Origin of the sequence: Halobacillus sp. Cin3, assembly GCF_947311855.1 — a bacterium.
GTDB lineage: Bacteria > Bacillota > Bacilli > Bacillales > Halobacillaceae > Halobacillus > Halobacillus kuroshimensis.
In genome coordinates this window covers 403699-446010 of the sequence record NZ_CAMZMV010000004.1, presented here as the reverse complement: position 1 = coordinate 446010, position 42312 = coordinate 403699, and the positions used below count along the sequence as shown (strand labels likewise).

Sequence of the window (42312 nt, the reverse complement as noted above, 5' to 3'; positions counted from 1 at the left end):
GATCTTCCTCCACGGAGGTGATTGACTTATGACCTCGAGGGACTGGGCACTGCAGCTGGACATCCCAGAAATGCGGAGTCACCCCGATAGACTCGACATGCATAAGACAAGCCCTGCAGTGAAGTGATCTTTCTTAACGTAAGGGATTGACTTATGTCACGAGAGTCTGGGTGGCAGAGCTGAACATCCCAGAAATGCGGAGCCATCCCATTCAAAACCCTATATCCCGAGAGCGGGAACCTGCCAAGCCTTCCGATCAGAACTCGGGAGGCTTGGTTTTTATCCGCGTAATTAAAGGACTCTTCCCCGTTCATGTCGAAATAAGGCCGTAAGGAATATCAGTTTCTTTTCACTTTCCATGAATTGAAAGGTTTTAAAATTTCCTATAAGGTTAAAAAAGTGGATAGAACATGTGAAAAGGAGACTAACGAATGAAACTATCAACAATATTAAAATGGGTGACCGGAGGATGTGAAGCGCTTCTTGCAATTCCATTCATCGGGGGGTTATTTGTCGTTGGAAGCGGATGGAACGCCCTCCTCTTTATGTTTGTGGCCCACTTGATTACTCTGATTTTTGCCGTACGGGATAATCGGACTTATGCGGGCAGTGTACTCGGAATGATCACAAGTGCCCTGGCGTGGATACCGGTTCTCGGCTGGATTCTGCACTCCGTTACCGCCATATTCCTATTAATAGACGCCGGACGCGCGACCAGTTTAGATAAAAAAGCATAAAAAAAGGGGACATCCAATGTTTACTATTATTTGTTTTTTCAGAGTAGAACAGCGAAATATAGACAAATTTTTGAAAATCACCAAAAAGTCTGGAGAAATCCTTGAAAATCACGGAACCCTTGAGCACAACATTTATTTTGCCCGCGAGTTAACCGGAAGACAAGGTTCCATGGGACTGCTGAACCTTGTCGAAATGGAAGAGAATGAAGAACTATTCCTCGGCCAATCGGTTTTTGAAAGTGAAGAGCACTACCATAACGTTATGAAAGAAGTCGGTTTTGATGATATGATCCACTATCTGGATGGGAACATCAAAGATATTGTAGAAATGAATCGTGTCGTTACATCAAGCTTTACAACAGAACGCGTTGCGGAAACCAATTAATCACGGAGGTGCAGGTTGATGAGAATCGTTGTATTTGGTGCAGGTGCTCTCGGCGCCTATTTTGGGGCGCGCTGGGAGGAAGCTGGTCATGAAGTGATTAACCTCGTACGGGAAGGCCGTGCAGAACAGCTGGAGAAGAATGGTTTGAAATTACATAGCGAAATGGGCAGCTATGAGTCGGACACTCCCATCATCGCCAGAAGTCCAGAGGAAATCCACGAGCCTGATTTGGTGTTTCTTGCGGTTAAAGGATATCATCTGCACGGGACGATGGACTGGCTGAAAGCCCTCGTCCAAAAAGGAGCCAAAGTATTTCCAGTCCTCAATGGTATGGAACACATCAGCATTCTCCAGAAAGAGCTGGGGGAGGAAGCAGTCCTCGGCGGGCTCTCCTATATCATAGCCACTCTGGATGATGCCGGACATGTCGTCCATACAAGTGAATTCCATGATTTAGTATTCGGTCCTCTTCATCCATCCCAGCAGGCCATCTGTGAAGAGCTGGCTCTTGCCTGCAATCAGGCAAATATGACCGGAACATTGAGTCCGAACATCCTTGAGGATATGTGGAAAAAGTACATGTTTATTACAGCTTTTTCAGGTATTACAACAGCTGTCAATCAACCCATCGGTGTTGTCCGAAGCTTTCCACAAACCCTGCGTATTGCCGAGCGCATGCTTTCAGAGATGAAAGAACTGGCAAATGCCCATAAGATTAACCTGACAGATGAACACGTTCAAAACGGCTTCGAAAAACTGCGCAGCCTCGGAGAAGATATGACGTCTTCCATGCACCAGGACCGCAGGAAAGGCCTGCCTTTGGAAGTAGAGCATTTGCACGGAGGCGCACTGCGTCTCGGTAGTGAAGTCGGTTTATCCCTTCCCTACATCGAAACGGTCTTCGGAATGATCAAACCCTATGAAACGTTCCAGCAATAACAAATACCGCAGCGGACACCTGCCAGGTGACTGCTGCGGTATTTTATTTCGCATAATCTTCGACATCCGGACGCTTGCCGTACTGAAGTTCCCGGATGGACAACCCAAAATCCATCTGCAGGTGAGGGTAATCCTTGAAGTTTTCCCAGTCTCCTCCCCACGTGAATCCAAGATCCTTAGCTGTCTCTACAACTTCCATCCAATCCGATTGCCCATTGTCATTGCCGTCATAATTCATATCCCAGACGACACGCCCATCTTTCGTTTCAATGGCAAAGTCTATAGCAAGACCATAATTATGATAAGATTCCCCGCCTTCTGCATAGGTCACAATTCTGCCATCCTCAGATCTCCCCTGCTCGTAGAGAGTATCCTGCTCCCCGACTGACCGATGACCATCTGTAATGACGACAGCAATCCCTTTCTCTTCGGCACGGTTGACAAGTTTCACTTTATTCTCCTGAACAACAGGATGAAGGGTATCAGGAATTGGTACATCCTCTTTCTGCAAAAAGGAAGGCCCTGCTTCATTTTCAATATATGGAATCACATAAAAGAACAAAAAACCGATTCCGATAATTCCAAGAAGGAACTTCAGAAAGTTTACTAGAATCCGCACACATGTCTCTCCTCTTCCTCTTTAACTTGAGAATACCACAAACCCTTTCCCACGGAAACGAATCACACTCTGCCAATGTTTTGCATAAACAAAGCAGACGAGAACAGGAAAAACTCTTTTCGAAAGGATGAGGAGCAATGATATAATAATAGGAGATTCGACACAGGCCGGGAGAAGGATGTACATGAAACGACTACTAAGAAAACCAAAGCGCACACTCTATGAATTGTTGATGGTCGGCCTTGCCGCGCTGTCCATTGCCACCATATGGCAGCAGACAGGCTACAACAGTGTTATAGTCTGGTCCACGTGGTCGATTTTTTTCCTCGACTTTCTTTATCGATTAATAACCAGTGAAAAGAAGTGGGAGTTCATCAAGAAAAACCCCTTCATCGTTATAGCTGCTGTTCCGCTGGATGCAGTCTTCCAAGTGGCACGGGTGGCCCGGATTCTCCACCTGCTCCGCCTGAAATCAATGACGAAGTACTATACCATGCCTTTTATCCGCTTCCTAAAGCGTCAGCACCTTTCAGGAGTACTTGGAATCACCTTCCTTCTCATCTTCCTGCTGATTATCCCTCTAAACTTGTACGAAAAGGAGCTGGAAACCTACGCGGATGCGATGCAGAGCGCTATCCTCTCGCTCACTTTTTTCGGAAGGTCGGGATTCGAACCGGAGACAGCTGCCGGTCATACCATCATCGTCATCTTCACTATCCTCGGTGTCATCATTCACGGATTAATCATCAGCACCGCTGTCGATTACATCATGCAGATCCCATTCATCCAAAACATCAAACAGAAGTTCACCAGCAAATAAACTGCGGGCGGTCAGCCGCTCGTTCCTGTCTGTTAAGCATTTGCCGGCTACGGTGCTTTCCGCATGAAGAGTTTGCGGTGCGCGGGAACATCTTAAAAGGGAAGGTCTTCTATTTCACAGGAGAGCTTCCCTTTGTGTCGTTCTAAGCAAAAAACTTACATGCTGAAGAGTCCAGTGTGCGATGGGCGTTTAAGAGATGGCAGAAAAAGGAATAGACAAGCAGAATACTATCATCGATGGAGGTGGACAGCTGTATGGCTGAAAAGAACAAAAAACAGAACAACCGTCTGGCAGAGGATGATCAGAGCTTCAAGGAAAAGCTGGAGAAAGAAAAATTGATAGATAATGTCCCTGACGAAGAAATGCGTCAAAAACTCGCTCACGACGAAAAGAAACATAAAAAATCCAAGAACGATTCACTTACGGAAGAAGAATTCGATGAGGACATGAAGCCTGATCAGAAGGACTAGGTTTATTTTTCAATAAGCTGGGGAATGCTTATTTATGTACCGACGCCGCTGTTCAATCCGTAAATCAAACACACATCATGGTAGACGATACTCAAAACGATATTTGACATACATCAACTTCTAATCTATACTAGGTATTGATGCTCGTTAAAAGAGCAATTCGGAAAAAGAAAGAGTGATTTGTATGAGACTGGCATTCTGCTACGTTTTGATACGACTTAATCACACTGGATCAGCTTCGGAGCTGTAAGGATGCAATAGAGGTAGGGATTGCGTCGTTTAAGTTGCTTAAAAACTACCATGTAGAATTAAACAACCGCGGCAATACCGTGGATGAATCGATCCACGAAGACTTGTTTATCTAACACAAGGTGAAAAACTTCAGATATTTTCCGAAAGTACAAAAGCGCATCGGGCTATTCCCCGGTGCGCTTTTTCCATAGGAGTACGTTTAACCTTTTTTCTCTCATGGTAATATAGCCATAGAGGGAAGGAGTTTTGATGATGACCGACTACTTAAGCCGTATAGAGCCTGAAGAAGTGCGCTTTTTTATGGATGTTTCAGAATTTAAATCGATCGTATCGGAAATGCTTGGTGAAGCACGGCACATTGTGCAGGTGGAAGTGAGCTATGAGATTGTAGAAAATCCCGGCACATCTCCCTTGATTCGTCCCATGATCCAATTGACGGAAATCAGCCGCTTTACAGAAGAAGACCGCCACAAGGTTCTGCAGTCCGGCTTCTCTATTGATCGTGAGCCTTTTGATAACGGGGATTATGCGATGGAACAGATTTTTGGAACAGAATACACGATTGCTCATGCTGAAGAGGATGATGACGGCGCTTTTTTCACCATAGAAATGCCTTATCGATATTATTCTGCATTGGCAAATCCATAAAAAAGGTGCCGTCTATAAACGGCACCTTTCTGCTTGTATAGAAACCCCAGTTTCTTTACAAACTTCTTTCTTTCTTACCGCCAGGAGCGAAAGCCCCTTCCCTTTCCGCGGACGAGCGCCCGAGCTTCCTCGCAAAACCCACGCTCGGCGATCTCGGACCGCTCGTTCTTCCGCAGGAGTGGAAGGGGCACCGCTCCTTGGGAGTTCTTTAACATCGAAAAAGACTCTCCTCCACCCTGCGCAGCCCATGCCGTTCTTTTTAATCGGCGTAGAGCACAATCTCTCTCCTCTATGTTCTAACATCGGCACGGGGAGCGTTCGGTGGTGATGCCTGCGGGAACAGCACGGACCGAAGATCCACTTGGGCAGATGATCTTCCTGACCAAGTCAGCTGAGGGCGTGCCCGCGGCATTCATCCACCAATAAGCGGAATGTGACGCTTTACACGACAAAGGGACAACTCTAACTGGTTAACACAGGCTTTTTCTACAGCCAAAAGGTGCCGTCTTTTAGACGGCACCTTTCTGTTTGTCGGCTTTTTATTCGTGTATATGCTTGACTCTTCCAACCTGCCCATCCTGCAGACGCACTTTAATGCCGTGCGGATGAGACGGAGATTTAGTAAGAATGTCCTTCACTTTCCCTCTTGTCAGCTTCCCTGTCCGCTGATCCTGCTTCAAAACGATATCCACCTCTGCTCCAGTCTGAATATCACTGCGTTTTTGTCCACTCATCGGAATCCTTCCTTCCATCTGACCATTATCCATTTATCTTACCACAGGCCTTGGAAAGAAAACATAGCAAAAGCACCCGGATCCGGGTGCTTTTCACTGATCAGCTGGAATAATTGTATTGATTCTGAATGGTCCCTTTTTCCGTATGAATGATGGCTGACGTCCCTTTGTTCTGTGCAATCTCCTTCGCACGATCAATCGCATCCTGCTTGTTCTCATAGATTTTCGTCGGTTGTTCGGCTCCTTCTGCCTTGACAGCCCAGCCGTCCTCATGAGGAACAACGTGTTCTGCCTGGTTCTTAGATTCAGCCACTATGAATTCCTCCTTTATATAATGTATAAAAACAATATCCTGTTTCCACCCATTTTAAACATAAAATTCCATCTCAAAAAGATTGTTTATTCTGAATGGACCCGTCTTTCTTATGAATAATCACCTGAGTCCCTTTATTTTCAGCGATTTCTTTTGCACGACTGACTGCTTCTTGTTTGGTTTCGTAAACATTGGACGGCTTTTCTGCATCCTCCGCTTTGACAGCCCATCCCTGCTCGTGAGAAAGGACATGTTCGCCTTTGTCCATCAATTCCGGACGCGATTCTGACCCCCCACCCTGATCTTCTCCCCTGCTCCTCAGTGCCTTGTCAGTCATCTGCTTCACTTTTTTCCGTTCTTCCTCGCCCGCATGGCTGCTCCATTCCTTCGCCTGTTCAATGGCAATCGGAATGGCTCTTCCTTCCTCATACCCTTCATCCAGCATAGCATTGGCGATGTCTATGGCCTTTTTCCGGACAGCTGTATTCAGATTCTTCAATGAACTTGGGTAATCGTCGTTATCCCATGGCATCCTTGCCCCCTCCATTTCCTTGTTTATTCCTTTATTCCATTCAAGCCCTATCCTTTAACCCTTTGCTGTAATGGATTCTTAAATTGAAAGCGGCCTTAAAATAGGCTACGATAAGAGGTAAGGATTTTTCAGCCTTACGACAAAACTCAAGGAATAAAGGAGGTTATTGTATGGATTGGTCCCTGCATCCCTTAGGTGATCAGGCGGTGTTGATTGAATTCGGAAACGAAATCAGTGAAGAAATCAATCAGACTGTGCAGGCGGCAGCGAGCAGCCTCGACGAATGGCAGCCGGAATGGATGATCGAGTACATCCCCGCTTTTACGACGGTGACGCTTTTTTATGATCCTCTTTACATAGCCAATCATAAAACCTCACGGAACCAGCTCCCCTACGATTGGGTTCACCATCAGGTATCTCAATTTTTGTCCACTTTAACAATCAAGGAATCCGGGTCGGCCCGGACGGTGGAAATCCCTGTCTGTTACGGTGGCGAGCTCGGCCCGGATCTGTCTTATGTGGCTGAGAAGAATGGGTTGACAGAAGAAGAAGTCATTGAAAAACATATGAACGGAGACTACTTGGTTTATATGATCGGTTTTGCACCCGGTTTCCCCTATATCGGCGGTATGGACCCAGCCATTGCAACACCCAGGAGAAAAGATCCTCGTTTGAAGATCCCATCCGGTACGGTCGGAATAGCCGGCGCCCAGACAGGCGTCTATCCTTTGGAAACACCAGGAGGATGGCAGTTGATCGGTCGAACACCATCAAAGATGTTTGATCCATCAAACGAAGAATCTCCCACTCTTCTACAGGCTGGAGACCGGATCCAATTTAAAAGGATTACCCAAGAAGAGTATGAAAACCTGAAGGAGGGCGGAGAATGATACATGTATTGAAACCCGGACTCCTTACGACCATTCAGGACTTTGGCAGGTACGGACATCAAAAGCACGGCGTCATTGCCAGCGGGGTGATGGATCAGGAAGCTTACCGGATTGCCAATCTTCTGGTTGGTAATGAACAGCACGCCCCTGTTCTTGAAGTTACGTTAATGGGCCCTGTACTGGAATTCCAGCAGGACGTCTGCCTATCCATCTGCGGCGGCGATTTGACTCCGATGGTAAACGGAGAACGTGTAGGGACATGGAAACCTCTTTACATAAAACAAGGCAGTGAACTTCGTTTCGGAAAACCGAAAACCGGCTTCCGTGCCTATTTGGCTGTGGCAGGCGGATTTGATATCCCTCTTACAATGAACAGCGCGTCGACTTACATCCGCGCGGGTATCGGCGGACATCAAGGACGACCGCTCGAGAAAGGGGATGTTCTTGAACCTTCTGATTTTTCTCACCTCTCCAATCGTGTAATGGAGCAGCTGAAAGCAGACACCGGCGACTCCAGCTTCCATGAGGCTTCCTGGTACGTCGGACATGACTTCAACCACAATGGATATACAAAGGATCCAATCCGGATTATGCCGGGGCGGGAATATGATTGGTTTGATGAAGAAAGCCGGGGCCGCTTGACGAGTGAGACATTCAACATTGATTCCAAGTCGGACCGTATGGGCTATCGGTTGACCGGGTGTCGGTTATCGGCTGTGGAAGAACGTGATCTTCTCTCAGAGGCTGTAACCTTCGGGACCATCCAGGTGCCTGCCGAGGGAAATCCGATTATTCTTCTCGCAGACCGTCAGACGACCGGCGGCTATCCAAAAATCGCACAAGTCGCTTCTGTCGATCTTCCAAGGCTTGCACAGATGCGTCCTGGAGAATCCTTTTCGTTTACGATGATCACCCATGAGGAAGCTCAGCGCTTGTATCTGCAGCAGGAGAAGGATATTAAGCTGTTAGCGCGGGGCATTGAAATGAAATTAAAATAAGGGGGAATACGCATGTACGTTGTTGATTTGAACTGTGATATGGGAGAAAGCTTCGGGTCCTACACAATCGGACGGGACGAAGAAATGATGAACTATGTGACTTCCGTGAATATCGCCTGCGGCTATCACGCTGGTGATCCATCCATTATGAAGAAAACCGTACGCATGGCCATCCAGTATGGTGTAGGAATCGGTGCACATCCGGGCCTTCCGGATTTGGCTGGTTTCGGCCGCCGACCGATGGAGATTTCACCAGAAGAAGCATATGATATGGTCGTTTACCAGGTCGGTGCGCTTCAAGGGTTTGTCCAGGCGGAAGGCGGTCAGCTCCAGCACGTCAAACCACATGGCGCCCTTTTCAATATGGCCGCTAAAAACCGCCCTCTGGCTGACGCTGTTGCCAAAGCAGTTTATGATGTGGACGCCTCACTCATCCTGTTTGGGCTGGCTGGCAGTGAATTAATCCACGCAGGTAAGGCTGCCGGATTGAAAACAGCAAGTGAAGTCTTTTCTGACCGTACCTATCAGCAGGATGGCTCTCTCACTTCACGCCGGGAACCGAATGCTCTGATTACCGATCATGAAGAAGCGGTTAATCAGGTGATTCGTATGGTCAAAGAAAGAAAAGTGTCAACGCTTCAAGATATCGATATCGATATCGATGCAGAAACGATTTGTATCCACGGAGACGGCGCAAGCGCTGTTGACTTCGCGAAATACATACGGGAGGCTTTCGAGGAATCAGGCATCCAGCTTGAAGCTATTGGATCGGTCTTATCACGGTAAGTAGAAAGGAGAACAACATGAAACAACAATCGACCAGAAGTCTCCTCTTAGGGGCCGCTTTCCTTATGGCGACCTCCGCCATCGGGCCGGGATTTCTAACACAAACCACACACTTTACCGAACAGCTTGCTGCGAGTTTCGGTTTTGTCATCCTCATATCCATCATCATTGATATTGGTGCGCAGTTGAACATCTGGCGGATCATCGCCGTTTCGGAAAAACCGGCGCAGGATATAGCGAACAGCCTTCTGCCGGGTCTCGGCGTTTTCTTATCCATCCTCATTGTAGCCGGAGGTCTCGCTTTTAATATCGGGAACATTGCCGGTGCCGGACTGGGGACCAATGTCCTTTTCGGCATCTCTCCTGAGATGGGTGCTCTGTTCAGCGGTATTGTAGCCGTCGCCGTCTTCCTCGTTCGGGAGGCTGGTAAAGTGATGGACCGGTTCGCACAGATTGCCGGTTTTATCATGATCGCTCTTACAATCTTTGTTATGTTTTCAGCCAACCCGCCTATCGGGGAGGCGGCTGCCAAAACATTCGCCCCGGATACGATTGATTTCCTGGCGATTGTCACACTAGTCGGTGGAACCGTCGGTGGATATATCACCTTCGCAGGGGGCCACCGTCTTCTGGACGCCGGTGTAAAGGGACAGGAATCCCTGGGGCAGGTAACGAAAAGCTCCGTATCGGCGATCGGAATCGCTTCCGTTATGAGGATTTTCCTTTTCCTCGCCTCTCTTGGGGTGGTCGCTTCCGGTGTGACCCTCGACCCATCCAACCCGCCGGCCTCTGTATTCCAGGCCGCAGCAGGAAATATCGGATATAAGATTTTCGGCATTATCATGTGGGCGGCCGCTGTTACTTCTGTTGTCGGTGCAGCCTACACATCTGTCTCTTTCATCCGTACATTCAGTAAAACCATCGAGAAGTACCACAAGTGGTTTATCGTCGGGTTTATTGTCATTTCCACCACGGTCTTTGTTTCCATCGGGAAACCTGTCAAAGTTCTGATTCTTGTCGGGTCTTTGAACGGATTAATCCTTCCGATTGCTCTCGGGGTCATGCTTGTGGCCGCTTATAAAACGAAGATCGTCGGAGATTACAAACATCCACTCTGGCTTACAATCTTCGGAGCCCTCATTGTCATTGCAATGGCTTATATGGGCGGTGTATCCTTGATTCAAGGTATTCCACAGCTTTTTGAATAAATAGAAAAACGGGCGGTCCGCTGGGTTCCGCCCGTTCTTTGTATCACTCATCTTTCCAGCTGCTGGGTGGTAAACGGCATCAAAAAAAGAAAAGGAGAGGATTTTATGAGCGAACGTGAAACGTGGGAGAAAGTAGATGAATACGTCATCGACCGGCTGATCCCGGAGGATGAGGCAATGGCTTCAATCACAGCCCTGAATAAAAAAGAAGGTCTGCCTTCCATCGGTGTCTCCGCTGCGCAGGGGAAAATGCTCTACCTTTATGTCAAGATGAAAGCAGCCCGGAGAGTTTTGGAAATCGGAACGCTTGGCGGATACAGCTCAATCTGGATGGCTAAAGCACTGCCGGAAAATGGAGCGCTGACCACTCTTGAGTTTAATCCAAAACATGCTGAAACAGCCGCCATCAACATGGAAAACGCTGGTGTGAAGGATAAAATATCCATTCACGTCGGGCCTGCTCTCGAAACGCTTCCTATGCTCGAGAATGACGAGCCCTTCGACTTTATTTTCATCGATGCCGATAAGGAGAACAATCCCCACTATATCGAACACGTATTGAAACTGTCCAAACCAGGAACAACCATCCTGGTCGACAACGTTATTCGGAACGGTAAAATCCTCGAGGAAGACAGCGGATCCGAAAGTATCCATGGAATCCGGCAGATGTTCGACCTTCTCCACAATCACCCTCGTCTGGAGAGCACCGTCTTCCAGACAGTTGGGAACAAAGGTTATGACGGTTTTCTACTTGCGGTTGTCGAATAATAACGGAATTTATCCTAACTATAAAACCTGCCGGATGATCGATTGACAGCGGTCGTCCTGCAGGTTTTTTTCTTTTCATCAACAAGCAGGTTATGAAAAACGCAGGTGAATAACGGTCCGGTCATCAATCGGAAGCCGGTGTTTCTCTAAATAGGAAGTAAGATCGCTGATATAGGAGCGTATCCCTTCCTGCTTCATTCGTCTGCATGTCTCTTCCAAAGAAAGTTCAGGGTGGAATAAACCGTCACTTACAAGCCATAGATCTTCAAGCTCTTCAACTGGGTAGGAGCCTGAATCAAGATGGGTCATCACCTCCGGCATACCGTTGGCTACCGTATAACCTCCTGGTATGTTGGCCAGGCTCCGGTTATACTGAAGCTGATGTAGAAGCACGTCGTAATACGGCTCTTCCTTAACCTGCAGCCCCTTTTCTCTGTCTTTCTCTCTTTTCATTTTTGCGCGGGCGCTGATTCCTGCGACTGTATCTGTCGTGAGCACATGAACTGCGCCCTTTTTATCACCGGCCATAATCATACAATCTCCCAGATGAGCATAGTGGAAATGCCTGTGTTCCAATTTAATCGCAGCCACACACGTCGACCACCGCTCCTCTCCTTTGGACGTATCCACTCCGGCTGAAACCATCTCTTCAAACAAATCGATGTTGGCCTCCTCCACTGTTCTGATCAAGGAATCTACTCCGTCCATGTTCTGCATGTGTTCTCTGAAACGATGGGCAGCAAGATAGGCGCCGTTATGACCATCCTGATCTTCAAACGAAACAAGCGGCGTAGCTCCATCAAACACGCCGTAAACACCGGCACCTTCATGAAGAACATACGCATCTTCGCTTTCTTTTTTGGCGGGACTTTTCAACTGGACAACTTCTACCTGATACTTCATATATCCACCGTCCGTTTGATCCAGTCTTTTTTAAGCATGCCGTAAACCACATGATCTGTATACTCATCATAGAGGAGGGCGGCGCTGCGGATGAGCCCTTCCTCTACAAAACCGAGACGCTCAGGGACAGCTCTGCTTTTTTCATTCTGCTCCGCCGCACGGATTTCGATCCGGTTCATGCCAAGCGTATGAAAGGCATAATCAAATAATTCCCGGCAGGCGCGTGTCAACAGACCTTTCCCTTTAAATTCCTCTCCCATCCAGTAACCGATGCTGGTCTTTTTGTTGTTGTAATCGAGTTCGTGAAAATCAACAATCCCGGCGATCCGCCCTTCCCAAAGGATACAGACCGTCCAGCCATTATTTTCAGCATATCTCTTTAGACTGCTTTGGATAAAACCCCGGGTGTCCTCCACCGTCTTCGTGAGATCAATCCACGGAAGCCACGTTCGAAGGTGATCCCTGGATTGGTCCGATAATTGAAAGAGTTCTTCTGCGTCTTCGTGGCCAATTAATTTCAATGACAACTGATCATCAACTGTATAGGTAAACAAGATAATAGCCTCCTTTATTTCTGCGTGTCCTGTGTATTCGACAAGTTTCCAATTGATTCCTCCCTGTCCTTGGATCCCCTTCAAGAAAGGGACAGATTCTCAGACGCACCGTTGAAGATCCATAAACATAGAAAAGCTGCCGGGAAATTCCCCGACAGCCCTAAAGCAGCATTATGGCTTAAGCACCAGCTTTCCTTTCGTTTTTCTCCCCTGCATCAGTTCATGAACTTTGGCCGCTTCCTCCAATGAATAAACGCCGCCTACCGTCAAGTTTACATCGCCGGTATTCACTAGTTCCAATAAGTGGTGAAGGCTTCGTTTAAACATTTCCGGCTTTTTCATAATCTGCGGGAGGAAAAAACCGATGACGGATAAGTTTCGGTTCATCAACCCGGAAGGATACATTTTTGCCGGATCTCCACTGGCTACCCCATACACGACAACACGACCGAAGGACCGCATACACTTCACCGTTTCGTGAAAAATGTCTCCTCCTGCCATTTCCAGAGCAACATCGACCCCGCGGCCGCCCGTCATTTCAAGAACATCGTCCCGCCAGTTCTCCTTCGTATAGTCCACCACTTCATCGGCTCCAAGTTCAAGAGCCAGCTGCCGCTTCTCTTCTGTACTTGCCGTTGCAATGACTTTCCCTGCACCAAACTGTTTCGCCAGCTGCACCGCAAGCGATCCTACTCCTCCTGCTGCAGCATGAACAAGGACCGTTTCTCCGTGCTCCATCCGGCCCATCGTCGTTAGAATGTGATAAGCGGTCAGTCCCTGTAGAGGAATGGCCACTGCTGTTTCATCATCCACCTCATCAGGAATCGGAATGAGCGAAGCGGCCTTCGCTTTCGCATACTCCGCATACCCACCGGATTCAATCAAAGTCACGACACGGTCCCCTTCGTTCACATCCTGGACGTCGGATCCGACAGCTTCCACAACACCAGCCACTTCAGCACCAGGTATAAAGGGTAGTGGTGTCGGAACCACATAGGCCCCTTCTCTCCGGGCCGTATCGGCATAGTTGACACCGACAGCCGATACTTTGACAAGCACTTCATCCTTAGCCAGAGACGGCTTTTCAACATCCACTTTTTCAAGGACGGATGGACTTCCATATTGTTTAAATTGAATAGCTTTCATCATTTGCCCCTCACTTCCCTGTAAACTGCGGTTTCCGCTTTTCCTTAAATGCAGCTACACCTTCTTTATGATCCATTGTTTCAGCCATCATTGTTTGAGAGATCCGCTCCTGCTCCAGGATAGCGGCAAGGTCGGATTGATCGGATTGATCAACAATTTTCTTCATCATACCGATGGCCCTCCCCGGCCCTTTGGCCAGACGAAGCGCATAATTCATCGCTTCCTCTTCCAGCTCGCCAGCTGGAATCACTCTGTTGACGAGGCCCCACTCTGATGCTGTCTCAACCGGAATCGGTTCGGCAGTAAACAGCAGCTCTTTCGTCCGGTACGGCCCGATGAGACGGGAAAGGAAATAGTGACCGCCGCCATCGGAAATCAAGCCGACCTGCGCAAAGCTCAAAACAAACCGGCTTTCTTCAGCTGCTAGAATCTGATCACAGGCAAGAGCAAGATTGAATCCTGCTCCGGCCGCATACCCATGGACGACCGCTACGACCGGCTTCGGTACATCTTTGATCTTCAGAATCAGTTTATTCAACTCACCGACATGATCATACAAATGCTGGGCCGAGGCTTCGCCCATGCTTTTCACATCGCCGCCTGCAGAAAAAGACCGACCTGCTCCGGACAGCGTAATCACTTTCACTTCCTCATTCCTGGAGGCCTCTTCCAAAGCTTCCATCAAACCACCGATCATTTGATCAGAAAATGCGTTCAGACTGTCCGGGCGGTTCAGTACACAGGACATGACGGGTCCATTGATATCCACAGCTACATGATCATTACCTAATTTCATCTTCATCTCTCCTTTTAAACTTTATAGTGACCGGATTCTACCATCTGTTCAGCAAGGCGGCGGTTCCGATCCAGGCTTCCTTCAAAGGAATACACACTTAACAGGGCTGCAGCACTCCTCAATGCCTTCATCCGTTCTTCTCCTCTAAGGAGAGAAGAAAACAAGCGGCCTACAGACCGGCGGACGTTTTCAACGGAGCGCTCGATGACGGTCTCTGCCAGCTGCAGGTGAAGACTTGAGCTCCCACTGCCTTTTTTGGCACGAAGAACGCTGGACTCGGAGCGGTAGATTTCAATGGCTATGTCTGCCAGCTCCATCAATGTTTCCTGCTCATCTTTAATGGCGGATCCATAAATTTTATAAGCAGCTCCAGCGGAAACAAGATATAAATCTTTACACAACGCGACCGCCTCTTCGAGCTTCGGCACAGGGCCCTGCTCCCGTTTGTAACCACCTGTTTTCAAGGAATCATCGGCCTGTTTCACTAAGGCATGTGTATCTATTTCCGCTTTTCCGGCTGTTTGGAAAAAGGCCCCCGGGATAAGCAGACGATTAATCTCGTTGGTTCCTTCAAAAATGCGGTTGATCCGCGCATCACGATAAGCTTGTTCAACCGGATATTCCTTGATGAACCCCGCCCCTCCGTGAAGCTGCACCGCTTCATCTACGACACGATCCAATGTTTCAGATCCGACAATCTTGCAGATGGCCGCTTCCATACGATGCTCGTTCATCGCTTTGGCCACAGCCTGTTTGTCTTCTGTATCATAGTGGCCCGCGAGTGCTGATTCAATATGCCCTGCTGTCCTGTACATGACCGATTCAGCCGCATATAAATCCGCGGCCATCCAGGCCAGTTTCTGCTTACTTGCCCTGAAATCCGTGATTGCTTTTCCAAACTGCCGCCGCTCGGAAGCATGAGCAAGAGCGAGCTGAAAGCTGTACTTCGCGGCACCAAGCGTCGCAAACCCTAAGTTAAACCGACCGAGATTCAACACATTCAAAGCAATCAAATGCCCCCGGCCGACGTCTCCCAGAAGATTCTCCGCCGGGACCTGACAGTCTTCCATAACGACCGAGCAGGTGGAGGATCCTTTGATTCCCATTTTGTCTTCCTCCGGCCCGATCGACAGCCCCGGCAAATCCTTTTCTACGATAAAAGCTGTAAAATGCTCTCCATCCACTTTCGCATATACGATGAACGTATCGGAAAACGCGGCATTTGTTATATAGATTTTCGTTCCATTAAGCACATAGTGCGATCCGCTCTCGTTCATGACAGCTGTCGTTTTTGCGGATAAAGCGTCCGACCCTGCTTCCGGTTCTGTCAGGCAGTAGGCACCTATAAAAGCTCCGGAGGCAAGTTTCGGCAGGTATTTCTTCTTCTGTTCCTCCGAACCGAAGTAAGTAATCGGCAGAGTGGCGATACACGTATGATTGGAATGGGCCACACTGTAGCCGCCGGCGCTCCCCAACGCCTCCCCCACGATGCCTTTGCTGATTTTATCAAGCCCGAGACCACCGTACTTTTCCGGAATGCTGTGAGCCAGGAGCCCCAGGTCCCCTGCTTTTTTCATCTTCCGGGCAACGAAGTCATAATCGCCTCGTTCGATGCGTTCCCTGTGTGGACGCACCTCCCCTTCAATAAACTGACGAGCGGTCCGTCCAATCATCCGGTGCTCTTCCGTCTGATCCTCCGGGGTGAAAACCGTCTCTGGATCCACATCAGAAGTGAGGAATCGACCACCTTTCCATTCATGTTTAACTGGATGCATAATGTCCCTCCTTGACTTGTCCTGTTATTTTGTCGTAAGCAAGAACCGCTTCAACCACTCCTTCCTGTGCAGCGAAGTCGATCTCCGCAGGATCGAGACCATGTTTCATTAGCCAGTTTCCAATCCGGCAGGAACGAAGCAATTCCCGGGCCTCACCACCGCCTTTATAAAAATGCAGGGATGTTAACGCCCCATCTGAAAGCTCCCAATTTCCATCCTGCTGCATATGATGGACAAGACTTCCTGCTCCATAAAAATCCTCCATTGTAAACAGACCGCTTGAACCAGAACATATGATCACAATGGTTTCCCCGCTGTGAGATTCGTTCAGATGCCTGGCCGTTGACGGGTTGTTGAGCAGCGATGAGGCATAAAGATCTGCCGCTTTTTGAGCCTTGTGAAGTGCGACCGTACCATTCGTAGTCGTCAAAATAAGATGTTTACCTGCAACAAATTTTTTCAGTTGATTTCGTAAAGGCGGATAAAACCCCTCAATCGTACGACCTTGATCCTCGCCGGCAAGAAGGAAGGGCTGGTCAAATGCCTCTGCCGTTTTCCGAGCTAGCTCAGGACTGTAAACAGGGAGCACAGACAGCGCCCCATCAGCTATCGCGGCCGTCATTGTCGAGGTTGCAAAAAGCACGTCAAAAACCACAGCTGTTTTCCCGGTCAGCTTTTCAGGTTGTATGTCTTCCTTTTTGAAAATGACTTCGATTTTCCCCATACCTACAGCCCCGCCGTTTCTTCCGCATGATGAATCAAGTTATTGACAAAATGATTCATTTGGGCAAATCTTAGATCCTCTGTCTGACCATTTTTATACCGGAAGTAAATCTGCTGGATAATTCCAGCCAGCTTAAAGTAAGCAAATGTCAAATAGACATGGATGTCGTCAACATTCCGGCCACTCTTCAAAGAGTAAGCGTTTACAAATTCATCCCTGGTAAAAAAACCTTCCTTTACAGTGACCGGCGGTCTACCCAGCCCTTCCTGCAGCATCGGTGGATCATCGGATTGGATCCAATAGCTGAGCGCTGCTCCCAGGTCTGCAAGCGGGTCTCCGACGGTTGTCATTTCCCAGTCAAACAGCCCGACCATTTCAGCATGATTCTGCTTACTGAACATGGCATTGTTCAACTTGTAATCATAATGAATAACAGAAGCTGCTCCGGATAAAGGGATATGATCCACCAGCCACTTCTTCAGCCGTTCTCCTGAAACAACATCGTCCGTCCGCGAACGGTCGTACCGTTTAATCCATCCGTGTACTTGACGCTCCATAAATCCATCAGGCTTCACCATATGGGCGAGTTCTGTTCTCGAATAATCCACAGCATGAAGTTCGGCAAGCTTGTCCACCATCGTCTGTGAAATCCGCCTTCCGAGCTCCGCATTCCCTTCTACCCCCTCTGGAAAATGTTTATCATAGACGATTCCTTCTCTACGTTCCATAATGAAAAAAGGGGATCCGATCAAATCACCAGATTCAAAGAGAAAAGGTCTCGGGGCCAGTGGATAAACTGGATGAAGCGCCTGGAGTACGGTATATTCCCGCTCCATATCATGGGCCTTTGGAGCAACCGGTCCAAGCGGCGGACGCCTCAGCACAACCTTCCAGTCTTCTCCCGCAGAAAGCTCATACGTTAAGTTGGAGTGTCCGGCACCGAACTGTCTGATGGTAAGCTCCTCGTCCGGCATATTCAAGCGTTCTTTCAAAAAAGGAATCAAGATCTCATAATCCAGCTCTTCACCTTTACGCACTGCCTGCGTATCTTTCGTATCGGCCATCCGACCCCTCCTATTTCACAACGGGCTTATGCTCCTCCAGACGCTTTCTCATTTCCTCTGTAAATGGCAGGCTTCTCTGTTTTTCAAAATCAAACTGCACGATGACTGAACTTCCCTCAGCCACGACTTCCTGTGAATCTTTCTCCACCATCTCCTGGATCAGATGAAAACTGGAGTTTCCGATTTTCGCTACGCTGCTCTTTATGATCAGGGTCTGATTGAAGTACACCTGCTTAAGAAAATCACATTTGGCAGAAGCCAGAATGAAATTCCACTCCTCCCCGACAAGCTTCAGTTCTTCGAAAAATCGAATGCGGGAATCTTCCATGTAAACAAAGAAATTGCTGTTGTTCACATGGCCGAGCATATCCGTCTCACAAAATCGTACTGTTACCTCTATCTCGTGCATGCCCTACTCCTCCTACTGATTCACCTTCGTTTCATACGTATAAAAGCCCTTCCCTGTCTTCCGGCCCAGTTCACCCGCTTCCACTTTCTCCGTCATCGTTCTTGGTGGAAGGTTGGCAGGATCGCCAGTTTCGTTGTACTGCTGCTGCATCACATAACAACCGACATCGATGCCTGACAAGTCCATGAGCTCGAAAGGACCGATCGGATGACTCAATGCCTTGCGGGTGATTTTATCGATATCCTTGAAGTCCGCGTACCCACCTTCATACAGGCTCACCGCCTCTTTCTGGATTGCAAAAAGAATGCGGTTGGCAATAAAACCTGAAATCTCTTTCTCCAGTAAAACAGCCGTACGGTTCAACGCCCGGCAGACGTCCATAGCGGATTCTGCTGTCTCCTGTGATGTATGCTCCCCTTTGACCACTTCCACACAGTCCATAACAAGGGGAGGATAAAAGAAGTGCATGTTACAGACCTTTTCTGGACGTGAAACCACATCAGCGATTAACGAACTGACAATTGTAGAAGAGTTGGTAGCAAGCACTGTATGAGAAGGGACAACCTCATTAAGCTGGGCAAATACTTCCCGCTTCACATCCAGCTTTTCCACAACGGCTTCGATGACAAGGTCAGCTTCCCCCGCCGCTTCCCGCAAGTCGGTCGTAAAGGAAAGACGCTCAAAGGCTTCAGCTTTTTCCTGTTCAGAAATTTTGTCCTTGTTCACCCATTTCGCCATGATCTGCTCCAGCTTGTCCTTCGCTTCCCCTAAAGCATTGGGACGGACATCCTGCACATACGTATCAAAACCGGCAAGCGCTGACAGCATGGCGATTTGATGCCCCATACTCCCCGCTCCAATTACTGCGATCTGTTTCATCTTCATGCGATTCCTCCTCTAAAAACTTGAAAATCAGCCTTTTTATCCCGTGTAAGTCTGCCCTTTACCAAGCCGTTCTTATCAGCACGAAGCATGCATACCGCCATCAACGACAAGCACATCCCCTGTCACATAATCAGACGCACGGGAAGCCAGGAAAAGAGCCGCTCCTTTCAAATCCTCATCCGACCCGAAGCGGTTGAGAGGGGTGCGGTCCAGAATGAATTCTCCTCCCTGTTCCAGTAGTCCTTTCGACATTTTGGTAGGGAAAAATCCAGGAGCAAGGGCATTCACTTGAATATTGTGGGCTCCCCACTTTACAGCAAGGTCCTTCGTGAAGGTGATGACCGCCCCTTTACTCGCGTTATAGCCGATCGTATCCATGAATCGAGGGTCTGCTCCGCCAAGCCCCGCTACAGAAGCGATGTTAATAATCTTGCCTGACTTTTGATTCACCATGATCTCTCCGACCTTCTGAGACATTAAGAACGTCCCTGTCACGTTGACATTCATCACTTTTTGGAAGGCTTCCAGCGGCATTTCCAACGTTGGCGCCCCCCAGCTTGCACCGCTGTTATTGACGAGAATATCAATGGTGCCGAACTTTTCCACCGTTTTTTGAACGACATGCTCAATGTCTTCTACGTTTGTTACATCACAACCATAAGCGGCTGTCCTGACTCCGTATTCTGCTTCAAGCTGCCGGGCGGTTTCCTCACATGCCTCTCGTTTCCGGGAGCAAAGGACGAGATTCGCGCCCGCCTCTGCAAATCCTTCAGCCATCTGTTTTCCAAGCCCTCGTCCCCCGCCGGTTACGAGCGCCGTCTTCCCCGATAGATCGAACAACTCCTTCACATGCATCAGCTCACTCCTTAAAAGTTCAGTTATGTAACATACCAAACGGTTAGTATGTTTCCATTCTACTCTCATTATTCTGAAAATTCAACCAGAAAATGAATGAACATTCACCTTTTACACATGCAAACAAGAAGGGTTCTGTCCCATTTTTTATAGAAAAAAAACACAAAAAGAATGCCAGTGTACGCTGGCATTCTTTAAACGGAAGGTCTTCCTTGTATATGCAGGCTACAGCTGCCGCTTTTCCTCCCGCTGTCCTATACCTTATGCATCCACCTCTCCCCCCGGATTGGCCTTTGTCCTATATCAGGCTCTAACAGGACGGAAGCACAGCCCTTTTTTCCTGTCCGGAATAGAATATAAGAGATCGAATAGAAAGGAGGATACTGCCTTTGAAACACAATTCTTACAGCTGCTGCTCCGTAACAAGGACGGTGGCAGCCATCATAAAAGATCAGAAAATAGTGGCCGGTCGTCACTCTGAAACGAGCTGCCGCACATCAATCGCAGCTCTGCGCGGTGATTATCAGCACCGACAAGGAAATACGACCATTCCATTTATGTTGTACTGCAAAGATGGACAACGCTTCTGCGGTAATGGGATCAAAGAAAAGGAGGGCAGATTTGTATGCTTTACATCTTGTATATTCAAAGCGGTCAGTCTCTCCCCCGACCACTCCTGTACTGTTCTGGAGCTGCTGATTCAGCACGAAAGTCCTTCCTGTCACAGCTCTTCCCACTCCTATACAGGATCCGGAACATGTATGACAGTCGACCTTTCCTGCTTCTGCTCCATCCGATGTTTAGGAACCACTACTCCAAGGAAAACATGGTAGACGTAGATGAATAGATCTGCACCAGTCCGGAGGTTGTTTTATTTCCTTACTCAGCCGCCTAAAGATGGAAAATACAAGGGATACCTTATATAATAAAATTATCTATGATGCTCTCCGGATTTTATGAGAGGCTCAAGTAGAGAGAGGAGCTTCCCCATTGAAAGCCAACTTAGCATTTCGCGAATTTCTATTGAAGAAAGCGTCGATTCTAACAGAAGAATGGTATAATTCCCTCGATCAAAGTTCGGTTTCCGGCGTCTACGCCTCCCGTGATCAGGCAACCATTGAAAACTTGAAATCCCAAAACTTTGCATTTCACAAACACCTGGCCGAAATCTTCACTCTGGATAAAGAGGCATTTCTCGCTCACATGAACGACTGGATCGTGGAAATTGGACGGGACCCCCACCATCTTGAGACCCCTACACACGAAATCATGCGGGAATTCATGCGTGTCCGTATCCAATACCTGGATTTCCTCAAGGAATTCATTGAAACCCAGAATGTCAACGTAGACAGGGATAGAGAAACACGCTGGACCCGTCTCCTTGTGGATGCCTTCGATCAGATCATGTACCAGGTGGTCGAGGAAAAATCCAATTACTTGAACCGTACGATTGAAAAACAGCAGTCGACCATCAATGAATTGAGTTCTCCATTGATTCAACTGTCGAATGACCAGGCACTCCTGCCTCTTGTCGGAAACATTGATACCGACCGGGCCGCTGCCATCCAGGAGAATATACTGAGAAAATGCACCGACCAGGATGTAGACTTGCTGTACATAGATTTGTCAGGAGTCTATCTCGTGGACACGATGGTTGCCCAGCAGATTTTCCAGCTGATTGACAGCCTCCGCTTGATCGGAGTATCCTCAACGGTCGTCGGCATCCGTCCGGAAATTGCACAGACCGCTGTTTCCCTCGGCCTCGACTTCAGTCACGTGACGACGACAGCGACGTTATCGCAGGCAATGGCCGGTCAAACCTTTTAAAAAACCAGCTTGTAGAGAAACTTATGTTTCTTTATAAGCTTTTTTTCTTTCTTACCGACAGAAGCGAAAGCCCCTTGGCAGTTCTTTAACATCGAAAAAGACTCTCCTTCACCCCACTCACCCTTGCTGGATGGAGGACAATCTTTTTCATATTCCGGCAGGCAGCCGTCATCAGTGGCTGTTCCTTTACTTTTTCTTTTCCACGCAAGCGGCCACAGCTCAGCCCATGCCGTTCTTTTGAATCTGCGAACCTGTGCACACGAGGAGCGTTCGGTGGTAATGCCTGCGGGAACAGCACCGGCCGAAGATCCACTTGGGCAGGCGACCTCCCTGACCAGGTCAGCTGAGGGCGTGCCCGCGGCATTCATCCACCGATAAGCGGAAAGTGCCCTTCACACGACAAATGGACAACTCTAACTAGGTAACACAGGTTTTTTCTACAGCCAAAAACCAGCTTCCTGATCAAACAGGATGCTGGTTTTTTAATTCGAAGATCATACGCTCCAAAAACGGAAGGGTATCGTTCTTCCCTTTCCACACCTTTTGAAGCCACACAGACTCCTCTTCTATTAAGTGAATAAGAACATTTACAGCTGTAGGATGCTCCCTCAGAGACAAGTGCTGGTACACCTTTTGCAGCTTCTTTTTAACCCCGGCAGGAAGGGATCGATCTGCCGTTTTCAATCCAAGCTGCGCACGATCGGGAGCATAATGCTGGAGAAGGACCTTCGCTGCATTCAAAGCCAGATCATTCAACATTTTACATGCCCACATATCATTCCCGCGATCGGAAGCTTTTTTATACTGCAGTAAAAAAAAGGTGACATCATCAACCGCATCCTGAAAATCATGTTCATCTAAATAAAGCTGCTGTTCCTGTTGATGCTTTTCCATTCGTCCTTCAGGATCGTACAGCACCCGAATGTAATCCTTATGGATAAGCGTTTCTTCTGTAACTGTAAATAGATCCACGTGCAGGAGGTTATCATAAACCGCAATCACCTGTGGAGCAATGATGAAAATTTCATCATAAAACAAAAGGGGTTGATAACATAAAAGATGTGTTTTTCTCTTCTTTAGAAATGCATGCTGTTCCTCTTCATCCACAAGGACGTAAAGATCCACATCTGAATGGACATGTTCTTCCCTTCTGCCCATGGATCCTTTTAAAAAGACAGCCTTAACGAGTGAATCCCCTTTTAAGCTTTCCAGCAATACCTCTACAGCCTCTCCCTGCCTCATCGCCACCCCTCCTGTAAAAATATGATTCCAACATCATACAATGATTGGGGATTAAAGTAAATGACCACAGGAAATGGGAGAAATAAAAAGTGAGTCCCCTTTCCTATGCGCCTCCTTGATCAAAAAGAATCTTCTTTATTCAGTCATCCGAGCCACAAAGTGTTTCGTCCTTAAGCGCAACGTTTCTTCGTTATCCCTGCTGTTCCAACCCATTTTTCAGTTACATAAAAAAAACAGGCTGTCGAGAGAATATTCTCGACAGCCTGAAAAATGCTGATCTCCGTTTATCGGATTTGACCGTTTCCTTTCATGAGGAACTTAATCGTTGTCAATGCCGGCAGTCCCATTGGTCCGCGGGCATGAAGTTTTTGCGTGGAAATACCGATTTCCGCTCCAAATCCAAGTGCCCCGCCATCTGTAAAGCGTGTGGACGCATTGTGATAGAGAGCCGCTGCATCAACAAGCGCAAAGAAGTGATCGGCAGCTTTTTGGTCTTCTGTGACAATGGCTTCAGAGTGCTTCGTTCCATACGTTTCAATATGCGCGATTGCATCTGTCAGATTGTCTACAGCTTTCACCGCTAGATCTGTGCTCAAATATTCATTAGCCCAGTCTTCTTCTCCAGCTGGAACAGCGCCTGGAATCGTATCAACGATGTGCTCATCGCCATGAACAGCAATGTTGTGCTCTTTCAATGCAGCGATTAAGGCATCTTGATGCTCTTTCAACCAGCTTTTGTGAACAACCAGCGTTTCTGCTGCGTTACAAACAGCCGGACGGTCGGTTTTTGCGTTGATCAAAATGTTCAGTGCTTTTTCCACATCCGCCTGTTCATCGATATAGATATGGCAGTTGCCGACACCTGTTTCAAGAACAGGAACCGTGGCGTTTTCCACGACAGCCTGAATCAAACGTCCGCCTCCACGTGGAATCAATACGTCGATATGCTCTTTCATTGTAAACAGTTCGTTCGTAGCTGCACGATCTGTAGAAGCGATGAACTGTACAGCTTCTTTAGGCATCCTCGTCTCTTCAAGTCCTTTGTGAATGACTTTTACAATAGCCTCGTTTGAGTGAATAGCAGACGAGCCGCCTTTCAGGACAATCGCATTGCCTGATTTCAAAGCGAGTCCTGTAGCATCGACGGTCACGTTCGGACGTGCTTCATAAATCATACCGATCACACCGAGGGGAACGGTCACTTTCTCTACCTGCAGTCCATTTTCCAGCGTCCAGTCTGTCAGGACCTGCCCCGTTGGATCTTCCAGTTCTGCGACGTCACGAAGCCCCTGGGCAAAATCCTGCACTCGTTCTTTGGACAAGGAAAGACGGTCCATGAACGCATCCGTAAAGCCTTGCTCGCGTCCATTGGCCAGATCTTTTTCGTTGGCCTGCAGAATGCTTTCGTATTCACGTTCAAGTACATCAGCCAGATGAAGCAGCGCTTCATTCTTTTCTTCTTTTGAAAGGATCATCAGCTGTTTGGATGCTTTTTTCGCTTCTATTGCCTGAGCTTCCACATTTACATTCATAGTTACAGTCATCAAAGACCTCCTTGAGTATTTTAAACGCCTACGGGCATGGATACTTCGAGATGGCACACAAAATCTTTCTGTTCAACGGCAGCCTTATCATAAGACTCGAGTTCAGGTTGTGTCAGATTGATCATGTTCTTCATTTGTTCAGAAGAATAGTTGACTACGCCTAAGCCGATTTCTTCACCGTCCAGATCATGGATTCGTACCACAGCACCTTTTTCAAAGCGCCCTGTGACATGGTGAACATTCGCCGGCATCAAGCTCTGTTTCATGTCGACAACCGTTTCTTTTGCACGGTGGTCAATGATTACTGTGCCTTCCGGTCCGGAGTTAAAAGCAATCCACTGTTTCTTCTGATCGAGGTTCTCAGCATCGGTCGTAATTTCAAAGTACGTGCCTACAGCATCCCCGTAAACCGCATCATAGACGATGTTCGGTGTATTGGCCTTTCCTAGGAAAGAAGCGATACCGGAAGCCATGGAAATTTTGAAGGCATCAATTTTCGATTTCATGCCGCCTGTTCCGACCGCGCTTCCCGGATCACCTGCTGCAGCTTCAATTTCAGGGGTAATCTCGTGGACTTTATCAAGCAGTTTTGCATCGGAGTTTTTTCTAGGATCAGCATCATAAAGTCCATCAATATCTGATAGGATAATCAGCTGATCAGCGTCGACAAGGCCGGCGACCTTTGCTGAAAGGGTGTCGTTATCTCCGAACTTCAGTCTGTCGATCGTAATGGTGTCATTTTCGTTTACAATAGGGATAATTCCGCGTTCTAGTAGGACATTGATGGTGTTACGTGCGTTGTTGTAGCGGTTTTCATCAGAGAAATCACTGCGCGTGATGAGGATTTGGGATCCCATATACCCGTGGGATAGGAATAGATCAGAGTACGATTCCATTAAAAGTCCCTGACCGATGGATGCGGCTGCCTGTTTTTCCGGCAGAGTGCTTGGACGCTCCAGGCATCCCAGCTTCCGGTAACCCGCGGCTACCGCGCCTGAGGAGACAAGGAGGACTTCATGGCCGTCGTCCTTCAAACGGACAACTTCATCGACAAGTTTTTCAAGTTTACGACGGCTGATTTCACCGTGCGCACTGGTTAATGAACTGCTTCCAATTTTAATAACGATTCGTTTCTTAGTTTGACTCAACATATCACTCCTGTTTAACAATTTTGCGTCAGTCAGCTGTATTTATCTACTGCCTACGAGAAGTCCTTCAAGTTCTGCACTTAGTTCTTTGGATCGGGAAGCTGCCCCGCGTACGGCCTCTGAAATCGCTTGACCGCCACCGCTGGCTGCAAGCGCATCGAGTCCTGCTGCCGTTGTACCATTCGGTGAAGTTACGTTCTCCCGAAGCTCTGCCGGGGACTCATCACGTTCCAACATCATCTTGGCGGCACCAAGCAGTGTCTGTGCTCCAATTTCACGAAGCGTTTCCGGATCCATCCCTTCTGAACGGCCCGTTTCTTCAATATGCTCCATCAAATAGTAGAAGTAAGCAGGTCCGCTTCCGGCGATTCCAGTGAAGACATCCATCTTCTCTTCTTCTATGACGAAAACTTCACCAATCGAACGAAGCAGCGCTTTCGTAACTTCGACGTTCTCCATGTCGGCAAACTGCCCGGGGCACACGGCCGTGGCTGATTCACGCAGCATGCTGGAAGTGTTCGGCATCACGCGGACCACCTCCTGGCGGTCATTCAGACGATCTTCCATATAAGAAGTAGAAATACCGGCAAGAACAGATACAAGAACTTGGTCCGGGTTCAATTTATTTTTCAAGTCTTCCAAAACAGCGTCAATATCTTTCGGCTTCATCGCCAGAATGAACTGATCCACTTCAGCGAAATTCAATTCATCTTTTAATACTGTACGGACGCCGTATTTATATTGAATGTGGTTTAAACGTTCCTGATTACTTCGGTTGGTTACAATGATCTGTTCAGCTGGAATATTACCCGATTCCACCATTCCTGAAATCATCGCTTCTGCCATAGATCCTGCACCTAGAAAAGCAATCGTTTGTTTAATCATTTGGGTTAATCTCTCCCGTTCGCATTTTTGTTCGCTTTTTCTTTAAGACGTTTTTCATCATAACACTGGCAAAAACAGATTCAAGGGCTTTTCTACAAGTCGGGTCTATATTCGTCAATTAGTCCGTGTAAACGGTTTCAAAGAGAGATATTTCGCAGTCATCGCTTCTCATCGGAAATAATCTCGTCTCATGGATGTATTTGCGCCTTGAATTTTTAAGAAATGCTCGACAAAACCGAATTGTTGGAATAATCATTTATTTTCTCTTTTTCTTTCCCCACTCATCTGAAAAACCGCCCATTCCTTTTTTATGCATAAAAAAAGCTGCTTCTGGTCAAAGGACCAGAAGCAGGCGTTCAGCTTTCGTTTATAAAATGATTTAATTTAGCGAGCTGCTGATTGAGTTCACCGATCGGCACGAAGCGGGCTTTCCGGAAGAGCTCTTTCCCTTCCGAATAGACAAGAACGGCCGGTACAGTCATCACAGAGTAATGACCGGCAACCTGGGGTACTTCATCTGCATTCACGTGGCGGGCCTTTATGCTCGGATAATCAGCCAGCAGATCCTCCACTTGAGGTAGAAGACCATGACAAACGGAGCAGCCCGGTCTGGATACATAAACAATCGAGAGCATTTCCTCATTTACAAAAGCATCTAAATCTTCAATGGAGTGTATATAATCCATTTGTCTCACCTCGAGTTCATTATATCAGCTTCTAAACCAAAATTCCTTTCACACGCTTCTTTCTACTGAAGACGTGGAGGGAAAGGCTGCTCATGATGTTTGTTTTCGACTTCCTTAAATAAATCCTCACCGGGCGGGCTTTCTGAGGAAGGCTGGACTGCTTGATCCGGATGCAGCTTGGAAGCCAGCAGATGAAGCTGCTGCTTTAAGTCTTCCACGTCCTGCTTGGTCGCAGGCTGCTTACTTTCTTTCAGCTCAAAACCGAGCTGGCCGTTCGGCTCAAGGGTGGCCGATTTCAAATCTTGAATACAGGAAACACTCGACTGACGGAGTTTCATTTCCAATTGGTCCACAGTGAAACGAAGCTTCTTCAAATTTTTTTCATTCAGCTGGCCATTTTCAATAATGGAGACCGATCTTCCTGTTAGAAAACGTTCCATAAAATCAAATTTCACCTGGGAATATTCCATCGCCATCAGGGTTAGGACAAGCACACCTCCGACACCAAACGTCACCCAGATGTTTTTTCCTGCTACCGGCTGAATCAATAACGACCCAATGGCAATCATAATGACCGTCTGGGACAAGGTCATCTGGGAAATCGACTTCCGGCCGGCGATGCGCAGAATAATCGTACCTGCAAGAATGATTAATACAGCTTTCCATATCCAATCCATAAAAGACACCTCGATTCCATACGAAGGCTGAAAACCTGATTTAAAACCCGAACCAGCTTCTCAAACCGTCCGCTTATGTACCCAATCGTTTCCTATCTCCTTCATACGTTGTCCTGAACAGATGAAAATATCCCCTTCCGCGCCACGGCATCCAAGATTCAGGAAATAAAAAAGCTTGTAGAAAAACAAGGTTTCTCTACAAGCAGAACATCGTTCCCCTATTCTTTGTTCCGGTAAAGCTTCCAATAGCTGTAGTCATGGACAGCGATCCCCGCATAGCCGGGGTGTCCGGAAAAGCTTTGGTTCAATCCGTTCAACTCCTGTTCCATCTGACCAGGTGCGCTGTCATAGAAAGTGGTATAACTGCCTTCATCCGTCTTGATGACATTCACAGCAATAACCACCGATTTATCTTGATTGGCTGCCTGTTCAATGAGAGGGGAAGCAATATGTTTAATTCCGTTTCTTCCTTCCGTATAATCCCTGTAAGCCATAATCGTCATGGAATCCAGTTGAGACAGCATCCATGAGCTGAGCGATTCACTTTCCCCCGGCACTTGTAAATCATTCACCCAAAACGGAAAATCTCCACTCAATTGAAGATCCTGGCCTGTTTTTTCAACTTCTTGTCTTAGGAACGTGACATTACCCATCCATTGAGCAATCACTTCATCCCTGGCCGCATCCCACTCAGGCAGAAGGTAAGGCTCAATATCCATATGGATCCCTTTGAATCCTGCTTCATTTGGAACGTCTTGATTATAATTCCTGACCAAAGAAATAAAGGTAGAGAGACTATCCTGATGTTTGTCCAGCGCCCAGTTAGGATCACCACCAAGGGCATACACTTGGATATTATGGGCGGAAGCTTCTTCTATAAACGCCTTTACACGCTCCCTGTCCAATCCTTTTATACTGATGTGCAGATAGATTAAATTCACTTCCTGCTCTTCAGCGAATTCTATATTATCCTCTATGCTTCCTTCCATCTCGTCCAAATCCCAGATCCAGGTAGCCTTCACTTTTGATGGCTGACTCATGTATATGCCCACCCCAACGATGAGAAGAAACAGCATGACCGATCCCATGATGCTTTTTCTTCTGGAGAATTTTTGTTTAAAGAAAGACCTTTCAGCATTGAAAGGTCTTTCTTTCTGTAATTTAGTTAACATAGGGCAGAGAACTGATATCATTGGTTCTTGAGAAATTTTTTACTTTTGTACGATCCGCCGCTTCATAATTCTCCAGATCCACGTCCGGACCGATGATGCAGTTCGTTCCTATTTTCGTTTTTCCTCTTAAATGCGTCCTCGGTTCAATCACCGTATCGATGCCGATAGTTACGTCAGCACCTATGTAAGTAGAGAAGGGATCAATAATCGTTACTCCATTTTCCATATGAAATTCAATGATGCGTTTCTGTAATATCTTCTCCGCCTTCGCAAGCTGGGTTCGATCATTAATGCCGAGTCCTTCTTCAACGTCCGGCATCCGGGCTGCTGAGATTCGCTCCCCTTTTCGCTGCAGGACCTCAATGACGTCCGGCAGATAATATTCCCCCTGCTCATTGTCCGTTGACACAAGATCCAAGGCTTCGAATAACAGCTGGTTATCGAAACAGAAAATACCTGAATTCACCTCGTTGACGGCACGCTCCTGCTCGGAAGCATCCTTTTCTTCAACAATCCTTTCCACCTGTCCCTGTTCATTACGAATAATCCTTCCATAGCCCGCGGGGTCGTCCGGCTGCATTGTCAGAATGGTAGCGGCTGCGTTTGTCTCCTGATGAAGTTCCAGACAATCAGCTAACGTTCCGCTGGATATGAGCGGCGTATCTCCCGTAATGATCAGCGTACTGCCTTCACGATGACCCAGCTGCTCATGAGACATTTTTACGGCATGAGCTGTGCCGAGCTGTTCCGCTTGATAAGCATAATCTACGGTCGAACCCAGCTGTTCCTGTATTCGTTCACTCTGATGACCCACGACGGTAACGATCTCATCGATGGAAAGGTGCTTCAGCTGATCAATCACATGTTCAACCATAGGTTTTCCACAAACCTTATGAAGAACTTTCGGAAGATCGGATTTCATCCTTGTTCCTTTACCTGCAGCTAATACAACAGCAAACGTTTCACTCATCTTTTTTCCCCCATTCTTATTTATTCCTCGATCGGCTGGATGATTGGCCTTAACTGCTCCATTACCTCATCAATAATCTGACGGTCGGTTTGGATGCTTTCGTTTTCCACCTTTTCATATACCCCCAGCATCAGCCCTTCTAAATTACTTTTATTCAGTTTTGTCTGCTGCCGTTCCATGACCTCCATCATTTGGATGCCTACTCGACCGTAACGCTCTTCGCAAGGTTTCTTGGTTTGTCGACATCGTTACCAAGAGCGAGCGACGTATAATAGGCGATTAATTGTAAAGGAATGACCGTCAGCAGCGGTGTCAGAATGGATGGAGTGTTCGGAATATAGCACGTTTCATCTACATACTCCCATATATCCAGATTCCCTTCTTCTGCGACCCCCAGCACCTGCGCTCCACGGGCTTTCACTTCCTTAACATTCCCGAGCATTTTCTCACTCACTTCATCCTGTGTAATTAGAGCAATAACTGGTGTGCCTTCTTCGATCAAGGCAAGCGTTCCGTGCTTCAATTCCCCTGCTGCATAAGCTTCCGAATGAATATAGGAGATTTCCTTCAGTTTCAAAGATCCTTCCAGCGCTACCGCATGATCCAGTCCCCGCCCGAGGAAAAAGACACTTTTGGCATCTTTAATGGAATCACTGTACCAGCGGATTCCCTGAGAATGCTCCAGCATGCCCTCGATTTTCTCCGGCAGTTCGATGATGGACTCAATCAGCTGCTTGTATTTTTGTTCCGTGACGGTTTGTTTGCTTTCGGCAAGATACAGACCTAATAAGTAAAATGACAGCACTTGTGTGGTGTACGCTTTTGTAGAAGCTACAGCAATCTCAGGGCCGGCCATTGTCAGAATCACTTCATCTGCTTCACGGGCGATGGAGCTTCCGACAACGTTCGTTATGGCCAGGACATTCGCTCCAAGACGTTGACTTTGACGCAGTGCGGCCAGAGTATCTGCTGTTTCTCCAGATTGGCTGACAACAATGACCAATGTCTTCTCGTCTATGATCGGGCGTCGATAGCGGAATTCCGAAGCCACTTCAACATCGACTGGAATACGTGTCAGCTCCTCGATCACATGTTTACCGATCAATCCTGCATGATAAGCTGTCCCACAGGCTACAATCGTGATTTTGTTCCATTGCTGAATGGTTTCAGGTGACCACTGCAGTTCCTCAAAGTCCACACGTTTCGCTTCCTGATCAAGACGGCCGGTCATCGTTTTCCGAAGTGCCGTTGGCTGTTCGAAAATCTCTTTCAGCATAAAGTGGTCATACCCATTTTTCTCAGCCTGTTCCATATCCCAGTCCACACGGAAAATATCGCGCGTCAATTCCTTTCCTGTCTCCGTTTCCATCAGCGTGACCCCTTCTTTTGAAAGGATTGCCATCTCGCCGTCTTCCAAAATATAAACATCACGTGTATGTTCAAGCAGAGCGGGGATGTCGGAGCTGATCAGGGATTCTCCATCGCCGGATCCGATGATGAGGGGACTGGCTTCACGCACAGCATACAACCGCTCTGGATCATGCTCAGAAACAATTCCAAGCGCATAGGCTCCTTCCAGTCTATCTACCACTTTCTGGATGGTCGATACCATTTCTCCATCATATAAATGAGAGAATAGGTGTGAAATCACTTCGGAATCCGTTTCAGAAGTAAAGGAATAGCCTGCCTCCTTCATTTCCCGCTTAATTTCCATATAGTTCTCAATAATACCGTTATGGACGACAGCAAATTTGGATTGCTCATCCAGATGCGGATGGGAATTCTCATCTGAAGGACGCCCGTGTGTAGCCCATCGTGTATGACCGATTCCGATCGACCCAGCAAGCGGAGCCTCCTCCAATTTTTCTTCCAACACTTCGAGTCTTCCTTTAGACTTCTCATGCTGAAGGGTTTCCCCGTCGTTCAATGCGATACCAACAGAGTCATAGCCGCGATATTCCAGCTTACGCAGTCCTTCTGTTAATACACGCTGTGTTTCTTTATCTCCAACATATCCCATGATTCCGCACATTGTCGTTCATCCCCTTTATAATAAGTAGTTTTTAAGCTTTCTGTGATTGATTACAGAGCAATGGATTCGTGCTGTTTTTTGTTCACTTTCGAAGCCGTCCCAAGTTTATGAATGTGTGGTTGATCGAAGGCTTGGAAAGCGTTTCTTGTATCTACAATCGGAACTCCTAATTCCGCCAGTTCATGATAATCAAAGTCGCTGTGGTTCGTGACCATAACGAGGCAGTCGTACTCTTTCAACTGTTCTTTATCATAAGGAACCGAGTGGACGACTTCTCCATCATCATCCAGGAAGCTGTGGGCATGAGGGTCATGATACTCCACGTTCGCTCCGTTTTCTTTGTATAGTTCATAGAGATACAACCCCGGTGATTCACGGAGATCACTGATATTCGGTTTATAGGCCATACCGAGAATAAGGATTTTAGAATCATTGATGGACTTCCCATGAATATTCAATACCTGTGACGTCTTTCCAACGACGACGTCCGGCATATTGCTGTTGATCGACTGGGCCAGATCGATGAACTTGCTATAGAAGCGGAATCCTTTGGCTTTCCAGGACAAGTACATCGGATCCAGAGGGATACAGTGACCGCCGATTCCCGGTCCCGGTTGGAACTTCATAAAGCCGAATGGTTTCGTTGCCGCTGCATCAATTACTTCCCACACATCGATATCCATACGTTCACACATCATTGCAATCTCGTTGACAAAAGCAATATTGACGCTTCGGAACGTATTTTCAAGAAGCTTGGACATCTCTGCAACTTTTGGTGATGTCACAGGAACAACGTTTGGAATGTAATTTCTATAGAGAAGCCCTCCGACTGTATTACATTTCTCTGTCATACCGCCCATAACTTTCGGCATGTTATGCGTGTTGAAGGACTGATTCCCAGGATCCACTCGTTCAGGTGAATAACAAAGGAAGATATCTTCGCCTTCCACGTACCCCATACGATTGAATTCCTTCAAAATCAGCTCTTCGGTCGTCCCCGGATATGTGGTACTTTCCAGCGTCACGAGCATCCCTTTTTTCATAAAGGGCTTCATGCTGTTGATCACGCCTGTAATATAGGAGGTATCCGGATCCTGGTTCTCACTTAATGGGGTAGGTACACAAATGCTGACAGCATCCAGGTCTTTAACGACTTCATAGTCACTTGTTGGAAAGAACCGATCCGTGGCAAGCGCCTGCTGCAAATCGTCATCCGCAATATCGTTGATGTAGGAATGCCCTTCACGCAGCGACTCAATCTTCTTCTGGTCCAAATCGATGCCACATACGTTGAATCCTGCTTTCACCATTTCGACAGCCAGTGGCAGTCCGACATACCCCATACCGACGACTCCGATGTTTGCTTTCTTCATTTCAATCTTCTGAGACAGCTGTTCAAAATATCCCATTCCTGATCCCTCTCTTTTTATAAGATTTATTTAGAAACGCTCACGAGTCTTTTCATCCGTGCTTCAAGCTCTACAAGTGAAAAGGGTTTGGTCATATAATCGGAGACACCATAATCAAACGTGCGCCTCACGTCTTCTTCTAATTGTTTATTTGTAAGAACTATGATTTCTGTCGACTTTTTGGAATCTTCGTCGATGTTCTTGATTTGATTGATGAACTGATAGCCTCCCAGAGCGGACAGATTGATTTCCGTAATGACAAGATCCGGCAGGACATTTTGATAAACATCCACACCCGTTTTCCCGTCTTCTGCTGTATGGACGATATACCCTTTCCCCTGCAAGTAGTTTGTCAGCAACTGGACTAAGCTTTGATCACTATCGACAAGCAGCACGGATTTCGTTGATTGATCCTTTTCCTTCTGTCCTTGATAAACATGGATATCATTCGTTTGGTGATTTCCATCAATGATTTTCCAAAGCATATCAAACATCATTTGTTCTGCGTGGTCGCTGTTTTCAGGAAAGCTCCCCACCCATAAATCTCCGGTAAGCTGGCGGTTCCGGCTTAACACATCTTTCACGTGCAGCGATAGAAAATGGGTATATGCCAAGGCACAGCCATCTAGCAGTATGCCAAGAATCTTTTCCTGTGGATCGTAACTGACTTGAAAGGCGGTACCCGGCTCTTCCTTTTCCAAATACGCTTCCATTTCCCTGACCCCTGCTTCATTCATATCTGCACGGGCCAGAATCATCCCGCATGATAATTGGCTGCTCTGATAATAGTGAAGAAAATGATTAAACGATTGAATGATCCGGGAACCAATATGAGTCGCTGCCATTTTCCACCCTCCTTTTTTTTTAGTTCGGCTATGCGGCCTTTTCCTTGTCTTCGTCCTCATTCCAACTGGTTCGTACCATCGTTCCCCAGGAGTTGTTTTTCCGCATAAAGTCGATATGACCGAGGAACCTCCATAAAATCCCCAGTTGACGGTATCCGAAGAACATCAAAACCGTGTACAAAATCATCTTGAAATAATCGCGTACTCTCGGGTAGCGCTGAAAGGCCATTTCCTCCAAAAGCAGTGAACCTAAGCCAAGCAGTGTCCCGTACAGAACATTAATCAGCATGAAGATTCCCATGAGCTTCCATCCGGTCATGTCCATGAAGCTGTAGCCGAGAATGGCGAGAAAACCTGTAATTCGGAAATAAGGGCTCAAAGTTTCAAAAATAATGTTATATGGGATCGTTAACATACCCATAACCTTGTATTTCGGACGCATGAACATGAAGCGCCCTTCTTCAATCATATTTTTCAAATTTCCACGGCCCCAGCGTTTACGCTGACTGCCGAGAATCTTGAACGTGTCGGGAGCCTGCGTCCAACAGACCGCATCCGGACAAAAATCGATTTTGTAGGGAAGCTTGTGATCCAGCATGTAGCGGTGAAGCTTAATGATAATGTTCATATCCTCCCCTGGGTAACCCCCGCGGTAGCCTCCGACTTTTACAACGTATTCCTTCTTAAAGACACCGAAAGCACCGGAAACGATAATCAGGCCATTCACGTCACTCCAGCCGATCCGTCCGCCGAGAAACGCTTTTAAGTATTCCACCGTCTGGAACATCGGCAGCAATTTTTTCGGAAGATTAACCTGCTTCACCATCCCGTTTTGGATGCGGCAGCCGTTGGCAATCCGGACGTTACCCCCAATCGCCACATTCTCCTCAGGATTTTCCATATACTTTCTGGCAATCCGGATCAGCGCATCTTCTTCGAGTAAAGAATCGGCATCGATTGATGAAATCAATGAGTAATTCGATAAGTTGATGCCGGCATTCAGGGAATCTGCTTTTCCACCATTCTCTTTATCTACAAGATAGAGGGTTGGATAATCCGGATTGTAGTAAACCCCTTTGACCTCAGCTGTAGCAATCGTATCTTTGATCATATTCGGGGGATGATATTTTAATTGGAACTCCTCGATTAAGGTATCGAGAGTTTTGTCTCCCGACCCGTCATTCACCACAATCACTTCAAACTCCGGGTAGTGGAGCGCCAGCAGGGATCTGACATTTTCCTTAATGGTCAGCTCTTCATTGAATGCAGGCACAAGAATGGAGATCGGCGGGACATGCTTCGATCCGGACAGGGCCTCATACTTTGAGTAGAAGGTTTCCTTCATAATTCCAAGTATTCTCCGGAAGGAAAATAAGATAATTCCGAAGTAAATGGTGTTGATTGTAACTACGTAATACATGGCAAAAATTCCATAGAACAATAAAATTTCCCGCATCCTTCATCCTCCTTTCTTACATGACGTTTGTTAATGTCTGGTGATTTTCAAAATACTTCTTGTATAGAAACTCTTTATGGTTGTGACTCATAATATCCTCGACATGAGAAGATGCGGCTGCTGACTGCTTCAAATCTTCTTCGATGAATTCTCTGGCCAAAGCCCTTCCATGCTCACTTCCATTTCCAACAGCCAATTGACACAGGGCTTCAAACCCTTCGTCTCCCATACGGACTAAACTGGCTGCACTCGCACGAGCGACCATCCAGTTTACATCTTCCATCCGTGTTGATAACAAGGGAATGTATTGGATGAGACCAGACCTCCCAATCCATTCAGCAAAAAGTCTGCGAACCTCCCAATCCGGGAAAGCAAGATAAAATTGAACATCCTCTTCGGATAAATCGACTGAGGAAATCAGCAATTTGGCCGCATTCATACGAATGTCACGATCATCCGACTTCGTCAGTTCCTGAATACGATCAGGCAGATCAGCCTTCACGCTGTTCTGAAGACCAATAAGCCCCAGCTTCACATATTTTGGATTCTTTTCATGCAGGAATGTGATAAATAACTGTGTTAAATCAAGTTCGGATTCCCTAGTGATGTCTGCTGTCAAATGAACATCCTGCTTCCCATTCTCAATAAGGAAACGCAGCAGATCACCCATTTCACTTAACTGTGTAGCCGTTTGGGCAGCCGCCCGTGCATAAATGAAGGAGGAAGAATCCACACGCTTCTTATACAGCAGGGAAAGCAGAGAAGATGTAGCTTCCGGAGCCCTCAATGCTCCAAGGTGATACGCGGCATCCAACCGGACAAGCGGCCGATGACTGCCCAAGCGTTTTAAGTTGTGTTCGACCAGCCCGAGATCCCCGCACAGCCTTAACAACCGGTGCCGGTAAACCCCATCCAGGCGATTGATCCATTGGACAAGCTCGCTTTGCAGCACTCGGCGTTCAAAGGTTGTCAGAGAGCCGCCGGGGGTTCTTAACCGATCTTCTTCTCCTAAGTGCATTTGCACATAATCCAAATAATCTTTATGTCGAACCAGACATTGCGCTCTCCGCTTTTCTACACGTTTTTTATTCCATTTCAAACTCAACGTCGCCATAATGAATATAGTCATGAGAATGAGTAAAACCCCAATCATGTAGTAAGCGATTTGAACGTTGATATACATGGAGAACCTCCTTCCTTATTGTTCCAACCCCTGTAAGGCTTCTTTCATCATGTAATAGCTCGCCTTTCTTTTTTCTTCATACGCTGTTTCCTGCCATTTCTTCCATTCGTAAAGCGGATACGCCTCTGTTGAAACAGGGCTGCTTAACCCAAGGATTTCCTCTCGTTCTTTGTCATAGATCCAGGGGAGGAGGCGGATGCCATCCACCGTCTCCTTAGGGAGATTCCCTTCCATCTGCTCAGAAGAAGGATAACCGACCGCCTGTTTTGTACTTGGATCTGAGAAACCTAACAGTCCCCACGGAATTCTCATCTCCAGCACACGGCCTTTGATTTCCCAGTCGGCCTCTTCCTGATTCACAAGGGATGCACGGTTCATCTGCCCCACCTCTACGTCTTCAAATGGAATTTCCTCCTGTGTCAATGGATGCCTCAATGGTAGACTGACAGCCATTTTCCAAGGTTGGAAGGTTCCCTCCTGACCGCTGCCGGAAGCTTCTTCATAGAGACGCGTATGGAAATCATACGTGGGTTCAATCAACACTTCACTTTTTTCCCATTCGCTGAGACGTATCATTGTCTCCAATCCTTCTTCCAGTTGAACGCCTCGGAGGAGTGGAGGAGTATCTGTTCCTCCATCCACACTATCGACACCGATATAAACGGACTGTTTTTCCAAGTCGATGTCCTCTGGTAATCTGGCGGAAACGTACACATATCCTTCATCATGGGTCAGGTTCAAATCGGTGAGCGGTGTAGCAGTTTTCTCCACGTCTTTCTGCTCCAGCTCCCGCCAATCATCGAGCTCTCCATCAATCTTCACATCATCAGCTTTTCCCGGGTACATGCCTAAAACGCCGTAGGATTCTTCGGCAGATAACGCGTTAAACCAGAACGCCTCCCTGTGGTCCGTACTCGAAGGCATGGCATTCCACGTTTTCTTAAACCACTCATCCTGCCAGGTGAAAAGCAGGGCCCCCGAGAATCCTTCGTTGTATATATGGTGAAGCTGATCGACAGCATGTTTTCCCTGTTCTTGTTCACTATGCCCGCCCTGATCACGGCCGAGAGGGCCATTGTGAGCACTTCCTCTTGATGAAGGAACTCCGAATTCACTGATCATGACAGGAAGCCCATCATGGTAATCTTTCAAATCTTTCAAGTATCCGAGGTATGTATCTACCTTTCCATCTTCATTTTTTACGTCGTCGTACTGATTGGTGAATCTTAAAAAATCCGGATAGTACGGGTAAGCGTGATACGAAGCAAAATAGCCGGCATCCCAGTTCGTTTCCTCGATATGTGTGGGATCGACACTCACAATATCCTCTCTTTTCTGGGGTTCCTGCGGATGTTCCAGAGGATCCGTTGTCATCCAATTTGTAAAGGTCATCGGATGCTGCCACCCTCTTTTACTTTCCTGCTCTGCTGTGTAATCTAAAAGTTCAGCTAACCAGCTTTCAAAGGGGGAGGCATTTTCGGTGGTTCCAAAATATGTGCCACTGAAAGCTGGATCATCGCTGTGTTTATCATTGGTCTGTTGAACAAGATCTGGACTCCATTCCGTTCCAATATGCCAGGCAGCCAAATAAGGACCGGCATCCGCCGTATAGTCCCCGCTTGCTTTCCCACCCTGCTCAGGTATCTGGATATCTCCATAAACCGCTCCTGCAGCATGATCAATCTCCTGTTTAAAAGCCTGCAGCACACGGTTGGATAAAGCATCTCCCGTGTCATCCATGATATTCACCGGTGACCAGACCCCCTGCATGAAATAAAGAGGATCCCCTTGGGCAGCTTCGTTGTACTCCACCAGCGCTTCATAGAAAACAGGAGGGTGGATCGTATAAATCCGAATTGTGTTCACTCCCATTTCATCGATCATTTCAAACCAGCGGAGGTAGTCGTCTTTAGAAATGGGAAGTTCTCCTGGGAAATGGCCGGGCAAAGTGGCTCCCATGTTTATCCCTTTAATAAAAAGCGGTGACCAGCTTTCATCCCGATAGACTTCGAATTGATCGTCCTGCGTACGAAATGTCATCTGGCTGCCATTTTGAAGCTGTTCACTTTCTGTCATCTTCGTTGATCCCACTAAAAACCAGCTGCCAGCCACTGTCATAAAAAAGAGAACAGCGAGCCCTTTCCCCTTCCATCTCATTTATCTCCCTCCTTCGTATTTTGCATTAGAGAAAAACTTTTTAGTGTTGCAAACTTAATGTAGAGCGTTTAGATTGTTAGTGTATTGCCTCGCTACGTTTATAACGCTAACACGGGGGTCCGGACACTTCATCGAAAACCCAGTTTCGGAACAGCGAATTTCTATTTCGGCACCCCCCGCAAAAATCCGACAAAATCCGACCTTTTTTCATCAGGGGGGTGAACTCCGGGTTCAGAAGCGGGGATAGATGAACCGCTTTCAATAATACCCGGTTCAACAGTTGCGGGACCCCCGGATTAAGAGAGAAAAACAGAAGAGCACATTTGGCAGAAGTCCGGTTAAAAACTCATCACTTACACACTTGGAGGTAAACAATGAATCGAATCCTATGTCTATCTTTAATGCTCACCGCCCTCTCGCTCCCTCTCTTCGGCTTTTCAGAATCAGAAGAATACACAAGGGCCATGTGGGTGGAAAAAACGGAACTAGGCGAAGAGGAAGAATCCATTCTGGAGACCGCCCAGCAGAACAGCATCAATGTTTTATATGTGAAAGGAATAGAAGAAGATCCACAGGTAACGGCAGACTTCATTCAGGAAGCAGACAGCAAAGGGATCCAGGTCCATGCTCTTGGCGGAGAACCTTCGTGGGCCTTGGGGGGAAATCAGGATAAATATAAAGCCTTTGTGGATGAGGTTATGGAATACAACCAATCCGTCTCACCGGACCAGCAGTTTGCTGGTATTCATTTCAAAGTACAGCCCCAATACTTGGAGGAATGGTATGACGACCAGCCCCGTGTCCTTCGTGAATGGAAAGCGAATATCACAGCAGGGATTCAATCAGTCCCGGAAGACAGTACACTTGAAATCAGTCATTCCATCCCTTTTTGGCTGGATGAAATGGAAACACCCGGACAATCTGACGTTCCTTTTAATCATTGGTTGATTCAACAATTTGACCATACGACAATTCTTGCCTTCCGGGATACGCTGGAAACGACCAACGGGATCGTAGCCTTGACCGAGAATGAATTAGAGGCGGCAGACCAGGCCGGAAAACAGATCCTCGTCGGCATAACGACAGCAGAAACCGGAAGGAATTGGACGACCTTCTTTGAAGAGGGGCCGGAAAGTATGCATATGCACCTCAATCTGATGGATAAACACCTTGGGGAGCACAGCTCCTATGCAGGTTATGCCATCGATGATTATGCGAATTTAAAGCAGCAGGAAGAAACACCTTCTGAAGAAGACATGGAAAAACAACAGAAACGAGGAACATACGTATGGGAAGCCGAAACCCTCATCAATGAAAAAGATAAAATTCTGGATTTTGCAAAAGAAAATAACATTAATCTGCTCTATACACGTCTGGATCTAACCCAGCCCTACAGCGCCTATTCCCACTTCGTGGAAGCTGCGGATGCAGCCGGAATCGAAGTACATGCCATGGGTGGACACCCTTCCTGGGCCCTGAAGGAAGAAGAACACCGAATTTTAAAACTTGTGGATTATGTGAAATCCTACAATCAGGATGTAAACGAAAACCAATCCTTTGATGGTATCCACCTGGATATCGAGCCCTATGTAGAACCCTCATGGTCCACCGATCAGGCATCTGTATTGAAACAATGGATGGGTAATTTGGAACGCTTTGTAGAGGAAACGAAAGAAAATTCGGATTTGGAGGCCAGTATGGATATGGCCATGTGGTTTGATGACATTGAAACCCCGGGCTCCCCGGAAACGCCTTTTAATGAATGGGTGATCGGATTGATGGATCACACCTCGGTTATGGCCTTCCGTGATCAAGCAGAGGGCATCATTCAAGCTGCGGAAAATGAAGTCAACTTTTCTGAAAAACTTGGGAAAGATATTCTTATTTCCGTAGAAATCAAAGAAAACCCTTCCCACCCACATATTTCGTTCTATGAGGAAGGAAAAGAGGTGATGGAGAATCAGCTTTCCCTCGTCGATGAGGCATTCCAATCCTATTCCTCCTACCAGGGCTATACTGTCCATGCCTATCGATATTGGGATGGTGCCAAAGAATAAGTGAAGAATGCAACTGAAAATCCGGACGAGCATCTAAGCGTCCCCGGGAAAAACGACAGGCTATGAAAAATAAAAGGGGGATCTTCTTTATAAAGAAGATCCCCCTTTTATTTCTTACCGCCAGGAGCGAAAGCCCCTTCCCTTTCTGCGGACGAGCGCCCGAGCCTCCTCGCAAAACCCACGCTCGGCGATCTCGGACCACTCGTTTTTCCGCAGGAGTGGAAGGGCCACCGCTCCTTGGGAGTTATTTAAAATCGAACAAGACTCTCCTTCACCCCGCTCATCCTTGCTGGATGGAGGACAATCTTTTTCATATTCCGGCAGGCAGCCATGATCAGCGCCTGTTCTTTCCCTTTTTGTTTTCCACGCAAGCGGCCATAGCGCAGCCCATGCCGTTCTTTTGAATCTGCGAACCTGCTTAGTGCACAGTCTCTCTCCTCTATATTCTAACGTCGGCACGAAGAGCGTTCGGTGGTGATGCCTGCGGGAACACCACGGGCCGAAGATCCACTTGGGCAGGCGGCCTTCCTGACCAAGTCAGCTGAGGGCGTGCCCGCGGCATTCTTCCACCGATAAGCGGAAAGTGACCCTTCACACGACAAATGGACAACTCTAACTGGTTAACTCAGGCTTTTTCTACAGACAAAGGGGGATCTTCTATATATAGAAGATCCCCCTTTTCAACATTTGGTAAAACTACACCCATAGGTCCATAGATGCCGATTCTTGAGCCCGTTCAATCCATATCATCCGTGATAATCCCCCACTGCTTGGATTTCAACACAGCTTCCGCTCTTGTCTTCACCTTCAGT

44 protein-coding genes (1 of these 44 only partly in view) are annotated in these 42312 nt (G+C 47.3%); 13 read left to right on the top strand and 31 right to left on the bottom strand.

Annotated features, from left to right (window positions below; translation table 11 throughout):
* Window positions 1–431 precede the first annotated feature (431 nt).
* The 3 genes from QMA39_RS15305 to QMA39_RS15295 are packed head-to-tail and all read left to right on the top strand — an operon-like array spanning window position 432 to window position 2061.
* Entirely contained in the window at window positions 432–737 is a 306-nt protein-coding gene (locus QMA39_RS15305; RefSeq protein ID WP_027956175.1) for a hypothetical protein, read from the top strand.
* A 16-nt stretch (window positions 738–753) separates the two neighbouring features.
* The gene (locus QMA39_RS15300; RefSeq protein ID WP_206934166.1) at window positions 754–1122 is read left to right on the top strand and encodes a DUF1428 family protein; all 369 of its coding nucleotides are present in this window, start codon (window positions 754–756) and stop codon (window positions 1120–1122) included.
* 18 nt (window positions 1123–1140) lie between these two features.
* Window positions 1141–2061, top strand: coding sequence for a ketopantoate reductase family protein (locus tag QMA39_RS15295; protein WP_281659238.1), 921 nt, complete (start codon window positions 1141–1143; stop codon window positions 2059–2061).
* A 43-nt stretch (window positions 2062–2104) separates the two neighbouring features.
* On the opposite strand, the gene QMA39_RS15290 is transcribed toward QMA39_RS15295, so the two are convergent.
* A complete protein-coding gene (locus QMA39_RS15290) occupies window positions 2105–2680 on the bottom strand; it encodes a M15 family metallopeptidase (RefSeq protein WP_027956178.1) in 576 nt (191 codons plus the stop codon).
* Window positions 2681–2864: 184 nt separating this feature from the next.
* Here QMA39_RS15290 and QMA39_RS15285 point away from each other — a divergent pair, with 184 nt between their 5' ends.
* From QMA39_RS15285 to QMA39_RS15275, 3 genes are all read left to right on the top strand, one after another.
* A complete protein-coding gene (locus QMA39_RS15285) occupies window positions 2865–3500 on the top strand; it encodes a hypothetical protein (RefSeq protein ID WP_206934164.1) in 636 nt (211 codons plus the stop codon).
* Window positions 3501–3754: 254 nt separating this feature from the next.
* Window positions 3755–3970: a hypothetical protein gene (locus QMA39_RS15280; protein ID WP_027956179.1), complete on the top strand. Its 216-nt coding sequence runs from the start codon at window positions 3755–3757 to the stop codon at window positions 3968–3970.
* Between the two features lie 504 nt (window positions 3971–4474).
* Window positions 4475–4870 carry a hypothetical protein gene (locus QMA39_RS15275; protein ID WP_281659237.1) on the top strand — a complete coding sequence of 132 codons (396 nt, stop codon included), beginning with the start codon at window positions 4475–4477 and terminating at the stop codon, window positions 4868–4870.
* A gap of 539 nt (window positions 4871–5409) precedes the next feature.
* On the opposite strand, the gene QMA39_RS15270 is transcribed toward QMA39_RS15275, so the two are convergent.
* From QMA39_RS15270 to QMA39_RS15260, 3 genes are all read right to left on the bottom strand, one after another.
* Window positions 5410–5604 (bottom strand): YwbE family protein, encoded by a 195-nt coding sequence (locus QMA39_RS15270; protein WP_027956182.1) that lies wholly within the window; start codon window positions 5602–5604, stop codon window positions 5410–5412.
* Between the two features lie 100 nt (window positions 5605–5704).
* Complete coding sequence (locus tag QMA39_RS15265; RefSeq protein ID WP_027956183.1) at window positions 5705–5917, bottom strand: DUF2188 domain-containing protein; 213 nt, start codon at window positions 5915–5917, stop codon at window positions 5705–5707.
* Between the two features lie 73 nt (window positions 5918–5990).
* Window positions 5991–6449 carry a DUF2188 domain-containing protein gene (locus QMA39_RS15260; protein WP_281659236.1) on the bottom strand — a complete coding sequence of 153 codons (459 nt, stop codon included), beginning with the start codon at window positions 6447–6449 and terminating at the stop codon, window positions 5991–5993.
* 170 nt (window positions 6450–6619) lie between these two features.
* Here QMA39_RS15260 and pxpB point away from each other — a divergent pair, with 170 nt between their 5' ends.
* From pxpB to QMA39_RS15235, 5 genes are all read left to right on the top strand, one after another.
* Window positions 6620–7339: a 5-oxoprolinase subunit PxpB gene (gene pxpB / locus QMA39_RS15255; protein WP_027956185.1), complete on the top strand. Its 720-nt coding sequence runs from the start codon at window positions 6620–6622 to the stop codon at window positions 7337–7339.
* Window positions 7336–8337: a biotin-dependent carboxyltransferase family protein gene (locus tag QMA39_RS15250; RefSeq protein WP_206934156.1), complete on the top strand. Its 1002-nt coding sequence runs from the start codon at window positions 7336–7338 to the stop codon at window positions 8335–8337. The genes pxpB and QMA39_RS15250 overlap by 4 nt, the downstream gene beginning before the upstream one ends.
* Window positions 8338–8349: 12 nt before the next feature.
* A complete protein-coding gene (locus tag QMA39_RS15245) occupies window positions 8350–9123 on the top strand; it encodes a 5-oxoprolinase subunit PxpA (RefSeq protein ID WP_206934154.1) in 774 nt (257 codons plus the stop codon).
* A gap of 17 nt (window positions 9124–9140) precedes the next feature.
* Window positions 9141–10331 carry an NRAMP family divalent metal transporter gene (locus QMA39_RS15240; protein ID WP_027956188.1) on the top strand — a complete coding sequence of 397 codons (1191 nt, stop codon included), beginning with the start codon at window positions 9141–9143 and terminating at the stop codon, window positions 10329–10331.
* Between the two features lie 105 nt (window positions 10332–10436).
* On the top strand, window positions 10437–11099 hold the full coding sequence (locus tag QMA39_RS15235; protein ID WP_281659235.1) for an O-methyltransferase: 663 nt from the start codon (window positions 10437–10439) through the stop codon (window positions 11097–11099).
* A 90-nt stretch (window positions 11100–11189) separates the two neighbouring features.
* Here the strand turns inward: QMA39_RS15235 and QMA39_RS15230 are convergent, their stop codons facing one another.
* The 11 genes from QMA39_RS15230 to QMA39_RS15180 all read right to left on the bottom strand — a co-directional run bounded on the left by QMA39_RS15230 (window position 11190) and on the right by QMA39_RS15180 (window position 20917).
* Window positions 11190–12002: a protein phosphatase 2C domain-containing protein gene (locus QMA39_RS15230; protein WP_281659234.1), complete on the bottom strand. Its 813-nt coding sequence runs from the start codon at window positions 12000–12002 to the stop codon at window positions 11190–11192.
* Entirely contained in the window at window positions 11999–12556 is a 558-nt protein-coding gene (locus tag QMA39_RS15225; protein ID WP_206934149.1) for a GNAT family protein, read from the bottom strand. The genes QMA39_RS15230 and QMA39_RS15225 overlap by 4 nt, the downstream gene beginning before the upstream one ends.
* 171 nt (window positions 12557–12727) lie before the next feature.
* Window positions 12728–13702, bottom strand: coding sequence for a quinone oxidoreductase (locus QMA39_RS15220; protein ID WP_281659233.1), 975 nt, complete (start codon window positions 13700–13702; stop codon window positions 12728–12730).
* Window positions 13703–13712: 10 nt separating this feature from the next.
* Complete coding sequence (locus QMA39_RS15215; RefSeq protein WP_027956193.1) at window positions 13713–14498, bottom strand: enoyl-CoA hydratase; 786 nt, start codon at window positions 14496–14498, stop codon at window positions 13713–13715.
* A gap of 14 nt (window positions 14499–14512) precedes the next feature.
* The gene (locus QMA39_RS15210; RefSeq protein ID WP_281659232.1) at window positions 14513–16273 is read right to left on the bottom strand and encodes an acyl-CoA dehydrogenase family protein; all 1761 of its coding nucleotides are present in this window, start codon (window positions 16271–16273) and stop codon (window positions 14513–14515) included.
* Window positions 16260–16997 (bottom strand): 2-phosphosulfolactate phosphatase, encoded by a 738-nt coding sequence (locus tag QMA39_RS15205; protein ID WP_027956195.1) that lies wholly within the window; start codon window positions 16995–16997, stop codon window positions 16260–16262. The genes QMA39_RS15210 and QMA39_RS15205 overlap by 14 nt, the downstream gene beginning before the upstream one ends.
* Window positions 16998–16999: 2 nt before the next feature.
* Window positions 17000–18061, bottom strand: a complete 1062-nt coding sequence (locus QMA39_RS15200) for a phosphotransferase family protein (RefSeq protein WP_281659231.1) — start codon at window positions 18059–18061, stop codon at window positions 17000–17002.
* A gap of 10 nt (window positions 18062–18071) precedes the next feature.
* Window positions 18072–18470, bottom strand: a complete 399-nt coding sequence (locus QMA39_RS15195) for a thioesterase family protein (RefSeq protein ID WP_027956197.1) — start codon at window positions 18468–18470, stop codon at window positions 18072–18074.
* A gap of 12 nt (window positions 18471–18482) precedes the next feature.
* Window positions 18483–19355 (bottom strand): 3-hydroxyacyl-CoA dehydrogenase family protein, encoded by an 873-nt coding sequence (locus tag QMA39_RS15190; RefSeq protein WP_281659230.1) that lies wholly within the window; start codon window positions 19353–19355, stop codon window positions 18483–18485.
* Between the two features lie 75 nt (window positions 19356–19430).
* On the bottom strand, window positions 19431–20210 hold the full coding sequence (locus QMA39_RS15185; protein ID WP_027956199.1) for an SDR family oxidoreductase: 780 nt from the start codon (window positions 20208–20210) through the stop codon (window positions 19431–19433).
* Window positions 20211–20707: 497 nt separating this feature from the next.
* Window positions 20708–20917 carry a hypothetical protein gene (locus QMA39_RS15180; RefSeq protein ID WP_027956200.1) on the bottom strand — a complete coding sequence of 70 codons (210 nt, stop codon included), beginning with the start codon at window positions 20915–20917 and terminating at the stop codon, window positions 20708–20710.
* A gap of 283 nt (window positions 20918–21200) precedes the next feature.
* Between QMA39_RS15180 and QMA39_RS15175 the strand changes: the two genes are divergently transcribed.
* On the top strand, window positions 21201–22037 hold the full coding sequence (locus tag QMA39_RS15175) for an STAS domain-containing protein (protein WP_027956201.1): 837 nt from the start codon (window positions 21201–21203) through the stop codon (window positions 22035–22037).
* A gap of 462 nt (window positions 22038–22499) precedes the next feature.
* Here QMA39_RS15175 and QMA39_RS15170 read toward each other — a convergent pair whose 3' ends face one another.
* The 15 genes from QMA39_RS15170 to QMA39_RS15100 all read right to left on the bottom strand — a co-directional run bounded on the left by QMA39_RS15170 (window position 22500) and on the right by QMA39_RS15100 (window position 39443).
* Window positions 22500–23279 carry a nucleotidyltransferase domain-containing protein gene (locus tag QMA39_RS15170; protein ID WP_281659229.1) on the bottom strand — a complete coding sequence of 260 codons (780 nt, stop codon included), beginning with the start codon at window positions 23277–23279 and terminating at the stop codon, window positions 22500–22502.
* Window positions 23280–23563: 284 nt separating this feature from the next.
* Window positions 23564–24823 carry a glutamate-5-semialdehyde dehydrogenase gene (locus QMA39_RS15165; protein ID WP_281659228.1) on the bottom strand — a complete coding sequence of 420 codons (1260 nt, stop codon included), beginning with the start codon at window positions 24821–24823 and terminating at the stop codon, window positions 23564–23566.
* 20 nt (window positions 24824–24843) lie between these two features.
* On the bottom strand, window positions 24844–25974 hold the full coding sequence (gene proB, locus QMA39_RS15160; RefSeq protein WP_027956205.1) for a glutamate 5-kinase: 1131 nt from the start codon (window positions 25972–25974) through the stop codon (window positions 24844–24846).
* A 39-nt stretch (window positions 25975–26013) separates the two neighbouring features.
* Window positions 26014–26856 carry a pyrroline-5-carboxylate reductase gene (proC, locus tag QMA39_RS15155; RefSeq protein WP_027956206.1) on the bottom strand — a complete coding sequence of 281 codons (843 nt, stop codon included), beginning with the start codon at window positions 26854–26856 and terminating at the stop codon, window positions 26014–26016.
* Window positions 26857–27212: 356 nt separating this feature from the next.
* Window positions 27213–27542 (bottom strand): thioredoxin family protein, encoded by a 330-nt coding sequence (locus QMA39_RS15150; protein ID WP_051254752.1) that lies wholly within the window; start codon window positions 27540–27542, stop codon window positions 27213–27215.
* A 62-nt stretch (window positions 27543–27604) separates the two neighbouring features.
* Entirely contained in the window at window positions 27605–28219 is a 615-nt protein-coding gene (locus tag QMA39_RS15145; RefSeq protein ID WP_281659227.1) for a DUF421 domain-containing protein, read from the bottom strand.
* A 218-nt stretch (window positions 28220–28437) separates the two neighbouring features.
* Window positions 28438–29259 (bottom strand): hypothetical protein, encoded by an 822-nt coding sequence (locus tag QMA39_RS15140; RefSeq protein WP_206934126.1) that lies wholly within the window; start codon window positions 29257–29259, stop codon window positions 28438–28440.
* A 121-nt stretch (window positions 29260–29380) separates the two neighbouring features.
* Window positions 29381–30361, bottom strand: a complete 981-nt coding sequence (gene glmU / locus QMA39_RS15135) for a bifunctional UDP-N-acetylglucosamine diphosphorylase/glucosamine-1-phosphate N-acetyltransferase GlmU (protein ID WP_281659226.1) — start codon at window positions 30359–30361, stop codon at window positions 29381–29383.
* A 20-nt stretch (window positions 30362–30381) separates the two neighbouring features.
* Entirely contained in the window at window positions 30382–30552 is a 171-nt protein-coding gene (locus QMA39_RS15130) for a hypothetical protein (RefSeq protein WP_156896514.1), read from the bottom strand.
* A gap of 8 nt (window positions 30553–30560) precedes the next feature.
* Complete coding sequence (gene glmS / locus QMA39_RS15125; protein WP_281659225.1) at window positions 30561–32393, bottom strand: glutamine--fructose-6-phosphate transaminase (isomerizing); 1833 nt, start codon at window positions 32391–32393, stop codon at window positions 30561–30563.
* Window positions 32394–32443: 50 nt separating this feature from the next.
* Window positions 32444–33802 (bottom strand): nucleotide sugar dehydrogenase, encoded by a 1359-nt coding sequence (locus QMA39_RS15120; RefSeq protein WP_027956210.1) that lies wholly within the window; start codon window positions 33800–33802, stop codon window positions 32444–32446.
* 26 nt (window positions 33803–33828) lie between these two features.
* Window positions 33829–34647 (bottom strand): response regulator, encoded by an 819-nt coding sequence (locus QMA39_RS15115; protein ID WP_281659224.1) that lies wholly within the window; start codon window positions 34645–34647, stop codon window positions 33829–33831.
* Window positions 34648–34675: 28 nt separating this feature from the next.
* Window positions 34676–36103 (bottom strand): glycosyltransferase, encoded by a 1428-nt coding sequence (locus QMA39_RS15110; RefSeq protein WP_281659223.1) that lies wholly within the window; start codon window positions 36101–36103, stop codon window positions 34676–34678.
* Window positions 36104–36119: 16 nt separating this feature from the next.
* Window positions 36120–37286, bottom strand: coding sequence for a hypothetical protein (locus tag QMA39_RS15105; RefSeq protein WP_206934116.1), 1167 nt, complete (start codon window positions 37284–37286; stop codon window positions 36120–36122).
* 15 nt (window positions 37287–37301) lie between these two features.
* Window positions 37302–39443: a hypothetical protein gene (locus QMA39_RS15100; protein ID WP_281659222.1), complete on the bottom strand. Its 2142-nt coding sequence runs from the start codon at window positions 39441–39443 to the stop codon at window positions 37302–37304.
* Between the two features lie 374 nt (window positions 39444–39817).
* Here QMA39_RS15100 and QMA39_RS15095 point away from each other — a divergent pair, with 374 nt between their 5' ends.
* The gene (locus QMA39_RS15095; RefSeq protein ID WP_281659221.1) at window positions 39818–41500 is read left to right on the top strand and encodes a hypothetical protein; all 1683 of its coding nucleotides are present in this window, start codon (window positions 39818–39820) and stop codon (window positions 41498–41500) included.
* 736 nt (window positions 41501–42236) lie between these two features.
* Here QMA39_RS15095 and QMA39_RS15090 read toward each other — a convergent pair.
* A protein-coding gene (locus tag QMA39_RS15090) for a response regulator transcription factor (RefSeq protein WP_281659220.1) crosses the window boundary here: on the bottom strand, window positions 42237–42312 show its end. It continues 584 nt past the right edge of the window; only the last 76 of its 660 coding nucleotides appear in the window; its start codon lies off the right edge, out of view — the gene reads right to left on this strand; it ends in the stop codon at window positions 42237–42239.

Coding starts and splice junctions, on each gene's coding strand:
- QMA39_RS15305 (WP_027956175.1), top strand. CDS start 432: ATGAAACTATCAACAATATTAAAATGGGTGACCGGAGGATGTGAAGCG.
- QMA39_RS15300 (WP_206934166.1), top strand. CDS start 754: ATGTTTACTATTATTTGTTTTTTCAGAGTAGAACAGCGAAATATAGAC.
- QMA39_RS15295 (WP_281659238.1), top strand. CDS start 1,141: ATGAGAATCGTTGTATTTGGTGCAGGTGCTCTCGGCGCCTATTTTGGG.
- QMA39_RS15285 (WP_206934164.1), top strand. CDS start 2,865: ATGAAACGACTACTAAGAAAACCAAAGCGCACACTCTATGAATTGTTG.
- QMA39_RS15280 (WP_027956179.1), top strand. CDS start 3,755: ATGGCTGAAAAGAACAAAAAACAGAACAACCGTCTGGCAGAGGATGAT.
- QMA39_RS15275 (WP_281659237.1), top strand. CDS start 4,475: ATGACCGACTACTTAAGCCGTATAGAGCCTGAAGAAGTGCGCTTTTTT.
- QMA39_RS15270 (WP_027956182.1), bottom strand. CDS start 5,604: ATGAGTGGACAAAAACGCAGTGATATTCAGACTGGAGCAGAGGTGGAT.
- QMA39_RS15260 (WP_281659236.1), bottom strand. CDS start 6,449: ATGCCATGGGATAACGACGATTACCCAAGTTCATTGAAGAATCTGAAT.
- pxpB (WP_027956185.1), top strand. CDS start 6,620: ATGGATTGGTCCCTGCATCCCTTAGGTGATCAGGCGGTGTTGATTGAA.
- QMA39_RS15250 (WP_206934156.1), top strand. CDS start 7,336: ATGATACATGTATTGAAACCCGGACTCCTTACGACCATTCAGGACTTT.
- QMA39_RS15245 (WP_206934154.1), top strand. CDS start 8,350: ATGTACGTTGTTGATTTGAACTGTGATATGGGAGAAAGCTTCGGGTCC.
- QMA39_RS15240 (WP_027956188.1), top strand. CDS start 9,141: ATGAAACAACAATCGACCAGAAGTCTCCTCTTAGGGGCCGCTTTCCTT.
- QMA39_RS15235 (WP_281659235.1), top strand. CDS start 10,437: ATGAGCGAACGTGAAACGTGGGAGAAAGTAGATGAATACGTCATCGAC.
- QMA39_RS15230 (WP_281659234.1), bottom strand. CDS start 12,002: ATGAAGTATCAGGTAGAAGTTGTCCAGTTGAAAAGTCCCGCCAAAAAA.
- QMA39_RS15220 (WP_281659233.1), bottom strand. CDS start 13,702: ATGAAAGCTATTCAATTTAAACAATATGGAAGTCCATCCGTCCTTGAA.
- QMA39_RS15215 (WP_027956193.1), bottom strand. CDS start 14,498: ATGAAATTAGGTAATGATCATGTAGCTGTGGATATCAATGGACCCGTC.
- QMA39_RS15210 (WP_281659232.1), bottom strand. CDS start 16,273: ATGCATCCAGTTAAACATGAATGGAAAGGTGGTCGATTCCTCACTTCT.
- QMA39_RS15205 (WP_027956195.1), bottom strand. CDS start 16,997: ATGGGGAAAATCGAAGTCATTTTCAAAAAGGAAGACATACAACCTGAA.
- QMA39_RS15200 (WP_281659231.1), bottom strand. CDS start 18,061: ATGGCCGATACGAAAGATACGCAGGCAGTGCGTAAAGGTGAAGAGCTG.
- QMA39_RS15195 (WP_027956197.1), bottom strand. CDS start 18,470: ATGCACGAGATAGAGGTAACAGTACGATTTTGTGAGACGGATATGCTC.
- QMA39_RS15190 (WP_281659230.1), bottom strand. CDS start 19,355: ATGAAGATGAAACAGATCGCAGTAATTGGAGCGGGGAGTATGGGGCAT.
- QMA39_RS15185 (WP_027956199.1), bottom strand. CDS start 20,210: ATGCATGTGAAGGAGTTGTTCGATCTATCGGGGAAGACGGCGCTCGTA.
- QMA39_RS15170 (WP_281659229.1), bottom strand. CDS start 23,279: ATGAGGCAGGGAGAGGCTGTAGAGGTATTGCTGGAAAGCTTAAAAGGG.
- QMA39_RS15165 (WP_281659228.1), bottom strand. CDS start 24,823: ATGACTGTAACTATGAATGTAAATGTGGAAGCTCAGGCAATAGAAGCG.
- proB (WP_027956205.1), bottom strand. CDS start 25,974: ATGTTGAGTCAAACTAAGAAACGAATCGTTATTAAAATTGGAAGCAGT.
- proC (WP_027956206.1), bottom strand. CDS start 26,856: ATGATTAAACAAACGATTGCTTTTCTAGGTGCAGGATCTATGGCAGAA.
- QMA39_RS15150 (WP_051254752.1), bottom strand. CDS start 27,542: ATGGATTATATACACTCCATTGAAGATTTAGATGCTTTTGTAAATGAG.
- QMA39_RS15145 (WP_281659227.1), bottom strand. CDS start 28,219: ATGGATTGGATATGGAAAGCTGTATTAATCATTCTTGCAGGTACGATT.
- QMA39_RS15140 (WP_206934126.1), bottom strand. CDS start 29,259: ATGAGTCAGCCATCAAAAGTGAAGGCTACCTGGATCTGGGATTTGGAC.
- glmU (WP_281659226.1), bottom strand. CDS start 30,361: ATGAGTGAAACGTTTGCTGTTGTATTAGCTGCAGGTAAAGGAACAAGG.
- QMA39_RS15130 (WP_156896514.1), bottom strand. CDS start 30,552: ATGATGGAGGTCATGGAACGGCAGCAGACAAAACTGAATAAAAGTAAT.
- glmS (WP_281659225.1), bottom strand. CDS start 32,393: ATGTGCGGAATCATGGGATATGTTGGAGATAAAGAAACACAGCGTGTA.
- QMA39_RS15120 (WP_027956210.1), bottom strand. CDS start 33,802: ATGGGATATTTTGAACAGCTGTCTCAGAAGATTGAAATGAAGAAAGCA.
- QMA39_RS15115 (WP_281659224.1), bottom strand. CDS start 34,647: ATGGCAGCGACTCATATTGGTTCCCGGATCATTCAATCGTTTAATCAT.
- QMA39_RS15110 (WP_281659223.1), bottom strand. CDS start 36,103: ATGCGGGAAATTTTATTGTTCTATGGAATTTTTGCCATGTATTACGTA.
- QMA39_RS15105 (WP_206934116.1), bottom strand. CDS start 37,286: ATGTATATCAACGTTCAAATCGCTTACTACATGATTGGGGTTTTACTC.
- QMA39_RS15100 (WP_281659222.1), bottom strand. CDS start 39,443: ATGAGATGGAAGGGGAAAGGGCTCGCTGTTCTCTTTTTTATGACAGTG.
- QMA39_RS15095 (WP_281659221.1), top strand. CDS start 39,818: ATGAATCGAATCCTATGTCTATCTTTAATGCTCACCGCCCTCTCGCTC.